The sequence below is a fragment of the Sphingobacterium sp. UBA7249 genome (genome assembly GCF_002472835.1).
Taxonomy (GTDB): Bacteria; Bacteroidota; Bacteroidia; order Sphingobacteriales; family Sphingobacteriaceae; genus Sphingobacterium; species Sphingobacterium prati.
This window is the reverse complement of sequence record NZ_DKST01000015.1, coordinates 459,370-517,040: the sequence shown is the minus strand read 5'-3', so window position 1 is coordinate 517,040 and position 57,671 is coordinate 459,370. Positions and strand designations below refer to the sequence as shown.

Below are 57,671 nucleotides of genomic sequence, written 5' to 3'. Positions count from 1 at the left end.
GCACATATATTCGATCGCAATGAATTTTACAACACAGACAATATTGTTAATATTCTCAAAAATTTAAATATTGATTTAATCGTTTTGGCCGGCTTCCTATGGCTCGTGCCAAACAATCTTTTAAGAGCTTATCCAAATCAGATCATCAATATCCACCCTGCTCTCCTACCTAAATATGGCGGTAAAGGCATGTACGGAGACCATGTACATAAAGCTGTCTTAGCCAATAAGGAAGAAGAGCATGGCATCACGATTCATTTTGCTAATGAGCATTTTGATGAAGGCGAAATTATTTATCAAGCCAAGTTTAAGGTTGATCCCAATGACACCCTGGATGTCATTAAGTTTAAAGGTCAGCAATTGGAGCATCAACATTTTCCAAAAGTGATTGAGAACCTAATCAAAAAAATGTAAAAACATTATTTTTTATTTAGAACTATTTTAAACAAATAGTAACTTTGTACCATGAACGAAGTTATTGAATCCTTTGTGGAACTGTGTGAGGGCGAGGGCAAAGCAAGCCCATTTCAATTTAGAAGTGCCGCAATGAATCCTTTTTCTGATTTTTCCTGCGTCTGTTTCAAAAAATGCTGCAAAAAATACAAAGAAGGAAAACGTTGCAAAAAATGTCCCGGCCGAAAAAAATAGCCTGTTCAGGCCCGGCACTTTATTCCTCGAGATAGTTGAGGTCTTTGTCAAAGCTCTCTTCAAGTTGCGTGAGGGAATATATAGCAATACCAGAAAGCAGTAATACCATCGTAATTGCTGCTGGCACAATACCGAAAAAATCTACTAAAAGGCCATACAACATCGTTGATGGAATCAGAGCTCCCCGAACGAAATTAGGAGCTGTCGTTGCTACAGTGGCCCGCAAGTTTGTACCAAATTGCTCCGCAGAGATCGTCACAAAGGTGGCCCAGTACCCTACCCCAAGTCCCATAATAAATGCTAAAATCAAAAACTTATTGGCTGTAATTCCAGTACTCAAAAGATACCATAACGAACTGGCGATAATTAACAATTGACAGATAAAAACCACTTTTTTACGTGATTTTAAAATCTGCGCAAATATTCCTGCCAAAACATCTCCTATAGAAATACCTATATACGTAAACATTACCCCTTTACCTGCACTCAGCGTTTGAGATGCTCCTAATGCCTTTCCAATCTCTGGTGCCTGCGTGACCAATACGCCGACCACAAACCAAATTGGCAGGCCGATACAGAGGCAATTGAGATAGCGTTTCAACCGTGCTTTATTCGTAAAAAGCATCCTAAAGTCGCCTTTGGGAACATCCTTTTTATCTTGTTCCTTAAATAATCCGGATTCAAAGGAACCAACACGCAAGAGCAATAATAATAAGCCCATTCCCCCACCGACAAAATAGGCCGTGCGCCAATTGAATTCTTCGGAAACAAAATAGGCAAGAATAGCACCCAATACCCCGACACTGGCCACCAGCATTGTTCCATAACCACGTTTTGACTTATGCATACTTTCTGAAACCAAGGTGATCCCCGCTCCCAGTTCGCCAGCCAGGCCAATGCCCGCTATAAACCGGATAATGCCATATTGCATGACATCGTGTACAAAACCATTTGCAATATTCGCTAATGAATACAGGAGAATAGAGCCAAACAAAACCTTTAAACGCCCGAATTTGTCACCGATAATCCCCCAGATAACTCCGCCCAAGAGCAAACCGCCCATTTGCATATTAAGTACAAATTCGCCTTTTACCCGCATTTCCTTTACCGGCACGCCAATATCCGTAAAGGATTGAATGCGGACAATGGAGAAAATAATGAGATCGTAGATATCGACAAAATATCCCAACGAAGCTATTGTCACCAATAACCACACGTTCTTGCTCTCAGCCTGTTTATCTTTTAATGTTGACATTTTAGGTTTTTTGATGCCGTAAAAATACCATAGTGAACGAAGAAAACCAAGATTTCAGAAAATAATCCGCTACATTGTTTTATTTTTGCAAGATGAGATACAGTCCGCGTGCATTAACATGGCTCTTGCGCTTTTACCCACCTTTTTTATTCCAGGGAATCTGGGTAAAAAAAATCAGTCCTGGCTTCAAAGGAGCTGAGGTAAAAATTTACAAGACCCCATTCAATATCAATACCAATAGAACCCTGTTTGGCGGAACCATCTTTGCGGCGGCGGATCCTATATTTCCGATCCTGATTGATCAGTACCTTCAAAAAACTGGCTTTAAAAAAACCATTGCCTGGCTCAAATCATCAAAAATAGATTTCAAAAAACCGGGCAAGACCAGCGTAGGCTATTCGGTGCAGCTTTCGGATGAACTGCTGGCAGAATGCACGCAGACTATACGCACAAAAGGTAAAATCGTAAAAAACCTGAGTTTGGAAATCAAGGATAAAAATGATGAGCTATGCGCTGTAGTGCATTGTGAAACCTACATTCGTGACTTGAATTTTACATTCCCGGATAGAAATCAAAAGCTCGGGCAATAAGAAATTGATATCTTTGTCCAATTACCAAAAAAATAGAAACATGAACAAAATCGCTTTCATGGCTATCGCATCCTTGGCAATAGCGGCATGTGGAACCACCGGCACAAATAATGTAAAGGCTTTACAGGATTCAACAATTAAAATTCATGATGAAATCATGCCTCAGATCGCCCATTTTGACCGCGATGCAGTCAAAATCGACTCTATTCTCAATAACCTAAAAACAATTAAAGCAGCCAAGGCAGACCTAGATACCACAGCTACAAGAAAAGAACTTGGTATATTAAAAGCAAATCTGGAAAGTGCAACGGATCATATGATGGACTGGATGAAAGCATATACACCAGATAGCACCGATGTTAAATATTTTGAAGTTGAACTGCAAAAGGTATCAGATATGAAGAAAATATTTGACACAGTTTCTAAAGAAAGCCAAGAGAAATTAAAAAATTTCTAAAGAAACAGTTTTGGAAATCTGTAGCTTGTAGCAGAATTAAATACCCCCGCGGGTGAATTGATAACGAAAGAATAAAAACAGATGAAATCTATAATTAAACTTTGTTGTGCAACAGGCATATTGCTTGGTTTATTTTCTTGTAAAAACACAAGTCAATCGAGTTTGCCGATTTATGGCGAACGAGAGGCCGTCGAAAAAAACATTGATGGAAAACAAGTCGTAGATACTGTCTATCATACTATTCCCGCGTTTAAATTTTTAAATCAGGATAGTGTGATGATCACAGACAAAGATTTTGAGGGCAAAGTTTATATTGCCAACTTCTTTTTCACCCATTGTCCGAGCATCTGCCCAACAATGAACCGTAATCTATTGAAAATCTACACGCAATATAAAGACAACGATGCCGTCCGTTTTTTGTCCCACAGCATAGATTTCAAATATGACCAACCCTATGTGTTGAAAGATTACGCAAACAAACTGGGCGTTAGCAATGATCACTGGCAATTTGTGTCTGGTACAAAAGCCGACATATATGGCATAGCCAACCAATACCTTGTCTATACAGCGGAGGATAAAAATGCCCCCGGAGGCTACGACCACCAAGGCTATCTTGTCTTGATTGATCAGGATAAACGCATCCGTGGCGCTTATGATGGGACAAATGATGAGCAGGTTAAAAAGCTAATGAATGACCTGCCGATGCTACTGAACGAAGCTAAAAATTAATATGCGTACGATCCTCAAGGCCTGTTTTACGATTGGCTGCCTGTTGCTGGCACTGATCGGCTGTCAAAATGAAGTTGATATCAAGACGGCACAATACAGCGTAAATGGGCAAAAAGTATATATCACACATTGCCAGAATTGTCATGGCGAAAAGGGCGAAGGATTAGGAAATCTATATCCCCCGCTTACGGATACCAACTTTTTGGATAAAAATCACCAAAAGCTGGCCTGCATGATCAAGTATGGATCCACAGGAGAACTGGAAGTCGCAGGAAAGAAATTCAATAATACCATGCCGGCCTCAAATCTTTCGGCTATTGATATCGCCTATGTTCTGACCTATATCAATACAAAGATTAATAAGAGGAAAGAGATATTTTCGTTAGCTGATGTAGAAAAACAGTTGAAAAACTGCCACTAAAAAAGGGACTTTAAAAGTCCCTTTTTTAGTGGCATGCTCGCACTAGCTTCCTTAAGTTCAGTTGCTAAAAAATAATTACCCAAAACCAAAACAATTTAAATCTTTTTTCCTTATTGTATTATTGGTCCAAATTGTTTTAGCATTTATTGATTTATAACAATAATTTGACAGTTTGCTTCCAAATTAATCACTAATTTTGCAACCGAATGAACGTTCGATTGATGAATTTTAATGAAAAAATTGCAGCTGTCTTTGCTGCCACACTTAAACTGATACACACAAACGGTTTCCACGGGACGCCGATGAGCAAAATTGCCCAGGAATCTGACGTAGCAATAGGGACAATATATCACTATTTCCCTTCTAAAGATGATTTGATTTTTGCGCTCTTCAAACATTGTCGCTCGCTACTGAACGATTACATTTTTGACGGCATCAAAGAGGACTTTGATTACAAAGCGTCTTTTTTTTATGTGTGGCGCAACTTTGTCAAGTTTTATTTAGAAAACGGACCGATCTTCAGCTTTTTTGAACAGTTTTTCTCATCACCTTATTACGAAAAAAACAAAACCGAAATACAAGAACCTGTCGGAGGCCAAAACAAAGTTGTTGATTTCCTACAGGAAGGTATTGATCGAAAAATTTTGAAACAGGTTGATGTACACCTTTTGGTGGCAAGTTATATTGGGGTAGCATTATCCACAGTCCATAGCATCAAATTTAAAGATCTTAAATTTTCGGAAGAAAACATGCAAGAATTGGTTGAGATTATCTGGGATGGGGCTATTATTAGAGAAAAAAATAATTAATTACATATATGAAGTTTAATAAAATCGTTTATTCCTTGGCGGCCCTGTCGCTTTTGAGTAATACAGGATTTGCACAACAGCAATCGGAAAACTTGCCGGCAAATGCAACACTTCAGCAACTAATCGATTACGCTTTACGCAATCAAATAGCTGTAAAACAAGCACAACTGGATGAGACCATTGGTGAGAAGGATATAGACATCTCCCTTTCAGGTTGGTACCCACAATTGGGACTGAAAGGAAGTTATAACTATAATGTGATTGTTCCATTGGCAAATATTGGAGGGAATAACATCAAAATGGGACAGAATAATGCCAGTGCACTAACCCTTCAAGCCGACCAACAAATCCTAAACCCTGAGTTAATGCAGGCGAAAAAAGCGGCAGCTCTAGTACGCTTGGGTAATAAGCAAAATACGGAGAACAAAAAAATAACTGCAGTTGTGGAAGTCAGTAAAGCGTATTACGATATCTTAACTTCAGAAGAACAAATTAAGATTGTCCGTGAAAATATCGCTCGGCTACAGAAACAATTAAAAGATGCAAAATCGCAATATGATGTAGGCTTAGTTGATAAGACAGACTACAAAAGAGCGCAAATTGCCTTAGCAAATTCAAACGCAGACGAGAAGCGAACAGTGGAATTACGCAAATATAAATACGAGTACCTGAAACAACTGCTAGCTTTGGATAAAAGTCAAAATTTGACGCTTTCTTTTGACAACAGCAGTATGGAATCAGAGATTTTGTTAGACACAACTGCCGGGATGAATGTTTCCAATCGTATTGAATTCCAACAATTGGAAACATCAAAAAAGATTCAACAGCTGAGTACACAATATTATAAATGGACGTATTTGCCAAGCGTGAGCGCTTTCTATAATTATGCTTTCAATTATCGAAATGACAAATTCAGCAAGCTATACTCCGATAACTTCCCGGGTTCTGTCGCTGGATTAAACCTATCTTTTTCAATTTTTGACGGCTTTAAACGGAAAAAACAAATTAATAAATCGAAGTTACAAGAAGAAAGAATTGACTGGGATATCAAGAATTTGGAAAATAGCATAAATACAGAATACTCGCTCGCTAAGGCGACCTATAATGCAAACTTAAACGATTGGAAAACAGCAAAAGAAAATGTGGATCTTTCCAAAGAGGTGTACGACACAATCAAGCTTCAGTATGATGAAGGTATTAAGACTTACCTCGATCTAATGACAGCAGAAACTGATCTCAAAACAACACAACTTAATTATTTGAACTCCCTTTATGCACTATTATCAAGTAAATTGGATGTTCAAAAAGCGGTTGGGGCGATCCAAACTAATTAATCAATTCAAACGGAAACTAATACAAATCATGAATAAAAGACAATTATTATTCGCTTTCTTCCTTGGGACGGCTTTAGTATGGACCTCTTGTGGAAATAAAGATGCAAAAAAGCAAGGCGCAGCACAGGCTCAGGCTGAAAAAGTTGTTCCTGTAACCTTTGGCGTAGCATCGCATGAGATTGTTACGGGAACAATAAGTTACCCAGCAACAGTCAAACCGTTGAACGAAGCAGACTTATTTGCAGAAGTAAGCGGTTATATTACTAAAATATATGTTTCAGACGGTGCTGTGGTCTCTAAAGGACAAGCATTATATGAAATTGACGGCACACGTTACAGTGCGGCGGTGCAACAAGCTAAAGCGAGCTTACGGATCGCACAAACTGACCTTGACCGCCAAAAAAGAGATTTGGCTCGGTACCAAACGTTGGCAGATAAGGATGCCATCGCTAAACAAGTTTTTGATAATGCAGTGTCTGCAGTAGCTTCTTCACAAGCACAGGTAGAATCTGCTCGTGCAGCATTGGTTACGGCTAATACTAACTTGTCACGCTCTACGATACGCGCACCATTTGCGGGAACTGTAGGTATATCGCAAGTACGTTTAGGTGCTTTGGTCAATCCAGGAACTACCCTATTGAATACTTTATCTTCAACAAGCCCAATTGCTGTTGAATTTCAGGTAAATGAAAAGGACATTGCTAAATTCACCAAATTACAGAACAGCCATTCCTCTTCAGACCTTTCTTTGCTTTTGCCAGATGGAAGTACTTATGAAGGGAAAGGAACGATTACAACCATCGACCGTGCAGTAGACCCGGCAACAGGGACGATTAAAGTGAGAGCAACATTTCCAAACAATTCCAATGCACTTAGAGCTGGTATGAATATCACCATGAATGTTTCTTCAACTTCGGCAACGGAAGAAGTTGTAGTGCCTTACAAAGCGATCTTTGAACAGCTTGGTGTATTCAATCTATATGCTGTTAATGATAGCAGCAAAGCTGAAATCCGTCAGGTAAAATTAGGGATTAAAGCCGGAGATAAAATTGTTATCAAAGAAGGTGTCAAAGATGGTGAAAAAATCATTGTCGATGGTGCCATGAACGTCCAAAATGGTGTTAAAGTTGTCGACGCTGCCACTGCTGCCCAACAAGCGGCAAAAGGCGCACCTCAAGGAAAATAACAGCATTAATTTTTTAAAGAGAATCTAAAAGATATAGAATGATTTCAGAAGTATTTATTAAGAGGCCAGTTACCGCAATCGTTATTTCGATATTGATTTCAATCATCGGAATTATTGCGGTATCCACGCTGCCAATTAGCCAGTATCCTTCTATTGCACCTCCAACAGTAACGGTTACAGCCAATTATACTGGTGCAGATGCACAGACGGTTGAACAAACTGTGACTACACTCATTGAGAGTCAGATCAACGGTACACCTGGCATGATTTATATGTCATCCAATAGTACTTCAAATGGTCAAGCAACAATTACTGTTACATTTGAAGTAGGTACTGACATTGATATAGCAACCCTGGACGTGCAAAACCGTGTGGGAATTGCTGAACCAGCCCTACCAGAAGCTGTACGTCGTTTAGGGATTACAACCCGTAAAGCCAATAACGATATCCTGATGTTGGTTGCCCTGACCTCACCAAAAGGAACCAGGGATGAGAATTTCTTGGCCAATTACAACAACTTATACGTTAAAGATGCATTATTGCGTGTTAAAGGTGTCGGTGATGTAACAGCATTTGGACAGCCATTCTCCATGCGGGTATGGTTAGATGCCAACAAATTAGCTAACCTAAGCATGACACCTGCTGATGTATCTACAGCGATTGCCGAACAAAACTCCCGTATACCAGGGGGTAGTGTTGGAGGGCGCCCACAAGAGTCGTCAACGGTGTTTGAATATCCAGTTATTACGGATAGTGACCTCTCAAACCCAGAGGACTTTGAAAATATCGTTGTTAAGACCAACAAAGATGGATCTATCGTACTTTTAAAGGATGTTGCACGTGTTGAATTAGGTCAATTCAATTATGGTACATCATCTACCGTCAATGGCATGACCTCATCTGCGATGATGATTAACCAGACGCCGGGAGGAAATGCCGTAGAGTCTGCAGAAGGTATTGTCACTGCTCTGGAAAAATTGAAACAGTCCTTCCCAACCGACGTCGATTATACCATCAGTTACGAAACAGTATCTGTGGTAAATGCGTCGATATCTTCGGTAATTCATACCTTGGTTGAAGCATTGATTTTAGTAACGGTAGTGGTATTTTTCTTCCTTCAAAGCTGGAGAGCAACATTAATCCCCGTACTAGCAATTCCGGTGTCCATAATCGGTACCTTCATCTTCTTCCTGATGTTTGGTTTTTCGGTCAACAACTTAACCATGCTTGCTTTTGTACTCGCCATTGGTATTGTGGTGGATGACGCCATCGTTGTGGTCGAAGCCGTACAACACTATATCGACCATTATAAGCTGGATGCAAAAGAAGCGACACGTCGCGCCATGGGCGATATCACGGCTCCGGTTATTGCAATTGCATTAATTTTGGCCGCAGTATTCGTTCCTGTAGGTTTTATCCCTGGGATGGTAGGTAAGTTGTACCAACAATTTGCCATCACGATCGCTGTCTCTGTTATGTTGTCAGCATTTATTGCCCTTTCTTTAACACCTGCTTTATGTTCCATTTTATTGAAACCCACCGCTGTACACGAGGGAGCAAAAGGATTGAACAAGTTCTTCTACAAATTTAACGTATGGTTTGAAAAAGTAACCATCAGATACTCCAGGGGTGTAAAACAGGCTATTAAAAAGGCACCACTTGTATTGATTATCCTGCTATGCATTTTTATCGGAACAGGCTGGATGTTTACAACCAAGCCAACAGGATTCATCCCTTCCGAGGATGGTGGCGCATTTTTCGCAGGTATTACGCTGCCAGAGGGTTCTTCTTCTGCACGTACAAATGAAGTCCTTAAAGAGATTGAAGCCGATCTACATAAGACTTTTCCTGAAATCAAGTATGTTACCGCGATCTCTGGTATCAATATCCTGAACCGTGCGTTCAAATCCAATGGTGCAACAGTGTTTGTGTCGCTAAAACCTTGGGAAACGCGTACGCGTACAGCAAACGACATTGCAGGTATGATCATGGGTAAATACATGGGGTATACAAAAGCAAGAGTACTTGCGGTAACACCTCCTGCAATTCCAGGTCTGGGTACTTCAGGCGGTTTTTCTATGCAAGTTCAGGATTTGCAAACTGTCAATATCAAAGACTTCGAAGCTACAGTGGGCAAATTCTTAATGGCAGCCAATCAACGTCCTGAAATTGGAATGGCTTATACGATGTTTAACACGAATTCTCCAAACTATAAATTGGAAGTAAATCGTGAACAGGCTAAACGTATGGGTGTACCAATTTCAAGTATTTATTCGACAATATCTGCCTATCTGGGAAGTAGTTATGTAAACGACTTTACAAAGTACGGTCGTAGTTACCGTGTCGTTACTCAAGCTGATATACCATATCGTATGAATATTGAAGACATCAACAAATTATATGTCAATAATATTTCTGGAAACCCTGTACCAGTGGGTACCTTGGTGAAATATGAATTGACGACGATGCCTTCTATCATCAACCACTACAACATCTTTAGAAGTATCGAAATAAATGGTAGCTCGGCACCCGGTTATTCCTCAGGTGATGCATTGAAAGCGCTGCAGGAAGTAGCCGCACAAACATTACCAGAAGGTTTTGATTATCAATTCTCAGGTCTGTCTCTTCAAGAAATGCAATCTGGGTCTAAGACTATTCAAATTTTTGCGCTCTGTATCCTATTTGTATTTTTGTTATTAGCAGCATTATACGAAAGCTGGTCAGTTCCGTTCTCCATTTTATTGTCGGTTCCTTTAGGTGTATTTGGGGCTATATTGACGCTAACTTTAATCCCTACGTTGGACAATAACATCTATGCGCAAATTGGTTTGGTGACGATCATTGGTCTTGCGGCTAAGAATGCGATCCTAATCGTAGAATTTGCGAAAGAACGGGTTGATATCGGGATGAATCTCTATGAGGCGACATTGGATGCCGTAAAATTACGTTTACGTCCGATCATCATGACATCTTTTGCCTTTATCTTAGGTATCATTCCATTGATGTTATCGCATGGAGCTGGAGCAATTTCTCGCCAAACCATCGGTTGGACAGTATTTGGCGGTATGACTGCAGCAACACTCCTTGCTATCTTTATCGTTCCAGTGCTATTCGTCGTGATTACACGTATGGCATATGGTAAGAAAAAATTAGCTGAATTAGAAGCTAATTTCGATGAAGAAAAAGCGAAAAACTTAAGTGCACACTAAGCAAACAACGGTTTGCAGTATGCGGCACTAATTACAATAGTACGCTTAAGCGGCCTTTCTTTCCGACGAAAGAAAGGCCGCTTGCTTTTTTGCGCTTCCAATTATAATTTCTAATTTTACCACATACGATCTAAAAGCATATGTCACCTGAATCACAACGCAAATTTGAACTACTAAATCTTCTTGCCGAATCCTATGACGCCTTATTATTTGATGTCGATGGCACATTGGCGGACAACATGGATGCCCATAAGCAGGCCTATAAAGCTGCCGCCAAACAGTATGGTGTTGAGCTTGATGTCAATCTCATTGATGAAACCGCCGGCTGGCCTACGGTGGCCGTTGCTGCGGAAATCAGCAAACGCTATGGTGTTGACTTTGACCACGAGGAATTCTCCACACTTAAGTCTACGATATTTAGAGATGAATATGTTTTTAAAACAAAACCGGTCGATTATGTTGTTGAGCATTTGAAGTACCAAAAAGGTAAAAAACATATTGCAGCCGTCTCTGGCGGAACAAGGACAACCTTGTCCATGACGCTGAATACTATCGGTGTATGGGAAGATCTTGAAACGTTAGTTTGTGCCGGAGATACTCCAGAGGGTAAACCGTCCCCACAACCGTTCCTCCTTGCAGCTTCACAGTTGAACATCGCTCCCGAAAAATGTTTAGTCTACGAAGATGGGATTCCAGGTGTTGAAGGTGCTAAAGCCGCTGGAATGGGCTGGGTACGCGTCGATGAGCTATAGGCAAATCTAAGTAACGATACAAAGAAGCCCTCGAATGGTAAATTCGGGGGCCTCCTTTATTCTTGATTCCCTCGGTTTCTTTGCGAACCATTCCATTCCGAAGGGTTTGTATTTATTTTTTATAACGCTTTGTTTTACTAGAAGCTTGTGATAATTTTCACCCCTCCATTGCTATAATTCAGATCAGAGGACCGCAAGCCCCCGACTGGCAATTTATAATAAGGTTCTACAGAGATGGAAAGTTTGCCAACTTTCTGTTTTCGTCCGACTGAAAAATTAACAAAACCGTTTACCTTCTTATCGTCCACATTCTTGTCTGTGGATTTTTGCTTATATTCTGTATTGTTGGTTTCATAAATCGTAGCACGTTCCTGATCCAATACACCGACATAGGAAACCCCTACTGAGGTATAGAAATTTTTACTGATCGCATAACGAACATCCACAGGAATATCCACAGTTAAGATTTTACCTGAAACCCGCTCGTTACTTTTAGCCTCTTTTGCATCAGCAGTACGCATTACAAAAGGATTACTCAAGCTGTTAGGTTGCGAAAGGTAATTTGGTGAATTGGCGACAAAAGAGTTGGATCCCATGGCCGGTGTGATAGGCGTGTTTCCTGAGACAGCACCATAATGCTGGATAGCAGCTCCCGATCGAATACTAATCTTACTCGAAACATTATAAGCTAAGGCAACTCCTCCCCCAAGCGTAATACTCTCTGAGGTAGAAGCCGGTGAAACAAATGCTCCCAACTCCCATTTGCTATCAAGATTATCCCTATCTTTTAAGACGATACTGTTCTTCCGGTTTCCTTGTTGCTCCGCATAGAGGGCAGAAAGACGTGCGGCTTCACGCTGCGTTTGTGTATAAGATGGGGTATTTGAATTCGTTGATGCCACAGTTGAATTGGATGGCGCACCAGACTTCGTTCCTGCCATGATAGCGGACGAAGCAGTAACTGTAGGATCATCCAGATTGATCTGTGCTGATCGTGTACTATTTCGCAATTGCATGGTCTGCCCTGCCCCTAAAGCGGCAAGATTATTTGATATACGAATATTATTTCCGCTAACTGCTTTTCCGCCAAATAAATCAAACCGTTCTTTTTGACTGTCATCTGCAGGGAGGCTCTCCACTTTCGAATAAGTAAACGGCCTATCCCGTAGGAGCTCCTGTGTGCTCAGGCTCTGTTCTCCAATCACTTCAGACAACGAACGTTGAAGAGATTCTTTTAAATCATTATGGTCGACGGGAACATCGTCATTTTCTTTATGCTGCGTTAAAACAGGTGAAGATGGAACTACTGTAGAATTATTTTTCAAACCCCAATAGCCCACACCAAAACATAAAAGTACAGCGGCAGCCGCACTCCAATATTTCCAAGCGGAAGAAGGCGGTGTTGTTACCTCATACTTTGATGCAAATTTTTCCCAGGAACCTTCCCGATAAGGTAGTTCATGGTCTTTTAATTGCCCAATGATTTCTTCTATCAATTCTTTTTTCTTATTGCCTTCCATTGTAACAACACTATTTATCTTATTTCTTGCACTACACCAGTATAGTCCAAGTATAATTTTCTCAGTTTTTGCTTTGCCCTTGTCAAGTACGTACGCGAAGTACTATCCGGTATATTTAGCATTTGGGCAATTTCATCATGCGAATACCCTTCTATTTCATAGAGATTAAAAATAGTTTTCTGAATTTCGGGGAGCTGCTCCAATAGGCTCAAAATTTCGTTTACCTCCAGCCGGCTATCCAATTGCACCGATGGCGTATGCATATCCCCTTCCGCCATATCTTCAACGGAATACAGCTGCTTCTTACTCCGCAAAAAGTCAATCGAGATATTTGCAGCGATTCGACCGATCCACGCCCGAAACGATTTCTCGAGGTTCTCATCGTCAATATCCTTATTGAAGGACTCCAATTTCCGAAAAATGCGAACAAAGCTCTCATTTACAAGTTCCTCTGCATCGACATCCTGCTTGACATAACGGATGATAATCGCCATGAGATAGCCATAATATTTTTTATAGACGAAAGCCTTCCCGTCCTCGCGATTTCGCAAACAACGCTCCAAGGCATCATGTAAAGATGATAGCTTCTTATTATAAAAATATGACTGAATAATTCCCACTTAAACTATTTAAATATTAAGCTTCAAATAACGAAAATAAAATTATAAAACTTAAAATCAAATAGTCGAATGTCCCCGCTTAATATCACTATTTAACTATTTTTATTCTCCTAACGGTCCCTGTTTCCATTTCGCTACATTACTTTCGAAAAAAAATCAATAAAAAGAATTGAAAAAAATGGCTATTTTTGCATGATTTTCACATTTTAAATATTATTCAGACCGAATGAGTACTGTATTATCCGAACAGGAACAACTTAGAAGACAGGCGATGCAATCGTTGTTGGATATGGGAATCGAGCCTTTTCCAGCAAATGAATTTGTCGTCAATGCACATGCTGCCGATATTTTAGAAAACTACGATAGAGATAAATTGAATTATAAGAACATTACCATTGCCGGACGCATTATGAGCCGCCGCGTGATGGGAAGTGCTTCATTTTTTGAAATTCAAGATTCTACCGGTCGTATTCAAGCTTATATCAAGCGTGATGACGTATGCCCTGATGAGAATAAAGATCTCTACAATGTTGTTTTCAAAAAACTATTGGATATTGGCGATATTGTAGGTGTCAAAGGATATGTTTTCACGACACAGACTGAAGCTATTGCAGTACACGTGGAGGAACTTACCGTATTATCCAAGTCCTTGCGTCCCCTTCCAGTGGTTAAATCCGCTGAAGGCAAAACATTCGATGCCTTTACCGATCCGGAGCAACGGTACAGAATGCGTTATGTTGACCTAATTGTAAACCCTGCTAACAAAGATATATTTGTCAAACGCACCAAACTTTTTAATGCCATGCGTCAATTTTTTAACGACGCCGGCTATATGGAAGTAGAAACACCCGTTTTACAGTCTATTCCCGGAGGTGCCGCAGCACGTCCGTTTATCACCCACCACAATGCATTGGATATTCCATTATACCTTCGTATTGCAAATGAACTTTATTTAAAAAGATTGATCGTAGGTGGTTTTGATGGGGTATACGAATTTTCCAAAAACTTCCGTAACGAAGGAATGGATCGTACCCATAATCCAGAATTTACGGCCATGGAAATCTATGTGGCTTATAAAGACTACAACTGGATGATGAATTTCACAGAACGCCTTCTGGAACACTGTGCACTTGCTGTAAACGGCACCACAGAAGCAACTTTTGGCGAACATCAAATTGATTTCAGAGCGCCATATAAGCGTATCTCGATGACCGATTCCATCAAAGAATTTACTGGATTTGATATCACCGGCAAAACCGAAGAAGAAATCCGTGTAGCGGCAAAAGGGATGGGCATCGACGTTAACGAAACAATGGGGAAAGGCAAGTTGATCGACGAGATCTTTGGTGCGAAATGTGAAGGTAATTACATCCAACCAACGTTCATCACTGATTATCCAAAAGAGATGTCTCCTTTGACGAAGAAACATCGCGATAATCCAGATTTAACAGAACGTTTCGAGTTAATGGTCTGTGGAAAAGAGATTGCCAATGCTTACTCCGAATTGAATGACCCAATTGATCAACGCGAACGCTTTGAAGATCAATTGAAACTTTCAGAAAAGGGTGATGATGAAGCCATGTTTATTGACCAGGATTTCTTGCGCTCTTTAGAATATGGTATGCCGCCTACTTCCGGTTTAGGAATAGGTATGGACCGCCTGATTATGTTCCTTACAAATAATGCTTCTATCCAAGAAGTATTGTTCTTCCCGCAGATGCGTCCTGAAAAAGTAACGAAAGTTGCCGATGTGAAGGATTATGAAGAGCAAGGTATTCCTGCCGCTTGGGTACCCGCATTACAAAAAATGGGCTTTACAACCATCGAAGCATTAAAAGAAGCTAACCCTAATAAGGTTTTTAATGATCTCGGTGGCATGCGTAAAAAATTAAAACTAGAAATAGCAATGCCTAGTAAAGACGAAGTATTTGCTTGGTTCAATTAAGTTTTATCCATTTTAAACAAAAAAGCTGTCTCAGTAAAATCTGAGGCAGCTTTTTTGTTTAAAATGGATTTGTGAAATGTTTGCAGCTGCCCGTCAAATCCATAAATCATACGGATGCTTTATGTAGCCTTTAAGTTTATACCAACTTCATATCAGTTTCATATCAACTCCTATATTAACAGCATAATAACAGGGGTATTACAGGGGGTTAACAGGGGTATAGCAGGGGTAATATCCCTGCTATACCCCTGTTAATACCTTGATAAAATTCTGCTAAATCCTTATTAATTCAGGATTTGGTATGAAGATAGTATTAAGCAGGTCACTAGCGATCACCCATTAAAGAGAAGCAATGATATTAAAGCGTATTATGACAGCGATCTTGTCAGTAAAAGAACGCTGCCAATTGTAAACATTTTTTATATTTACATATCGTGAATTAATTAATCTTTGCATATGAAGAATATTCTTGCGCTGGATGGTGGCGGTATTCGAGGAATCATTCCTGCGATGGTACTGGTGGCTCTAGAAGAGAAACTACAAAAACACACAATGGATCCCAATGCACGAATTGCCTCTTATTTTGACTTTATTGCCGGCACAAGCAGTGGTGGAATTCTAACAAGTATCTTATTATATCCTGCGGAGGGTGATCCTACCCATCCAAAGTTTTCCGCACGTGATGCCTTAAATTTATTCGTAAATCATGGAACGGAGATCTTCAATACCTCCAAATGGCGTCGCTTTTTGGGTGGATTTGGTCTAGTTAGTGAATTGTACTCATCTACTCCCTTATCGAATGTATTAGACAAATATTTTCAAAACGCAAGATTAAGTCATCTCATCAAACCCTGCATTATCACGGCCTATAACATTGAGCTACGTAAAAATCATTTTTTTAGGCAACAAAAGGCAATCACACATGGCGAAGCGCGGGATTTTTATTTAAAGGATGTCTGCAAAGCGACTTCAGCAGCCCCAACCTTCTTTCCTGTTGCCGAAATATACTCGATATCCAATACAAGGTATCCACTTATAGACGGTGGGGTATTCGCTCAAAATCCCTCCATTTGTGGTTTGCTTGAAGTATTAAAAGCCTTTAACAGCACACAGATCAACGACATGTTTATGGTATCCTTGGGTACTGGGGTATCAAAGACAGCCTATAATTACGAACACTTTAAGAAAAAGCTCGCGATTCAAATTGGACCAGCCTTAGTTGATATCATGACAAGTGCCTCTTCTGAAAGTACCGAATTCTTTATCAAGCAACTATTCAGAAGCAACGGAAAACAACAGAATTACGTTCGGCTGGAACCTGCTAACCTTTCTAGTATAAACGCCTCTTTGGATGCAGCCTCACCAAACAATATCCAAAAGCTCATCTCCTTATCCGATAAGCTCATCAGTGAACATGAGGATACACTGGATTATATCATCGAACACCTCATCAAAGAAAAGAATCAGAATAAGAAGAAAAATCCATGGAGCCAGTTGATGGATAAATTCTAAAAGGTTACTTTTACGCATATTTAAATCTATTATGGCATTAAACTACGTATGGGTTGCATTTTTTTTAATCACATTTGCCGTAGCCCTGGTAAAACTTATCTTTTTCGGAGATACCGAAATCTTTCAACAAATTGTCAATTCCATTTTTGACAGCGCTAAAAACGGAGCTGAAATCTCCTTGGGGCTAATCGGGATGATGAGTTTCGCCCTGGGAATCATGAAAATTGGTGAAAAAGGCGGTATGATCAATATCTTCGCAAAAATTGTAGGCCCTTTTTTCCATAAATTATTTCCCGAAATCCCTAAAAACCACCCTGCTCTCGGATCTATCCTGATGAATTTTTCCGCTAATGCGCTTGGTCTGGATAATGCAGCAACACCTTTGGGTCTTAAGGCGATGAAGGAACTCCAGGAACTGAATCCCAATAAGGAAACGGCAACCAATGCACAGATTATGTTTATTGTGCTCAATGCCTCCAGTCTGACCCTATTACCGATTTCCATTATGGCTTACCGCAAAGAAGCGGGTGCGCCGGATCCATCGGATGTCTTCCTTCCGATTTTGATCGCAACCTTCTTTTCGACCTTAGTGGCCTTGATCCTTGTTGCCATTTATCAGAAAATAAACCTATTCAACCGTGTTGTTTTAGGTTATTTAGGTGCCATGGGTTTATTTATCGGGGGATTATTATATTATTTTTCGGGACTACAGCAAGCCGAAATAGAGATTTTCAGCAAAGTATTTGGCAATGTGATCCTGTTTAGCCTCTTCACTTCTTTTATAGGTCTAGCGCTTTTCCGCAAAGTCAATGTATATGACTCGTTTATAGAGGGGGCTAAAGAAGGATTTGAAGTTTCCGTTAAAATTATCCCTTATTTGGTAGCTATGTTGGTTGGTATCGCTGTTTTTAGGGCCTCTGGTACAATGGACTATATGGTTGCGGGTATATCTAAAGGTATTGCCTTATGTGGTTTAGATACTTCTTTTGTTGATGCCCTGCCGGTCGCATTTATGAAACCGCTCAGCGGATCAGGTGCGCGCGGACTAATGGTTGACTTAATGAATGCCAAAGGGCCTATGGACTTTGCAGCGCGTGTTGCTTGTGTTATCCAGGGATCTACTGAAACAACATTTTACGTATTGGCAGTCTATTTTGGCGCAGTCGGCATAAAACGGACCAGACATGCTCTGCCTTGTGCCTTATTAGCGGAGTTGGCAGGTGTAATAGCGGCTATTATTATTTCCTATATTTTCTTTAAATAGTATCCTACAAATTACCTTAAGTTTCGAAATAATGGGCAATTAAAACAAACAATTTAAACTGACCTGCCCTGAATAGTAAATTTATAACTGCCTACAGATGCATCATCTATTAAAGCGGCTATTAGAAGCAAATACAAATGATTAAATAATGAACAAGGATGAAAAAAACAATCGCACTGATCGCACATGATGGCAAGAAGCCAGAAATGGTTGCTTTTGTAAAAGACCACCAAGATTTGTTGGAACATGCAAATATCATCGCAACAGGGACGACTGGTTCTTATGTACGACAAACTGGACTGCCGGTAGAATTAAAACTAAGTGGCCCTATGGGAGGTGATGCACAGATCGCTGCATTAGCCGCTGAGGGTAAAGTGGATGGTATCATCTTCTTTCGTGATCCACTTGGCAAGCATGCCCACGAGCCAGATATTCAAATGTTGATGCGTGTATGCGATCTCTACAACGTTCCATTAGCAACAAACCCTGCTACCGGAAGTTTGATTATTGAAGGCTTATTGGAAGATTTAATCGACTAACGTAAAGCTATATTATTTAAGATAATGGAAAATGAAGTTATTGTTACTATAGGTGAAACTCCCTATATCACGACTGTACAATATGGTAAACACCAAATTATTGCAGATGAGCCAAAAGACTTAGGCGGTCAGGATGAGGGGATAAACCCTACACCGCTTTTGCTCTCTTCTTTAGGTACATGCAAGGCAATCACGGTTAAAATGTATGCTGAACGAAAAAATTGGCGTTTAGAAGAGGTTATTATACGGCTTTCACACGAGATACAAACCAGTGAAAAGCAACAGACCACTTATATACAATGTCATATTAGTTTTAAGGGGGATCTGGACGAAGAGCAAAAGAAAAGACTATTTAAGATTGCCGAAAAATGCCCGGTACATAAAATCTTAACTAATCCTATTGTAATAACTTCAAATCATTTGTAATTGTTTCTTGGGATAACGGACAACACTAATTATATTTGTCCGCACAAAAAATCTTCGTACAACAATACCTGCCAATTGCAGTAAAAGATAATGAAGGTTCTTATTTGTCGCTGAATAGGTAAAAGTGCGCTGTAACAGCAAAAATAAGAAGGAATCAATAATACATATACGTTCAATAAAACAGCAAATAGATGCAATTGGATCCACAAATAGCAATAGACTCTCCTTTTAGATCAATTAAACGGGAAGACTGGAAAAATCTAAATGGAAAGATATTGCATAACTTCAGCTCCGAAGATCTGGAAAACCTGCATGCGCTCAACGAGCCATTGACAAACCAGGAGATCGAAGAAGTTTATGTTCCACTAAGTCATCTGCTGGAAATTCACATCGATCGTTTCCAAGGCCTGCATCAACGAACAAACCGTTTTTTCGGTAAAGAAGAAAGCAAATTACCTTATATTATCGGGATCGCCGGATCTGTAGCCGTGGGGAAAAGTACAACAGCAAGGGTATTGCAACGGGTGCTGAGTATGTTGCCCTCCAAACCGAAAGTGGATTTGGTGACCACGGATGGTTTTCTTTACCCCAATCAACAATTGATCGAGAGAGGTATCCTGAACCGTAAAGGATTTCCGGAAAGCTATGATGCCAAACGATTAATCCATTTTCTTTCTGCGGTTAAATCCGGAGCGCCTAAAATAACTGTTCCGGTCTATAGTCACCTCGTTTACGACGTACTGCCAGATGACCAACAACAGATCATTGAACAGCCGGATATTTTAATCGTCGAAGGTATTAACGTATTACAGGTCAACTCACAACGCCCCCGTAAAGGACATAGTGTCTTCGTTTCCGATTTTTTCGATTATTCGATCTACGTACATGCCAGTGAGAAAAACCTCATCGAGTGGTATACCAATAGGTTTGAATCCTTACGGGCGACAGCCTTTCAGAATCCGGCTTCGTTTTTCCATAAATATGCAGATATGTCACCCGAAGAAAGTAATGCCATGGCCGTCAATATCTGGAATGAGATCAATAAGCCTAACTTGATCAAGAATATCTTACCGACTCGCTATCGAGCGGATCTTATCTTAGAAAAAGGCAGCCACCACTTTGTCAAGAATGTGAAAGTCAGAAAGATCTAATTGATCATTCCTTTAAATTGAAGGACCTGATTCAGGATCTTGCTCTGTACTTGCTGGTGAATCCGATTACTTGAAGATATCGTACTGACTTCAACTTTATATTTCACATAGTCTTTGGCCAGGTCCGCTATTTTCACTGTAAAACCCTGACTATGATCTAAATTGGAGTTATTTTGGAACAATGGCTTAAAATAGCTTTCGAGCACTTCCACGGCTACAGCGCGATCTGCCGGCAATTCAAATTTTACGACAATTTTATTCGATTTCTGCGAAGTCTTGTTGACTAACGTCGCTGTAAACACCAAATTATTGGGAATCATCACGGCATCATCATCTTCATCTCTGACAACGAGGTTAGCCAAAGTAATATCGACAATTTTACCCTGATACTCTCCTATTTTTATACGATCGCCAACGGAAAACTGATCCGAGAACATAATAATCAATCCCGATATCATATTGGTAATATACTCCCTAAAGATAACCGCGATAGCCATCGCTACAATAGTCATGCTGGTTATAAAGTCCTTCGGGTTGATCCCGACAGCAATCATTACACTAACAATAATGAAAAATACATTTCCCACAGTTGCTACACGTGTGATGCCCAACACAAAATTACCACGCACAACCTGATGTTCATTTCTGCTGTTGTAAAGTTTAACGAGAATAAAATGACCGATCGAAATCAGCACACTGGCTGTTAAAAAAGTATTCAATCCGTATGCAATATTCCGAATGACCTCCCGTTGCTTATAAAAGGCCTCAAATTGTACAAATGAAGCGGTCAGCGCAATAAGCAGAATAATCCGTACGATAAAGGAAATAGAAATAGCTTTCGTCATTTTTAAATGTTGATGATTTGCAAATAAAAACAAATTTATCGTTTTCTCCACGGTGACCAAAGATTTTTTTCGTATACAGAAGCGCTAAACCTGTTATAGGACTAAACAATTTTACTTTACCTAAAAAGCATTATCAGGAAATACCTATCTTTGCCTAAAGCATTACAGACTATTAAATGAAGGAATCCAACGTGCAAACTGAACTCAACGTAACCGGAATGCACTGTACGAATTGTGCTATTTCAATTCATAAATACCTGGAAAACAAGGGCGCTAAGGAGATTTACGTTGATTTCACTTCAGATGAAGTAAAGTTCTCCAATATTCCCCAGGATCAGGTCCCGCAGCTTGTCAAAGGCATAGAATCATTGGGCTATAAAGTCATCAAGGATAAGGATGGCAAAGTGAGTTTTTGGAAATCAGTCGAATTTAAATTTATCATTTGCCTATTCTTCACCATTCCACTATGGAGCCACATGTTTATCGACATTCCCTTGCTGCATGACCCCTATATACAGCTGGCTTTTTGTACTCCGGTCTACCTTATTGGTTGCCTATACTTTGGCAATAGCGCCTTGCGTTCGCTCTGGAATAAAATGCCCAACATGGATGTACTGATCTTTGTCGGGTCCACTGCGGCCTTTGTCTATAGCGCTATTGGCACATATTATCACTTGGGACACGATTATCAATTTTACGAAACTTGTGCAACGATTATTACGTTGGTCTTTATGGGTAACGTTCTTGAAAAACGCGCTGTTACCAAGACTACATCTGCCATCAAAGATCTGGTTAAATATCAGGACATTAAGGCAATTAAAATTGAGAACGATAATGAAATTGAAATTTCCGCCAGGGAGATTAAATTCGGAGATATCCTGAAAGTGAATACTGGAGGCCTGATTCCGGCAGATGGTGATATCCTAGATGGATATGCCTGGATTGATGAATCCATGATTACGGGAGAGAGTCTCCCAGTCGAAAAAACAAAATATGACGCCGTAATTGGCGGTACACTGGTAACAGCCGGTAACATCAGAATCTCCGCCACCAAAGTGGGTTCTAAAAGTGTTTTATATCAGATTATTCAATTAATTAAAGACGCGCAGAGCAAAAAACCGACTATTCAAAAATTTGGCGATAAAGTAGCAGCCTATTTTGTACCTATTGTTATCACGATCGCGTTTTTCACCTTCTTTATTGCTTATTTTATAGCCCAATTACCTTTACAACATGCGTTGATGAACGCCATTGCGACACTGGTCGTCTCCTGCCCCTGTGCGATGGGTCTGGCTACACCGACAGCAGTGATGGTCGGCCTTGGTCGAGCAGCCAAACAAGGTATACTCATTAAAGGCGGGAGCACGATTGAAGAATTGTCTGAAATCAAGCAAATGGTCTTTGACAAGACAGGAACCTTGACAACAGGGGATTTTAATATCAAAGCCATTCAGACCTTTGGCATTGAGCAATCCCAGGTTGAATCCATCATTGCTCAATTAGAAAGTTATTCCAGTCACCCAATCGCACAATCTATCCGCAAACAGCTCAAGGAAATAAAGTCATACCGCATTATTTTCAAAGAAGTCAACGAAATAAAGGGACAAGGAATATTTGCCACGGATACCAATGGAAACAGCTACTCGATTTGTAATGCGAAAATTGGCAAGAAAGATTATTCCAATAGGTACGATCTGACGTTGACCATCAATGAAGTGGTCATCGCAGGTATCGTTCTTGAAGATCAGATCAAACCCTACGCAAAAGAACTTATACAACATTTAAAGGACAAGGGTATCAGACCCATTCTATTGAGTGGCGATAGACAAAGCAAATGTGAACGAACAGCGCAAAAGCTTGGCATAGCCGATGTTTACTGGGAAAAATCGCCCAGCGAAAAACTAACGGTTCTATCCGACCTAAAAAAGACAGCACTTACAGCGATGATTGGTGATGGTATCAATGATGCTCCTGCCCTTACTGCAGCCGACGTTGGCATTTCACTTGGTGACGCCACGCACATTGCTATCCAATCTGCAAAAGTCATTTTATTGAACAACGATTTGAAATCCATCGAGAAGCTTCTACAAATAGGTCATCATACCCTATTGACTATCAAGCAAAATCTCTTTTGGGCATTTGCTTATAATATTATCGCGATCCCATTAGCCGCTGCGGGGTTCTTAGGCCCCATGCTCGCAGCTTTAAGTATGGCCTTCTCTGACCTCATTGTCATCGGTAACTCCATCCGTCTGCGCTTTAAAAAATTGAAATAAAAACAATACGACATAAGTACCAAGACAATCCATAAAAGATTGTCTTTTTTGTGTATATTAGGGTTGAATTCATTCGCTTTTGAGGTTAAATTTTTGTAACTTCGCATGCGTAGCAAGCCAATTAAAAGGCTTGCTTACTAGTTTTATTGAAACCAAATTCATATGGCTGAAGAAACAGAAAACGACAACAATCTTGTTCCGGCAAACGACCGGATTATCCCAATCAATATCGAGGATCAGATGAAGTCTGCTTACATTGACTACTCCATGTCTGTCATTGTATCGCGGGCACTTCCTGATGCACGTGATGGTATGAAGCCCGTACACAGACGTGTTCTTTATGGTATGTTGGACTTAGGGGTTACCAGTGGTAAGCCTTATAAAAAGTCTGCCCGTATCGTTGGTGACGTATTAGGTAAATATCACCCACATGGTGATTCATCCGTTTACGATACCATGGTTCGTATGGCTCAAGATTGGAGTTTGCGCTATCCGTTGGTAGATGGTCAGGGTAACTACGGTTCCATTGACGGTGATCCTCCTGCGGCGATGCGTTATACGGAGGCGAGATTAAAAAAGATTGCCGAAGAAATGCTATCCGATATCAATAAAGATACTGTTGATTTCCAGAATAACTTTGATGATTCCCTACAGGAGCCTACTGTATTACCTACGCGTATCCCTAACCTCTTGGTTAATGGAGCTTCAGGTATCGCTGTAGGTATGGCAACGAATATGGCCCCGCACAACCTTTCTGAGGTGATTGACGGCACCATTGCCTTCATCGACAACCGTGATATTGAAGTACCCGAATTAATGCAACATATCAAGGGGCCTGATTTCCCTACAGGAGCATTAATCTATGGTTACGCGGGTGTTCAGGACGCTTGCAATACAGGCCGTGGTCGTATCGTTATGCGAGCAAAGGCAGAAATCGAAACGACCAAATCCGGAAAAGAGCAAATTATAGTGACCGAAATCCCTTATCAGGTGAATAAGGCCAATATGATCGAACGTACGGCTGAATTGGTCAACGAAAAGAAACTGGAAGGCATTTCGGCTATCCGCGATGAGTCTGACCGTACCGGTATGCGTGTCGTTTATGACATTAAACGTGATGCCAATGCCAATGTTGTTCTAAACAATTTATTCAAGTATACAGCGCTACAAACTTCTTTTTCAGTCAATAATATCGCCTTAGTTAAAGGAAGACCTGTACTGATGAATCTAAAAGATATGATTCGTGAGTTTGTTGAGCATAGACACGATGTTATCGTCAGACGTACACGTTACGAATTGGCGGAAGCAGAGAAACGTGCGCATATCCTGGAAGGATACTTGATCGCCCTGGATCATTTGGATGAAGTCATCAAATTAATCCGTAACTCCGATACACCCGAAGATGCACGCGTTGGATTGATGGAGCAATTCGGTCTATCCGATCTTCAGGCCCGTGCTATTCTGGATATGACCTTGCGTCGTCTGACAGGACTGGAACGTGATAAGATCAAAGAAGAATATGCTGAATTGATGAAAACAATTGACTATTTGAAATCGATATTGGCAGACGAAGAGCTCCGCATGAAGATCATCAAAGATGAGTTGATTGAGATCAAAGAAAAATATGGTGACGAACGTAGGTCGCAGATCGTTCACTCTGCCGAAGACATGCGTATGGAAGACTTTATTGATGACGAAGAAATCGTGATCACAATCTCCCATAACAGCTATGTAAAACGTACGCCGTTAACCGAATATAAACGTCAAGGTCGTGGTGGCCGTGGATCAATCGGAACAAACACGCGCGAAGAGGATTTCACGGAACATATCATTACAGCTTCGGCGCACAACTATATGCTTCTATTTACCGAAGCAGGTCGCTGTTTCTGGTTGCGTGCATTCGAGATCCCTGAAGGAAGCCGTACTTCACGTGGCCGTGCACTTCAAAACATCATCAACGTACCGAAGGAAGAGAAAATCAAGGCCTTTATCTTAGTGAAGAACCTGAAAGACCAGGAATACCTGGAAAACAACTTCATTATCATGTGTACTAAAAAAGGTACCATCAAGAAAACGTCTTTGGAAGCCTATTCCCGTCCAAGAGCAAATGGTATTAATGCAATCAACATCAACGAAGGTGATCAATTGATCGAAGCTTGTTTGACTACAGGAAGCAGCGAAATTGTGATGGCACTGCGTTCTGGTAGAGCAATTCGCTTTAATGAATCTACAGTACGTCCAATGGGCCGGACAGCGACAGGAGTTAGAGGTATCACCCTGTCTTCCGAAAGTGATGAGGTGATTGGCATGATTAGTGTCGATGATTCAGAGACAACTGTATTGGTGGTTTCAGAAAAAGGTTATGGAAAACGTACTGATATCGAAGATTACCGTGTCACAAACCGTGGAGGTAAGGGTGTCAAAACAATCAATGTAACTGACAAAACAGGTGAGTTGGTAGCGATTAAAGGTGTTACAGATGCAGAAGACCTTATGATCATCAATAAATCAGGAATTGTCATCCGGATTGCTGTCGAAGGATTACGTGTCATGGGTCGTGCAACACAAGGGGTAAGACTCATTAATCTGAAAGACAATGACGAGATTGCTTCCATCACAAAAGTTGATCGTGAAGAAGAATCTGAGGAAGAGTCTGAGGAGACCGAAAATTCAACAGAAGGAGATAACGAAGGATTAACTTCTGAGGAAAATATAGATTCAAACGAAGAATAAACTGAATGAAAAACTTACTGATATCATTGTTCATATCTGCAAGTAGTTTAACTGTTGTTGCCCAATCAAATTTGAAAGAGGGCAGCAACAGTTTTGCTTTATATACCAAAACTGGCGATTTTAAAAATCTTGAAAATGCCCGTAAGTTTGCCGATGCAGCATTCCAATCCAAAAAAGATTCGGCGTCTGTCAACAACAATCTTCTGAGGGCCTTGGTATACAGTTCGCTGGCAGTTGCGGATTCAACTAGAAAACAACAGTATAAACTAGACCCTATAGATATATCCATTAAGTCATTAAGATTATTAGATGCAAAAAAAGCACGCCGGAATTTTCCTGCCGAAATGGATTATATCCGTCAAAATCTTGCTGGCGCGATCTCCTATCAAGGTGGTGTTGCTTTAAAAGAAGAAAAGTTTGATAAAGCGTATAAAGCTTACCTTCGTATAGATTCACTTGGTTTTAAAAATAGTGATCTGAAATATAATCTTGCTGTACTCGCCGGGAAAAACAAAGACTATATGAATTCAATCAAATACTATGATGAACTCATTAAAGGGGAAAGTCCCAAACCAAACTACTTTTTAGAATTAGCGCAAATTTATAGTTTAGGGGGTACTAAACAGGATGTGTTAAACGTTTTAGAGAAAGGTCATGCTGTATTCCCGGAGAATAAGCAAATACTTTTTAGATTGATCGATGTGTATTCGGCTAATAGTTCGTATGATGCTATATTGAACGTTATCGCTGATGCAATTCGTTTAGAGCCTGAGAATGTTGAATTAAATTACATTGCCGGTTATTCTTACGAAAATGCAAATGATCTGAAAAAAGCAAAAGAATATTATAACAATGTATTAAGGTTAGATCCAAACAACTATGAATCTAATTTGGCCTTAGGTTTGATTAATCTCGAAACGCTATTAAAAGATCCGACAAATCAAGATATTCAAGATTTGACTGTCGAATATCTATTAAAAGCAAACGAGATCAGACCTTATGATGTTAATGCCTTAAAAGCATTGGCAAAATATTATACGCTTATTGAGGATGCATCACAATTAGACAGGGTAAATTTATTATTGAATCAATTAACAGTTAAATAGATATGAATTTAAAATCTCTATTATTATTAGCGGCAATAGGTACTGTTTCTACATCAGTTTCTTTCGCCCAAACGGGTAACGTAAAAAAAGCAAAAACTGGTCTTGCAAAATTTCAGGAATTAAAAGAAGCGGGTACTGCACAATTAGGCCTACCTAATCTAAAATCGGCAAAAGAAGCTATCGACGCTGCTGTTATCAACGAAAAAACAAAAGATAATGCAGAAGCTTGGACAGTATATGCTTTGGTCAACGCAAACCTATCTACTATAGATAAATCTAGCGAATTAGCAAAATTAGCGGAAGATGGTATTGCCAAAGCAAAACAATTGGATACCGATGGAGCTAACAAAGCAAACATCACTGTTGCAGAGCAAATTCTTGGACAATATAACTTCAATATTGGTGCAGAAGAATACCAGGCACAAAAATATGCCGATTCTTATAATTCGTTCACGAAAGCATTGACTTACCTTCCTGGAGATACGTTGGTAACTTACTACAGTGGTGTCGCCGCATTGTCCAACAAGGATTATAAAAATGCAATCGAACGTTACAAAGAGTTAATCCCTAGAAAAGACTTTTCTTCACATAAAACAATTATGGTCGATTTACCTAAATTGTATTTATCGCTGCAAGACACAACTTCCGCTCTTGAGTACGCCAAGAAAGCTGCTGAAGCTTATCCGGATGACAATGCAGCAATGACCCAAAACATCGAATTGAACTTGATTACAGGTCACGAAAAAGAGACTATTGATGCCATTACTGCACAATTGGCGAAAGATCCATCAAACAAAAGTCTGAACTATTATTTAGGGATCGCACAGTCATCTGCAAAAAATGATGAAGCGGCAATTGCTGCTTATAAAAAAGCATTGGAAATTGATCCTAACTTTTTTGAAGCCAATACAAACTTAGCAATCACGTTGATGAATAAAACACGTGAAAAACTAAATGCTGTTAATAATAATAGAAAATTGACTCAGGCGCAATACAATACTGAAGTAGATAAGATTAAAGCTGAACTAAAACCGGTATTACCTTATTTAGAAAAAGCAGTTGCTTTACAACCAAAAAATGCAGATGCGCTTACTAATCTAAAAAACTATTATGTTTTCATGCAGGACGAAGCTAAAACCACTGAAATAAATAATAAAATCAAAGAATTAGAATAATTATACTATAAGTTTTTCTAAAATAGATATAAAAAGTCCCCGGCAAAATCGGGGACTTTTTATTTGTTTTGAGGGGCCCACGTTTTCCTAAGGGACTCAGGTTTCACATAAAAAAACTTATGCATTTATTCGTAAGGGAAAATTTACTTTCTTAAATACGGGTTACTCCCTTCTTTTGTTTAGCAAGCGATCGATTTCAAGAACACCATCACAGAATCGCGATCAGTTCAATCTGAAACACCAAGGTGCATTCCCCTCCTTTTCGAGGCAGTAATTCTTCCTTTCCATAAGCTAAATGCGGTGGAAGATACACTTGCCATATCGATCCCACAGACATCATGCACATCGCCTCTTGCCAGCCTTGGATAAGTTCGTTGATATGGAATGTTTCCGGACGTTTGCGTTTGTAAGAACTGTCAAATACTGTTCCGTCCAATAGTTCACCTTTGTAATGACAGATGACTTTGGAAGTCTTGGTCGGAGTTTTACCCGCCCCTTCCGTCAATATTTTATACTGTAACCCCGACTGGCAGACGGTTACTTCCGCTTTCGTTGCATTCTCCTGTAAAAACACGATTCCTTCCCCCCTGTTCTTTTCTAATAGTGCTGTGGCGTTTAGCTTGTTCTTCTTTTTCTGTACCAAAATAATTTCGTTTAACTTTCCCTAATCCTAACCAGCTGGACTTATTACACTTGGGACGTTTGGCCGATTGTCGCTTTATAATAAACCAGTCAGAGCCAAAGTAACAGCTTTTTATTAGTTTAACGAAAAAATGCAGTTAATTTGTAATATTTCGACAAATTAACTGCATTTCTATACTGATATTACTCTTCTAAAAAATTGACCTTATAGCAAAGTAGCCTGCAATGTTTTCTCAAAATTAAATGCCTTGCTAACAGGACAATTCTCCTTTGCCTTTTGAGCAAGTGACTGAAATTCAGGATCATCAATAGCGGGGATTTTAGCGGTCAGTTCTAGTTCAGAACGGACAATTGCACCATTTTCAAATACGATGGTCGATACAGTTTTGAGCTCATCGGGGGGAAACCCGGCTTCGGTTAAAAATGCGCTCAGCTGCATTGTAAAACAGCCAGCATGGGCTGCAGCTAATAACTCCTCCGGATTGGTACCCACGCCATCCTCAAATCGTGTTGAAAATGAATATTGGGTATGATCCAATACTGTGCTGTCTGTTGTCAAATTTCCTTTACCTTCTTTTAGATTCCCGTTCCATAGGGCTGTTGCTTTTCTTCTCATGATTTTCTTTTATTGTTATATAATTATTACTGAATAATTTGCCCTGACCTTTCCAAGCTTCGCGATAAATTCTCTTCATCCACCTGACGAAAGCCTCTTATAGAACAAACGATAGTATAAAAAGTTGTGTTTTATTCCGTAAAATCATGTCGCACTTCGGCCACAAGTGTCGTTATTCAATACAATAAAACTAAACTCATGAATAAATTAACATATCTCCTCATCTTAACGGCAACATTCGTCTCCTGCAAAACCCGTCAGAATAGCCAACAAGCGCTCATTCAGGACTGTCCCGAAGAAAAAATTGTCAATAAAATCCCTGGTCCTCCCGTAAAAGGAGAATCCGAAAGAACCTATTATATTTATCAGGGGAAAAAGCTATCTCCCAAACAGTTCGATCAGGAATGGCTGAATAAAAATTGTGAGATTAAAGAGACAGTTGTTTATTAGTTTTATTTCCAAAAACAAGTGTAAACAAGTATTTTTGCCTAAAATTTTTTAAAATGACAGTTTCTCTTCCCGAGGTCAGTAAAAAGATTTTAGGCTATGTTTCTTTAACTTTCCTTGGTTATTTCACAATTGGCTTATCACTTGCGACCTTACCTATTTTTATCCATCAAATTCTAGGGTTTAATACAATTATCGCCGGACTGGTCATCAGTGTACAATATATTGCGACCTTCTTACTCCGGGGTTATGCCGGAAAGATCGTGGATACCAAAGGTCCCAAAGTATCTGTCCTGCGTAGCATGCTCTTTTTTGCACTTTCGGGCATTTTACTGTTGCTGGTCTTTTTATTCAAATCACAACCTTTTATTAGCCTGGGTTTATTGCTTATTACACGGCTATTTACCGGTATTGGCGAGGGTTTGGTCGGTGCTAGCCCCATCAACTGGGCTTTAATGGAACTTGGTGATGAGCATGCTGCCAAGGCTATATCATTTAACGGCATCGCCAGCTATGGTGCGCTTGCCATCGGCGCTCCGCTGGGTGTATTTATGGTGGATCATATCAATTACGAATCGTTGGCACTACTCACCATCGTCATAGGAATCCTGGGGTATTTTTATAGTAAGTCAAAAAAACCTTATCAAGTGGACCGCAAGAAGACAGCTTCCATAAGCTTCAAGCGGGTGCTTCTGACTGTCGCTCCATTTGGAATATGTCTGGCCTTGGGTGGTCTTGGTTTTGGGAGTATCTCAACCTTTATGACGCTGTATTATGAGCATTTCAATTGGCAGAATGGGGCGGCATGCTTGACAGTCTTTGGTATTTTCTTTATTCTGACGAGACTTGTATTCAATAAGGTGATTGATCAATATGGTGGTTTAAAAGTTGCCTTAGTCAGTCTTTTTGTCGAAACATTGGGTCTCCTGGTCATTGCTTTGTCTGTCCATCCCTTATGGACACTTGTCGGAGCCGCACTGACAGGCCTGGGCTTTTCACTTGTTTTCCCTGCTCTTGGTGTGGAAGCAATAAAAAGGGTCGACCAGAGCCAGCAGGGGTCGGCATTAGCCGCTTACGGATTATTTATCGATATCTCCTTAGGAATTACAGGGCCGCTGATCGGTTTTGTAGCCAATAATGTCGGTATGAGTAGTATCTACCCCTTCAGCGCCATTATGGTGTCCATCGGTTTGGCAGTAGTGGGAAATTTATGCTATAATCAACGGACAAAGCTTGCCTAATCCGGCAAGGCCGGCAGTGAAAAGCTGTAAAAAAATAAAATCCCCACCCGTGCCCATTGGATAACTGAAATGATAGAATGGGATATGCAAAATCGAATTAAAAAAGGGCCATCCAATTGTGGATCACCCTTTTTAATAACGTATATTTTTAGGTTAGTTTTCAATGCTTGGCACCGCAACGACTTCATTCGTGTCAGCGTTGTAATCTATGCCATCAAAATTAAAACCAAATAGATTGAAAAACTCATTACGATAACCTTCAATATCGGAGATTTCAGCTAAATTTTCTGTAGTTGCTTTCTCCCATAATGCCGCTACTTCTGCCTGAACATCTTCACGCATTTCAAGATCATCAACGCGAATTCTGCCTTTATCATCAAGCAACACCTTGCCGTCCGCTGTATAAAGACGTTCTGCAAACAAGCGTTGCATTTGCTCGATCGTACCTTCGTGGATTCCTTTCTCCTTCATCACCTTATACAATAGAGAGATATACAAAGGTACTACAGGAATTGCTGAACTGGATTGCGTAACCAAAGCTTTGTTAACAGAGACATATGCGACACCATGAAGATCACTTAAGATCGCATTGATAGCAGGTACAGTACCTTCTAAATCGTCTTTCGCACGTCCGATCGTTCCGTTACGGTAGATCGGATAAGTCAGCTCAGGTCCAATATAAGAGTAAGCAACTGTCTTCGCTCCATCGGCCAAAACGCCGGCAGCTTTCAGATCTTCGATCCAGAATTTCCAGTCTTCCCCTCCCATTACTGCAACCGTATTCACGATGTCTTCCTCATTTTCTATGGGCTGGATCGTAATATCCGAAACAACGCCTGTATGGAAGTCTACCGTTTTATTGGTAAAAGGCTCTTGTATAGGTTTCAAAACAGATGCATGCGCAACACCTGTTTTGGGATGCGTACGGCGTGGAGAAGCTAAACTGTATACCACTAAATCCACCTGTCCCAAATCTTTTTTGATCAGGTCAATGGTCTGTTTTTTTATATCATCTGAAAATGCGTCACCATTGATGCTTTTGGCGTATAATCCGGCTTCATGGGCTTCTTTTTCAAAAGCTGCGGAATTGTACCAACCAGCCGTCCCCGGTTTACCTTCTGCCGCAGGTTTTTCAAAAAATACACCGATTGTAGCAGCTCCAGAACCAAATGCTGCAGAAATCCGAGATGCAATACCAAATCCTGTGGAAGCACCGATCACCAGTACTTTCTTTGGACCATTCGCGATCTCACCCTTTGATTTCACGTATTCAATTTGATTTTTAATGTTTTGCGCAGCCCCTTGTGGATGCGAGGTTAAACAAATAAAACCTCTAGTTCTTGGTTGTATAATCATCTTGATTAATTTTCTTACTACTTGTTTTATTGATTAGGCAAAATAAGGAATTTTAAATGAGAAAATCGCCATAAAAATCAATTACTTTTTGTTTCATTTCCAATTAAACGGGCATTTGCTTACTTTCACAGCAGGAAATATACACCGCATTCATTTTATTTATGCCAACCCAATTTACAATAAAAAACAATAAAAAGACGGCACTTTTTTTAGGAATATTGGCCGCGTTATTTTTCGCAAGCACCTTTGTCCTAAACCGTATCATGTCCGTTTCGGGAGGAAGCTGGCAGTGGACAGCATCCTTGCGCTTTCTGTGGATGCTTCCCATCTTGTTTGTCATTGTATTGATCAGGGGCAATTTAAAACCACTCTTTTATTCGATCAAATCCGCCCCCTTGCAGTGGCTGCTATGGAGCACGATAGGTTTTGGTCTATTTTATGCTACGCTGACATTTGGTGCAAGCTTCGGTCCTTCCTGGCTGGTGGCCAGCACCTTTGAATTTACCATTATCGCAGGAATGTTTATTGGGTTATTAATGGAGAAAAAAGGGCATCGAAAAGGGATATCCAAAGCCTCGCTGCTGTTTTCGGTTATTATTTTCCTTGGCATTGTGCTAATGCAGGTTTCCGAGGCACGGGCAACCTCCGTAAAATCCATGCTTTTGGGTACTATCCCAGTATTGATCGGAGCAATCGCTTACCCGCTGGGAAACCGTAAAATGATGCAAATTGCAGGAACCAAACTGGATGCCTTCCAACGCACCCTGGGCATGACTTTATGCAGCATGCCTTTTTGGCTACTGCTCAGCATCTTCGGTTACCTGGATAAAGGAGGACCTACGGAGAGTCAGCTGCTGCAAACTCTGATGGTAGCCATCTTTTCGGGTGTGATTGCCACACTCCTATTCTTTACAGCGACAGATATCGTCCGCACCGACCCTAAAGCACTCGCCGCAATAGAAGCTACACAGGCCATGGAGGTGATCTTTACCTTGTTGGGCGAAATCATTTTATTACAGGCCGCACTTCCAAATAGTTACTCCTGTGCAGGAATTGGTCTGGTTGTCATTGGAATGCTATTGCATAGCCGTTTGCATTAGCATCAAAACAGATTACATCAATTTTCATCTCCATATAAGGTCTTACTGATTTTACTTAAATTAAGGCTGTTCGCCATAGCAGAAAAGATCTCGTAATAGGTACCCTTCTGCATATAGAGATCTTCATGCTGTCCCTGCTCCACGACATGCCCCTTCTCCATAACCACAATGGCATTTGAATCTATAATCTGGGAGATGCTATGCGATACAATAATCACCGTTCGATCTTTCTTGATTGCGTCCAAGCTATTTTTAATCTGCTCCGTAGCAATGGCATCCAGATTTGCCGTAGGTTCATCCAGAAAAATAATAGGCGGATTTTTTAGGAACAGCCTTGCGATCGCAATGCGCTGCTGTTGTCCACCGGAAAGTAATTGCGCATCCGAGTCATATCCCTTTGGCAGTTCCATAATCTGCTGATGGATATATGCTTTTTTCGCCGCTTCCATAATTTCCTCCCGCGAGCTTCCCATCTTGCCATATTCAATATTTTCAAATATTGTTCCTTTAAAAATATGGTTACGCTGCAGCACCATACCGATATGTTGCCGTAGAAATGCCGTATCATAATCCGCCAGATCAACGCCGTCCAGCAAGATCCGGCCTCGTGTAGGCTCGTAGAATTTGTCCAGCAAATTGATAATTGTACTTTTCCCTGCGCCGCTTAATCCAACTAATGCTGTAATTTCATTGGGTTTAATTTCAAAATTGACATCTTTTAAAGCCTGCGTCCCGTTAGGATATTCAAAGAAGACATGGTTCAGCGCCAAATGTCCGCGAATTTGCGCTGGCCGATAAGTCCCTTTTGATTCGATCTGATCATCGGATTCTAAAATCTCAAAAAAGGATTCCGAATAGATCAGGGCATCATTTACTTCATCGTAAATACGGTGCAGCTGGCGGATGGGTGCCGAAACATTGTTAAATAGCATGATATGAAACATAATCGCTCCAATCGTAATTTGTCCGGATAGAACCAAATAGGCCGTCAGCACGATAATGCCAACGACAGCAATCTGCTCCACAAAATTTTTGATACTATCATAGAAGAAACTTGTTTTTCGGGTCTGCATCTGGTTTTCCGTCATTTCATATTGAATCTTTTCGTGTCGCTTCGCCTCTTCGGGCTCCCGCACAAAAGATTTGATGACAAGAATTGAATCGATCAGACCGATAATCCGATTATTTTTTGATTCACGGTATTTGCGCATCTGCCGCCTAAAACCCGTTAGTTTAGAAGCCTGTGTCTGACCGATATAAAGATATAAAGGAATGACAGCAAGCCCTACCAAGCCAACGTATACATTGGCGTAGAACATACAGACCAGGGCAATGATGGCGTTGGCAAATAAGGGGAGAATATCAATAAAGAAGTTTTGTACTAAACGTGTCAATGAGCTGATCCCTGAGTCGATACGTGTCGCCAGCTTGCCACTTTCATTATCTGCTGATGTATAAAAAGCGAGCTTATAGGTCAAAATACGACTGACAATGGATTGCGAAAAATCACGTGCAATATAAATACGAAGCTTTTCCCCGTAAAATTTCTGTCCAAACTGCACCAATGCATAGACAATTTCCTTGAGCAATAGTACCGCGCTGATGATCCCGACAATGTACATCCCCTTTGACAAGGGTTCCTTGGCCACCATCAAGGCGTTGATGGTATCTACCGTATACCGCAAAATAAAAGCATTGATCTGTGCAGCAAATGATCCGACAACGGTCAAAAGCAAGGTATAAACAATCAATTTACGGTAAGGACGTGCAAAGGGGATAATTTTTTTAAACAGCTGTGGAATGGTCATAAAGAAAGATTTACGATGTGCAAGTAACAAATAAGCACTATGCATTGTTTAAAAATAAACAGAAAAAATGTAAACCTACCGTCCGAGACCGAAATACTGACACAAAAAAGTCGCATCATAACCATGATACGACTTTTATTCGTAGTGCATTAACTTTGGACTAACCAAAAATGCGGTTCAATACCTTAGCCAGACGCAATCCACCTTTTAACAGACATTGTTCCATCGTATCTTTATTTTGATAAACATACGAATAAGACAAATTTGCATTATTGGCAACATCAGCATAAATCTTCTCAGCGAGCTGATTGGATTCGTACAGCCAATTAGACAGTTCGCCCGCGGCCAATTGCTCATTCTCCTTTTTTCCGTTGACATCCAATACCGTTGCATATTCGGTATAGCTATACTTCTCATTATCCACAAGATCACTGTCCCAGACACGGTGAATATTGGATTTTTTCCCAAACCAGCTTACCTCGATCTTGTTACCGCCCTGATCTTCCGCACGGCTGACATGCATAGGCTGGTGAGCATCTCCCAGGATATGGATCAAGAAATAGAGATTTTGTTTCTGCTCGTCCAGCGAAATATTTTTATCAGCAAAAGACTGTTCGATACGTATTGCCATTTTGTATAAATTCTCATCAGCCGAATTTTCAAGTCCCTGCTGAAACGTTGCCCAGGGTAAATTTGAATTTAAATTTATGAAATGCGCATTGCCTAATTTCTTAAATTCAGGATTCGGATCCGACTTGATAAAGTCCCCCCAATTTGCCCAGTATGCCAGCTTTTGCTGTCCAATGATTTTTCCGATATTCTTTTTTGCTTTTTTGTTCAAATGACGCTCTGCTATTTCGGCGACGACGCGGTGCCCAATGGTCCCCCAGGCAAATACCGATGAAAGCTGAAAGCACAAAGCTACAGCCAACAGACCCTTAATCACTTTTTTCATTGTTATATTTATTTTATTGTAATTATTTAAAGATATCGAATGCGTATTTTGCCGAAGACCAGAACTCATCTAACGCGATCATCCGTGGTTTAAAGAAAGCGATCAGTTCTCCCCATTCCGTTTCCTTAAAAATGCTATGGCCGGCTAAGGTTTTATAGATCTGGCAGTAGGGCTTGCCATATGCGTCATAACTATCCATATCCCATTCCCAATCTTCCCCAAGGATAGCATGAAGCAGCGCTTTATACTGCATGAACTGCTCCGCCATTAATGTGCGGATTCCGGCATCCGCATGTGACCAGATAATCGCAATTTTCGCAGTATTTTTATCCGCATCCATCTTAAAATACAAATGCCTGACGCCGGTCTTATAGTTAATCCAATTGACTTTTTCGCCGTCTGCAGCGGCGTGCAGGGACATGAATTGCCCAAATTTGGTCCAGAACAGCTGTTTCAATTGCTTTACTTCTTCTCTTGAATACACAAATACAATTTTTAAGTCAACAAAATTAAGAAAATAGCGCGGTATGCCTAAACCATATTGGTATTAAAATTGTTGTTTTATCAACAAACAAATCCAAAAGATGAATATAGACAAGAAAAAATCGCTCTTACTGCTGACCGCTGTGGCGTTGGGAACGGTGGCATACAATGCGTTAAAGCCCGTTATCTCCCGTCCGGATGTAGTAGATCCTTTTGATTTAGATAAATACCTCGGGAAATGGTTTGAAATTGCACGGCTTGACTTTCGCTGGGAAAGAGGGCTCAGTCAAGTTTCGGCAGAGTATACCAAGAATAAGGATGGAACAATCCGGGTCAACAATCAAGGTTACTCGGAGGAAAAAGAACGCTGGAAACAGTCCATCGGAAAAGCTAAATTTGTCAACAGCTCCCACGAAGGTGCATTGAAAGTGTCATTCTTTGGCCCCTTCTACAGTGGTTATCATATTGTAAAAATAACTCCCGACTACAGCTACGCCCTTGTGTTTGGAGACAACCTCGATTACATGTGGATTCTGGGCAGAAATACGGAGATTCCGGACAAGATCAGAAATGAGTTTCTCACCTATGCTTTACAATGTGGCTATGAAACCGGCAATCTGGTCTGGACAAAGCATTAATCAAAAATTGGCGCGAGTACCTGGTAATTGAGCGTTGGATCCTGGGCTAAAACATCAGCGATCTCTTGAAGATCTTGCTGATTGATCGCATTTTTTATTCCTGCATTATACAGACTCGCGAGAAATAGCGCGGCTTCACGCTTTTCAACTAACGCCAAGATAGCGCTTCCAACATAGAAATTGAGAACAGATGCAGCGTAGTCACCAAATATATGGAAACCAAAATCACCGTTTTTTTGTAATGCATGGCGCATCATTTTCTCAAAATCCGAACGCAATGTTTCTTTTGTTGTATCTTTCATAACGAAAACTAAATATTGTGCAGCATATTCGCTCTGTTGGACAAAGGTGCAAAAAAAATCCCAAACAATGCCGTGTGAAAAGCATTGTTTGGGATGATAAAACGATTTTGACCTTAGCAATTAAAGTGCCTCAGCGTGCTGAGAAACGTCCAAACCAAGTTCCTCATCTGTTTCTTCTACACGTAAAGGAGAAATTAGATCCGTTATTTTTAACAGTACTAAAGAGCCTACGAAAGCAAAGAAAGATACTGCAAATAAAGCTACCGTATGCACAAAGAATAACTTAGTTTCTCCAAAAAACAAGCCATTGTCAACAACCAATGGATTTACATTATGGTGTGCAAATACACCAGTCAGCACCATTCCTACCATACCACCTACACCATGACAAGGAAACACGTCCAATGTATCATCGATGCTGGTTTTGCTCCTTAAATAGACAACTAGATTACTAATCAATGCAGCGACTAATCCAATGACCATGGCATGTGGAATGCTCACAAATCCTGCTGCTGGCGTAATTGCTACCAGTCCCACAACTGCACCGATACAAGCCCCCATCGCTGATGGTTTTTTACCGCGGATGATATCCACAAATATCCAAGCCATTGCAGCCATTGCCGAGGCTGTAGTTGTGGTTGCAAAGGCGTAGGCTGCTAACGAGTTGGCACCTCCGGCCGAACCTGCATTAAATCCGAACCAGCCAAACCACAACAAAGCAGTTCCTAAGATCACATAACTAATACGTGCTGGATTATGTGTCTGTGATTTACGGCCTTTTAAATAAATTGCAGCAGCCAATGCCGCCCAGCCTGCTGACATGTGCACAACAGTGCCGCCGGCAAAATCAAGTACACCAAATTTTGCCAAAATTCCTTCCGGATGCCAGGTAGCATGCGCCAATGGCATATAAATAAAGACACCGAACAAGATAATAAACAACATATAAGAGTTAAATCGAATACGCTCAGCAAATGCACCGGTAATGAGTGCAGGCGTAATGATCGCGAACTTCAGCTGAAACATGGCGAATAAGACCAATGGTATGGTCGGTAATGCACCCCAAGCGACATTCCCTAAAGTACCTTTCATCATAAAGAAGGTGCGTGGATCACCTATAATTCCGCCGATATCATCACCAAAGGCTAAACTGAATCCAACAATAACCCATAGGATCGTCATCAGGCACATACAGATAAAACTCTGCATCATCGTTGAGATCACATTCTTTTTACTGACCATTCCCCCGTAAAAAAATGCCAAGCCGGGCGTCATAATCAACACCAATGCTGAAGAAGTCAATAACCAGGCTGTATCCCCCGTGTCAAACTCTACTTTATCCAATGCAGATAAATCTATCGAAGGAAATACAAGTCCTAATACGCCCAAAAGTACCAGAACAAAGAGTGGAATAATTTTTTTCATTTTTTTAAACTGATTAGTGTTTATTAATACGTCAATAAATTTTAAATAAAATACAAAAACAAAACAAAAACCCTTTCTTACTTATTGTTTTGACAAATATAAACTCTTTTTATTGAAAAATTACTATCAAATATTATTTTTTATGATATTTTTTACATAATTTCACAGAAAACAAAAACAAAACCACAAAAACCTATAAAAAAACAAAGAAAAATCAACCAAAATTCAAACAGATTAAACTTAAAACCTTATCAACATGAAAAAAATCTTAACAATCATCATTTTTTCAATAATTTTCATACAAAAATCAAAATCACAAGAAGAAAACAAAGAAAAACCTATTGAAATATCCGGATCTGTGGATACTTACTGGAAATATGATTTCCAAAACAAGCCTAATATCAACACCTATTTTACGGAGGATAATAATTCAGTCTCCATCGGAATGGTTGACCTCGCAGTAAAGAAACATTTTAAAAAGGCTTCTTTTGTAGGAGAACTCTCCTTTGGCCCACGTGGACAATATCGTTCTATTATTAATGGAGACGGCCAGCCGGGTGATGATAAGAACAGCTTTCACATTCAGAATTTATATGTAGGCTATGATCTTACCGACAAACTGAATCTTACTGCCGGATTCATGGGCACATTCGTGGGATTTGAAGTCATCTCTCCCACTTACAATTTTCATTACTCCACTTCCTATTTATTCGGAGCCGGCCCTTTTCAGGATGCAGGTCTGAAAGCGACTTATAGTTTTTCTGACAAATTTGCGTTAATGGTCGGTATATTTAATGACTGGAATGTTTATCAAGATCTGAACGGGGTCTCACATATTGGCTCACAACTAGCGTATAGACCTAACGAGAAAGGCAGCTTCTACTTAAATTTCCTAAGCGGGTCTTCTGTTGGGGGCAAAGAAAACTACAGCTCGGGCACGCTTGTGGATTTTGTAGGAAATTACGATTTCACACCAAAATTCTATCTTGGTGTAAACGCCACACATTATAAACGAAGAGCCGAAGGCGGATACACCGGAGTAGCTCTCTATCCAAGAGTTCATCTCTCAGAACATTTCGGAATAGGATTGCGTGAAGAGTTCTTCCAAACGCACAAAGAAGAAGCCAATGGTATTCCAAGGTCCAATATGTTAGCCACCACATTGACCGCTGAATACAATTACCATGGTTTCAAATTCATTCCCGAAATAAGAATTGATAAAAGCAATACCGAAAAATTCGTTAAGAATGACCTATCTCCGACAAAATCAGCCGGCCAGTTTTTATTAGCCTGTGTATATAGCTTCTAGATCAGCGATGCAACACTTTATTCTCCGCTATAATACCCATAAAATGAGTTCAAATTATCTCGAAATTGATATAATTCCATAAAATTCCAACTATTAACAGAAAAAGCGGATTCTTTAGGATCCGCTTTTCTATCTTACATTTTTTACGCAAACTTATATTGCTAACCTCAGCTCCATGTTCAATCCACATCACCGGACACTGACAGAGACATGCCGATCTAAAATCCGGTCAGTTTCCGGAGCATCGGCTGCGTATTTCGCAAATTGTGATCCATAGCCTTCCGCTCCGACGACCTGTTTAGAGAGCCCCGCCTTATCCAGATAATCTTTCACAGCATTTGCCCGATCCAATGATAATTTTTTGTTGAAATCTTCATTTCCGGTTTTATCGGTATAACCACCAATTTTCACATTAGCCGTTGGAAAGGCTTTGAGTATTTCTGCCAAATTACTAAGTTGGACCTGGCTTTCAGGTAATACCTTTGCAGTACCGGTTTCAAAATTCAGGTTATCAAAATCAAACCAGGTATTTTTCAGAGAATCTTCGCCCAAGGATTTATAATCGGATTTTAAGAACTGAACCAATTGGTCTTCTATTCCGCTTTTAAACGCACCTAACTTTGCACCATTTGGCAGCGCCACATCCAAGCGCTCACGATCAATTTCGCTAGACGGGCCGCCTTCCGCTATATTTCCTGAATCTAACTGTACTTGATTGACACTGGTATCCGAAGATCCCTCTTTTTTATCACTACTACAGCCCTTGCCAAATAAAAACCAAAGAAGCGCTATGACAATTAACGCAATTAAAATCTTCCACCATCCACCACCTGAAGAGTTTGTTGATGCAGCACTTGCTTTGACAGCATCTGCTCGGGGTAATGCCAAAGGTTCCTTATGCGCCCCTAACTCTGTAGCCGGGTTAATAACAGGCGAATCTTGATGATGTTCGACATTTTTTACAATCTCTTCAGCGGGGTTTTCAGGCACGACTGTTTCGGGTTCCGAAAAATGATCACCATCAAATAGTTTTCCAAAAGCGCCTAAACTCAGACCAGCAGGGATGGCAGCAGCAAATGCAGTCTTATTCTCTTTTAATGTTTGACTTATTACACTTGCATCCCAGTGTTGCCCCTTATTCGTCAAGCTGGAGAATATAGCTGGTAGCGAGAAGCGCATCAATTTGTGAACTGAGTCTGCACTAAAGCCTAGATAGCCCGCAATGGTACCTATCACAGTCTCTAACCCACCACCAAATATAGAAGTCAAGATATTGCTATTGCCCGAACCTTCCGAGACTAATTCTTGGCCCTCTACGTCTCCATCATTTGTCCGATCACCTAAAAATTGATTAGGGTCAAAATTCGAAAAATGCTGTTTTCCTTGTTCCAAAATTGCCGCCATTCCACCACCATTATCGGACTGTTGACTCAAGCCTAATAACAGGGCAGGAACAACAACGTTCAAGCCCTGTTTTACCTGTTCATGATCTTGGTTTAAGCTTTGTCCGAACCGAGTAAGAATCTCGTCATTAAAAAAGTCTTTAGTTGATTTTAAAAGCTGATTTTCCATAACCTTAGTTTATTTATTGTTTATATGATAAAACATTAACAAACAAAGGCTTAAATTGTTCAAATCAAACTAAGGCTGTCAAAAGTCTCCGGACAGCCACTTTGGCACGACGAATTCTTCAGCGAGATGAGCCAACTGATAATTTTGCCAATTATCTTTTTTGATCCATTGTAGTTCTTCCAATTCTGCCTGAGGTACAAAAGAAAACTTTGCCTCAAGTTTTATCAAATAAATATATCCTTCAACCAACGTATCAACTTCATTTACAGCCTTCGTGCTGTGCAGCCCCATAAACCGCAAGACCATACCACTTGCATCAAATTGCAACTCTTCACCGAGCTCTCGAATCAAAGCCTCTACATCACTTTCTCCGGCAGCAATCTTCCCTCCGGGCAATTGAAAATATTTTGACCCCTTCTTTCTAACCATCAATAAGTCTCCGTCAGGACCAATCATCATTGCTGAACAAATCACAATCTTATGCATACTATTACTTAATATTACAAAACTAACTTTTTATCAATCATTTAAAAAATGTGTTTTATTCTTATATTTAAAGAATAAAACAACAATTTATATAATCCATATATGAATAAAGGATTAACACGCCTCGTATTTAGCCTATTAGTTCTAGCGTTGGGTTGCCAGCAGGAAAAGAAAAGTACAGTACAAGAAGAGCGGCCGCCTAAGCATCAGGAAGCTGCTCACACTAAAAAGCAGGAAGAAAAGCCAAAGCCAGTGACAGCAGATGATATCGTTATCAAAAAAGACCTGCTATACAAAAAATATACACTGGAAGACACTTATCCTTATAAGGACACCACGCGTGGTTTTCAATGGGATAAAATAAAGGAGCAGCTGGCTTTTGTGGAGAATTTTCAGCAGACGCCCTCACGCTATGCCGTTCTTCAGAATTATCAGAATGAACAAGGAGAAGCTCCCACGATTAAAGATTTCAAACGAGATGCATACAAACGCGTTGCTGACAGCTTCAATGTGGCTCGCTATCAAGCTGCCCCATTATACGATCTGGCCACGGCCAAACCTGTCCGTTACGGACGTGACGGATGGCTGGTTCGCATACAAGGTGCAGATACCCTAGCTAGAATACCGATTGCAGGCGTATCATTTGACGGAAAATATACGATTCCTAAACGGTATCTACGTCTAATAAGCGATAGTGTGCAATTTAATATTATTAACGTTGTTGACGTCAAAAATCAGAATATCTGCACATTGGAAAAAGTGGACAGAGAATGGCTTGTACGTAGTATGAATCCTATCACCAGTGGCAGGCACAAACCGCCACATGCTCAAGAAACGCCAACAGGGCTTTTTGTAGTACAGGAGCACAAATCAAAAATGTTTTACTATGAAGACGGTACGCGCACCTATGCTGGCTTTGCTCCCTATGCGACCAGATTCACGGCGGGAGCTTATATTCATGGCGTTCCGGTCAATAATCCAAGCGGCAGTATCATCGAATACAGCGAAAGTTTGGGCACGACGCCTAAGTCTCATATGTGTGTCAGAAATGCGTCATCCCATGCTCAATTTGTCTACAAAAGGTCAAAAGACCTTTCCTCTCTCGTAATTGTTATTGATTAACAATATTTAACATTCTGTAAATCAAATATGTATTAACTTTAATAATTATTTTTGTAAACATCTACACAGAAAAAGGGAGGAGAATGGGAAATACGTTTATGTTTCTTTTAATGGCATTAAATACAGCTTTGTCAACGAAAGAAGATTTAAAAACAACAAATCAACAGACCAACATCCATCATATAAATGTAGAACGTCAACGTACAGAAGTTGATTCTTTATATGATGAAATGAATTTAAGCCCGGTATTAAAATACGAGGCGTTCCGACAAGCAATGGAAGGCAGAAAAGAGCTATCCATGAACAACAGAGATATTATGACAGTCATTGACTTTTCCCTGGCATCCACGGAAAAAAGACTTGTTGTGCTTGATCTGGTCAACAAAAAGATACTTTTTAATACCTTGGTATCTCACGGTAAAAATAGTGGCGAAAACTATGCCACAAATTTTTCAAATCAGCAAGAATCCTTAAAAAGCTCCTTAGGTTTTTTTGTCACCGAAAATACCTATAATGGAGAAAATGGCTACTCGCTGGTGCTGAATGGCCTGGAGGAAGGAATAAATGATAATGCCAAAGCACGGTACGTGGTCATGCATGGCGCAGATTACTGCAGTACTGGAACAATTTCAAGCTTGGGAAGATTAGGTAAAAGCTATGGCTGCCCGGCAGTACCCCGGGAATATGCTGCACCAATAATCAATACCATTAAGGATGGCACCCTGTTATTTATCTATGCAGACAATCAGGAATATCTTGCAAAAACGCATTTGATCCATCAACCAAATGTATTAATGGCGCAATTCAGCCGTCAACAACGGCTTGAAAACACAGATGAGGGTTAAAATAACAAAAGGCTGATGAACATCAGCCTTTTGTTTTATACAGTATTTTAAATGACCTAAACAGCGCAAACCTGACGCCCATTTGTAAACCTTAGGATTTATGCTTTTTCTTAAATTTTAACATCCAGTCATAAATCGCATCATCGTGAAATAAACGTTCGACGCTACCGTGCGTTCCACCTTTGATCACATTTAAGCTCACATCAGCATCGGGATCGGCCTTTTTTATGGCATTCATAATTTTTCTGGACTCTGAAATTGGTACAGCACGATCAGCTGTTCCATGATGCAGCCAGATAGGTACCTGGCTCAGGTTGGAAGCATATTGGCTCGATCCGCCACCACAGATCGCCACGGCAGCCGCAATACGGTCCGGATATTTTCCGGCAACATCCATGGTACCGTACCCCCCCATACTCATTCCACATACATAAATACGATCTGGATCAGCATGATAATGCGCGATAACATAATCGACAATTTCGATCACTTTATCTGGATCCCAGCCGCCACGGGATTGGGGAGCAACAATAATTCCGGGCACCTCCTGCCCCTTATTAATGGCATATAACACCCCATAGCGTTTGACACGATCTAAATTTGTACCCGATAAGCTCCGGCCATGCAAAAACACAAAAACAGGCTGCTTTTCAGATGCCGCAGTATCCCGGTCGGCATCTTTCAATAAAAAAGGATAAGCTGTTTCCCCTTTGATTGCTTGTATTTCTTGTGCATTTAACTTCGTAAAATACAGAAAGAAAACACATAAACACAGGTAAATTTTATGCATAAATTTAATTTATCAACGATTACTTAGCTTAATTTTGGAAGACTAAAAATACAATTAAATGATTTTTACCGACCGCATTTAACAACTTTTAACATTTCTGTATCATCCAGCGATACCATTTAAACCTACGCCAGCATAAATTTAGACGGATATGCAATTATAATTGCATATCCGTCTAAATTTATCTTAGTTTGTACTATCTGGTAAAAATTAAGGGCTCATCATGAAAATACTACATACTGCAGATTGGCATTTAGGAAAGCGATTGGACAGCTTTTCCCGCATGGATGAACAACACCTGGTCATGGAGGAAATTATCCAAATAGCAGACCAACAAGAGGTGGATCTGGTGCTTATTGCTGGCGACCTTTTCGACAGCTTCAATCCCGGTGTAGAAGCCATCGAGCTCTTTTACAAAACCATCAAACGACTGGCAAAAAATGGTATGCGCCCTGTAGTCGCTATTGCAGGGAACCACGATTCACCACATTTGATCGATGCGCCGGATCCGTTAGCGCGGGCCTCTGGCATTATCCTTATCGGTCATCCCAATACCCTTGTCACGCCGTTTACAGCGGAAGGTTTCGCCGTTCTACATTCAGACAAAGGTTTTATTGAGCTTCGTATTGACGGTCATGACTATCCTATCCGAATACTGCATACCGCGTATGCCAACGAGATCCGCCTCAAACAATACCTCGGGGAAGAGAAAGAAGTTCAATTAAATAGAGCGCTCGCAGAAAATTGGCTGAAGCTGGCTGAAGCCTATTGTGACGACAAGGGTGTCAATATCCTGACAGCGCACCTCTATATGAATAAAATTGGCACACCGCTGATCGAAGAACCTGATGGAGAAAAACCCATTAAAATTGGAAATGCTGACCTGATTTATTCCGAATCTATCCCCGATCAGATTCAGTATACGGCATTGGGCCATATCCATGGATTCAAAAATATCGGCTCCGCGCAAAAGCCTGTTGTATACGCTTCATCACCGCTTTGCTATAGTTTTGCCGAAGCAGGACAGACAAAGTATGTCAACATCGTCAATGCTGTACCAGGCAAAGACGTCACATACGAACAAATTGCACTCCGCCAAGGAAAACCGCTGGTCCGAAAATCGTTTGCGGATATTGGCCAATGTATCACTTGGCTGTCCGAAAACCCCGAAACATTCGTGGAGTTAACCCTAAAATCGCAAACATTCCTGAAAGCTGAAGACCGTAAACTGATTTATCAGACGCATTCAGGAATCGTCTATTTAATCCCTGTTGTTCAACATGATCAACAAAATACGCTGGATACAAAAGAAATTAATCTGACCCAAGATATCGCCACACTATTTGGGGATTATTTTAAATCCAAAAATGCCAACCAGGCGCCCAATGAAGATATTCTTAACCTCTTTCGCGAAATACTAAATTCTTAAAGCCCATGATCCCTTTAAAGTTAATTATAGAAGGCATATACTCTTACCAAGAACGTCAGACAATAGATTTCACCGCGTTGACAGATGTTGGACTTTTTGGGATCTTTGGCGCTGTTGGCTCGGGCAAATCTTCAATTTTGGAAGCAATTACCTATGCCTTATATGGCGAAACCGAGCGCTTAAACGCTCGGGATAGGCGGGCCTATAATATGATGAACCTGAAATCAAACCGTTCGTATATCGAATTGGATTTCATCAACTTCGATAACCGCACGTTTAAGATCACCCGTGAATTCAAACGGAACTCCAAAAATTTTGAAGATATCAAATCGCCTACCGTAGTATTGTACGAAAACATTAATGAACAATGGATTCCGATGGAAAGCAGTAACACACAATCCATCATTGGATTAAGCTACGAAAATTTCAAAAGAACAATCATTATTCCCCAGGGACAATTCAAAGAATTCATTGAACTGGGTGCGAAAGAACGCACCGATATGATGAAAGAAATCTTTCAGCTCCACCGCTTTGATCTGCAGGACAAAGTAGCGACACTTTATAAAAAAAATCAGTCTGAACTGGACCAGCTCAATGGCCAGCTGATCAGCTATGAAGAGGTCAACAGCGAGCATATCCTGGCAATAAGGGACAAGCTGCAGGGGGAACGGGAATCTTTTATATTGGCTCAGGATAGCAACAAGCTTCTTCAGGAAAAATTCCAGCGCCTCAAAAATATCAAAGAGGATTTCTTACAACTGCATAAAATGAAATCTCAATTTCAACAGCTAATAGATCAGCAGGCAGAAAAAGAACATCTACGCCAGCGTATGATCCGCTTTGAAGAGGCATATACAAATTTTTATCATAGCCTACAGTCACAGGACAAATTGAAGCAGGAAAATAGGTATGAACACAGCAGACTGCAGCGCGAGGAAGCAAAGTCCAACGATATCCAGCAGCTTACTCAACAGTTATCGCTGCAGCTTCAACAAGTTAAACTCCAGTACGAAAGACTATCTGAACGGCGCATCAGTGAGTTGGATCTGGAACTTATTCTGCAGCTGATCACTTTTTCATCAGAGATAAAAGGGCTAAAAGAAAGCGCAGAGAAAGGACGGAATTTTGTCAGGGAAGCCAAAGAACAGCAAATACAAAGTAAGACCAGTATTCAAGAAACGGAAGCCTTACTCCTTCGTCTGAAACAATCGAAACCTTCTGCAAATGAGCTGATGGAACTGGGTCAATGGTATACAAGACAGCAGGCTATTCTCCAACAGGAAGCTGAACTCCATCAACAACTTACTGAGCTGAAGACTACTATAGCCGATCTGAACGATAATTTGCGACGCCGGGGCTTCGATGCTGTCGAATTTGAATCCAAGTACAACAGCGAATTACTAACCCTTGAGACCAGGCTCAGCGCACTAAACGACGAGAAAGCACATCTTCTGTTACAGCAAAAGCTAACACATTTTGCCGAGAATCTGAGCGCAGGCTCCCCCTGCCCTTTATGTGGAGCCCTGGAGCATCCAGCTATCGCTGAAGGCATCGACATTACCCAAGAACTTGCTGACAATCGTGATGCCATCGCGGAAATCACTGGGGCGATAAAATCCAGGACCGATCAGAAATTCGAGATCGAAAAACTCTTGCTTCGCCTGCAGTCACTTGAGGCGCAGCAAAATGATCTTACAGAAAAGAGCCGTGCACATGAATCGCTTAAATCCAATCACCTGCTTCAGTTTACCTGGAAGAATTACAGCAGTGCTGACGAGTCAGTTTATACGCAGAAAAAACAGGAACTTACCAGCATTGAAGCTCAGATCGTGGCAACAGAGCAAATCTTAACCAACCGGCAGCTGGTATTGGCGGATTTAGAGAAAAAACTGGACAAAGCGAACAATAGATTAAATGAACTTGAAGTAAATGAAGCACGAAAACAGACCCAGATTAATCAAAATATTGGACATCTTAAACATTTAAAGTGGCCAGATTACCAGCCCTTGGAACATGCGACTGTCGAAAACCAATATAATACATTAAAAGCAGAGAACCTCTACATAGAAAAGCACTATAACGAGCTTACGGAACAGCTAAATGGACTAAACAGTCAACTTGCCGCACAAAATAGCTTAGTACAATCTATTCAGGATCGGATTAGTAAAATTGATACCGAGATAGTACAAGCTGAAGCGGTTATCGAGCAACTTCTGAAAGTTTCTCCTTTCAACACAATAGATCAGGTGAAAGAAACTTTAGCTGAGAACTTACCAGTTCAGCAGATCCGAGCTGAACTTGAGCAATTTCAGATCAAATTTGAAACCCTGAAAGCACAAATTGCACAGTTAGACAAAAAGTTAGTTGATAAAGTGTACGATGAAGCATTTTTTTTACAGCAAGAAACTGCATTGGAACAAAATTCTCATCAGCTAAAAATTCTTACGGAGAACGTCGCTAAATATGAGCAGGAACTGAATCAGCTGGAAACTGCTTTTGAAAAAAAAGAAATTTTACTACACGAGCAGGCAAGGCTAGCGCTACGGAATGATGATCTGAAACAACTGTTCAACCTATTTAAGGGTGCGGGATTCGTGCAATACGTATCATCAATCTATTTACGTCAGCTCTGTGATCACGCGAATATCCGCTTTCACCGGATGACCCGCAACCAGTTGAGCTTACATATTAATGAAAACAATGAGTTTGAAATCATAGACTATTTAAATGAAGGGAAAAGTCGAAGTGTTAAAACGCTCTCTGGCGGTCAAGCTTTTCAAGTCTCCCTGAGTCTGGCGCTAGCCTTAGCCGAAAGTGTGCAATCTAATACCAAAGCCTCAAAAAACTTCTTTTTTATTGATGAAGGTTTTGGTACTCAAGATATTGCTTCTGTCAATATCGTTTTCGAAACGTTGCTTGATCTTCAAAAAGAAAATCGGATTGTCGGCATTATCTCCCATGTGGAAGAATTGAAAGAACGGATTCCATTATCGCTTTCTATAGAAAAAGATGAAGAACGAGGTAGTCAAATTTTCATTAATTAATTGCAAATCCAAAAGTAATTTTGTAAATTAGTATAGCGTCAGTAGCCAAAAAACTGGCGCTAATAACCAAAAAGAAAGATTATGGGCTTATTTTCAAATAATAGGAAAGGGAAAGGGTCACATCCTTTTATTCATAAATCCGCTAGATCAACCGTTCGTTTAGCTGCTGCAACTAATAATCCTTCTACTGCGCATTCGCCGGCGCACTCCATACTCTTCGTCAAGCAGTATGATATTATGACCATTCTAAAGGAAATTCTAATGCCACAAAACCAAAATTAATTTTCACCATAAATACATCCCTTAAGCGACAGTTTTTTTGCTCCGCTCCTACTTTTGTTGGTATCCTGTCCACAACATATAGCAGTATTGATGTACCCAAATTTTTGCAGTTGAAACAATGCTTTAGCCGGATAATCCCCTCCACATCCTATTGATTTACCAATCTCATCGCTTAGGTTTGTCGACTTGAAAAAGAAATTAAAAAATCATTGAAATTGTAAAAAAGTAAGTTTAATTTAACAATATAAAACATTTGTAAAAAAATATTGTCATACGATACATAGAAATTAAAGTGATATTTATTCCAGACACATGAAATACAAACAGATCAACAACAATTCCATTAACCAGATCATGCTTATCATCATTATTCTGCTGATATGCATCTTGATATTTACGAATTTATTCTATTATCTTCCCGGCTTTTTGGGCGCAATAACATTATATATCCTCTTTCGAAAAATCAATTTTAAATTGACCGAAGAAAGAAAATGGAAAAAGTCCATCGCAAGTCTTTTATTAATCCTGCTCACGATTGTATTTCTGGTCGGCCCGCTTTATTTACTGATCAATTATATGGTCCCTCAGGTAACTGATGCAATCAGCAATAAAGATGAGATTATGGAAAAATTTGATTCCATTAAAAACTATTTCAAGGATAGTCCATACCTCAGCAGCATTGATCTATCGGATACCGCTTTGATGGGCGGACTCCAGCGGGCAGCAAAGTTTATTCCAAATATCCTGAATTCCGTTGCCGAAGTTGGTGTCAATGTTTTGGTAGCCTTATTTGTACTTTATTTCATGTTGGTAAGCAGCAAGCAGCTAGAACGGACCATATATAATGCCATCCCATTTTCCACAGGCAGTAAAGCAGAGCTATGGAAAGAATTCGATATGATGGTCAAATCAAATGCTATTGGCATTCCGATCCTGGCAATGTGTCAAGGTGTTGTCGCTGGTGTAGGCTATTGGATTTTCGGGCTTGAAAACCCAATTTTTCTGGGTATTTTAACCGCAGTATCGACCATTATTCCCATTTTAGGCACAATGGTGGTCTATCTTCCAGCAGCTGTATTTCTATTGGCAAATGGACAATCCGGCAATGCCATCGGCCTCGCACTATACGGCATCATTATCATCGGGAGTATTGACAATGTCCTTCGCTTTACAATCTTAAAAAAACTGGGCGATGTCCATCCTTTAATTACTGTTTTTGGTGTATTGCTGGGATTAAATTTATTCGGCATGCTTGGATTGATATTTGGACCTCTTATTCTTTCTTGCGTAGGCGTACTCCTTAAAGTCTATAGTAACGAGTTTGGCCGTGGTACACCAGAAATCATCCAATCCACCTCGCTGATAGATCCAAACAGTCCACCTGACATCAAAGATAGATCACAATAAGACAAATCCCAGGACAAATAGCAGTAGCCCGTGTTATTGACATTTAACCAGTAAACTGTCATAACTTAAGATTAGACACTGCATAGTCCCATTTTTTTTATAGTTTTGATCCTTCATTGATTTCGTTGAAGCATGGTTGGCATTCAGCTAAAGTTGAGCTAAAAAACACATCCTATTGACGAATCTAAAACAATAAAAAATCACGGAAACTGATTTAAAATCAAAGGTAGTCTATGAACAAAAAAATAATCTTAGGAGTAACCGCTGTATTAGCAGCAGCTATGCTTTATTCATGTAACAATAAAGGCAATCAAAAGGCAACTGGTACGGAAAGTAACACACCGGAAAATACCGCAGATAGCCAAGATCACGCAGGTCACGATCATGCTGGCCATGACCATTCGCAAGCGAGCCCCGCGCAGTCTTCCGAACCAGCTGCAATTCTTCCTAATTTCACTTTTTACCAACTTCGATCGGGTATACGTGTTAGCAATGAGAACCTTGCTAAAGATAAGAATACCGTTTTTATTTTATTTGATCCGGGATGTAGCCACTGCCAGCATGAAGCAACCGAACTTGAAAAAAATATCGATCGTCTAAAAGATGTAAACATCTTCTACATTTCCATGAATGATCCGGCATTGGTATTAGGCTTCTTCGACAGCTTTGCACCAAAATTGTCTAAATCCTCCAATGTAGAGGTATTGATTGACAAAGATCAAACCTTTATCCAAAGCATACATGTCCCCTCACAATTCCCGGCAAATTATGTCTACGGTGCTGATGGCAAACTAAAAGTACATTGGGAAGGTGAGAAAAATATTAATGAGGTGATAAGCCAATTTCATAAATAAGCTGAAATGCTCAATATAGCGATAAACGGATTTGGGCGTATCGGAAGAAACACCCTGCGCAATATTTTTCTGCGTGAGACTTTTAGTCAGCTGCAGGTAGTTGCCATCAATGATTTGGCGGATACCAAGACTTTGGCCCATTTGTTCAAATATGATTCAGTTCATGGACCTTTCTCCGGCACGGTCACACACGACGAAAATCATATCATCGTGAATGGCCATCCCATTTTGGTAACTAATGAAAGAGATCCGGCCCTACTGCCCTGGAAATCTTTGCATATTGATGTTGTTGTTGAATCTACAGGCCTTTTTACAAGTCGCCAGAAAGCAACACTCCACTTAACTGCCGGAGCCAAAAAGGTAATCATCTCCGCTCCTCCAGCAGACAAAGATATTGCAACAGTTGTATTGGGTATCAACGACAACACGGTGGATCTCTCCGAATCCATTCTCTCGAATGCCTCCTGTACAACCAACAATGTCGCGCCCTTAGTCAAAATATTGGACGACAATTGGGGGATAAAAGATGGATATATCACTACCGTCCACTCCATGACGGGAGATCAAAATCTGCATGATGCACCACACAAAGATTTGAGACGCGCACGGGCAGCCTCTTCGGCGATCATACCGACAACGACAGGTGCTGCCAAGGCGATTACCAACGTCTTCCCGCATTTACAGGATAAATTGGGTGGCGCGGGTATACGTGTTCCTGTATTGAACGGATCATTGACAGATTTCACCTGTACCTTGGAAAAAGAAACAACGGTTGAAGAAATCAACAGCGCCTTCAAAGCCGCTGCGGAAAATGAATTAAAGCAAGTATTGTTTTATACAGAAGATCCAATCGTATCTGTCGATATTATAAACAATCCCTATTCTTGTGTTTTCGATGCCCAATTGACCTCAATTGTTGGCGGATTAGTGAAAGTTGTGGGCTGGTACGACAATGAATTTGGCTATTCCAATCGCTTGGTGGATCTCCTGATTAAGATCGACCATCTCGGTTGATCGCACTTGCTGAAGAACAAAAGGCCCGTATTTTTGAATGCGGGCTTTATAATATAGCACATTCGATATTGAAGCAAGACAGGTAATTAAAGTTCCCTTTCAACCCCCAGACCAAAAAGTGCAAAATCATACTTCACAGGATCGTTAGGATCCAGGAGGCGAAGATTTCCGGTCAGCTCAAGCGCTGTCTTCCAATTAACCTTTTCCAAAGTAATCAGTCCAAATTTTCGTGCAACACGTTCGACATGGACATCACATGGGCAGATGAGATCTTTTGGAGACAGCCGGTTCCAAAGACCAAAGTCAACCCCTTTATTATCCTTTCGGACCATCCAGCGCAGAAACATATTGATACGTTTGACAGTAGACTTCTGGGCTGGGCTACTGATATGTTTACGTGTACGATGTGGATAGTCAGGCAAAGAAAAGAAATACACTTTAAATGCATTGAGCGCCTGTTCCAAATTCACCGCTTCCATGGCTTCCTGTCCCACCAAAAAGGCGTCCTCCAAGGAGGTAAAGTGATTGTAATGGTGTTTAAAAAAAGCAACGAAATAGAGTATATCCGTATCGTTGAACGTACGATGCTTAAAACCAAGCAGGCTTTTTAAGTCCTGCTCCTGATGGTTCATAATAAAATCGTAAGGCGTACCGTCCATTCTTTTGATCAGTTCATTGCATTTGTTAATAATCGTTTTACGTTGTCCCCAAGCCATAATAGCGGCCAGGAACCCTGTAATTTCAATATCATGCTTGGCAGAAAATTGATGTGGAATGGAGATCGGGTCATTGGGGATAAAATTGGGTTGATTATATTCATCAACCTTTTTATCCAAAAAGTCTTTTAAATTAAAATCTACAGTCATTTCCTAATCTATCGTCCTGTCTGTAGTATCCCTTTACAGATGTTTGCAATCAAGCCCGGCCCTTCATAGATAAATCCGGTATATACCTGGATAAGACTGGCACCTGCATCAAGCTTTTCAATAGCGTCCTTGGCAGAATGAATGCCGCCGACACCAATAATCGGGAATGCTTTATTGGATTTTTCATTTAAGTAACGGATTACTTCCGTAGAGCGCTTGGTCAGTGGTCGTCCGCTTACTCCTCCGGCTTCCTTGGTCAACTCCTCCTGGCTCTTTAAACCTTCTCTCGAAATCGTGGTATTTGTGGCAATGACCCCTGCAATCTGTGTCTCCACAACGATTTCCACAATATCATCTAATTGGCTGTCTGTTAGATCGGGAGCAATCTTAAGCAAAATAGGTTTTGAAGCTGGTTTTGCTTTATTCAAGTGCTGTAGGGTATTTAGTATATTTTTCAACGGTTCTTTTTCCTGCAGATCCCTTAGGCCAGGTGTATTGGGTGAACTGACATTGACTACAAAATAATCCACGTAATCAAAGAGTGCATTGAAGCAATAAATATAATCGTTTACCGCCTCTTCGTTCGGTGTAACTTTATTCTTTCCAATATTGCCGCCGATAAGAAGTCCTTTTCGGTCTTTCAGGTTCTTCAAGCGATTTGCGGCCACATCCGCTCCCTGATTATTAAATCCCATACGGTTGATCAGCGCTTCATCCGCCACAAGACGAAACATCCGTGGTTTATCATTTCCCGGCTGAGGTTTTGGTGTAACTGTTCCGATTTCAATAAAACCAAATCCTAAATTAGTCATGTCGGAAATATATTCGGCATTTTTATCGAAGCCGGCGGCCAGACCTACCGGGTTTTTAAACTTCAATCCAAACACCTCACGTTCCAAACGAGGATCTTCTACCGTAAAAATAGCATTCAATAATCGCTTGGCACCCCAGATTTTTGAGAAGACATTCAATCCGCCGGTCACCCTATGGTGAGCCGTCTCCGGATTCATTGTAAAGAATATAGGTTTGACTAATTTATACATAATCGCAAAGTTACTCAAACAAGAAGAAATATTCATTACTTTTGTACTTTTGCATTTGAAATGATATCAATAAATAATTTAACATTTGAAATAGGATCCCGTGCGTTGTATGATGAGGCAAACTGGCACATCAAACCAGGTGATAAAGTAGGTTTAATAGGTGCCAATGGTGCCGGAAAATCTACCTTATTGCGGTTAATTGTTGGACAGTATGCCCCAACTTCGGGAACGATTTCCATGGCAAAGGACCTTAAGATCGGTTATCTAAATCAAGATTTACTATCTTACCATTCCGACAAGAGTATTCTATATGTAGCCATGGAAGCGTTCGAACGCCAAAATCAGTTACATGCCGAAATCGAGGATTTACTCGCTAAATTGGAAACTGATTATTCGGACGATATTCTCAATAAACTCAGTGACAGACAGTTGGAATTTGAAGCGCTGGATGGTTACAATCTCGAGTTTAAAGCCCACGAGATCCTGGCCGGTCTGGGTTTTTCAGAAGAAGAACAAAAAAGACCTCTGGCAACATTCTCTGGAGGATGGCGCATGCGTGTAATGCTTGCCAAAATCCTGTTGCAGACTCCTGATATTCTATTGTTGGATGAGCCTACCAACCACATGGATTTACCTTCGATCAAATGGCTTGAAAACTATTTACAGGCTTTTGACGGAGCCATTGTCATTGTATCACACGATAGGTATTTTCTGGACCGCATCATCAAAAAAACAGTAGAGTCACGCAAAGGAAAATTAACACTTTATGCAGGTAACTATAGCTTTTACCTAGAGGAAAAAGAGTTAAGAAACGAACTACAGGCCAACCAGTTCAAAAACCAGCAAGCGAAGATCAAGCAGGAAGAACGGCTTATCGAACGTTTCCGTGCCAAAGCGTCCAAGGCAAAAATGGCACAGTCGCGTATTAAAGCCTTGGATAGAATGGAAAAGATTGAAGATGTGGATGACGATAATCCAACCGTCAACTTTAGCTTCAAATTTTCAAAACCTTCTGGCCGTCATGTAGTGACATTAGACAATATTTCTAAATCTTATCCGAACTTAGAAATACTAAAAAATACCTCTGCAATTATTGAAAAAGGTGATAAAATTGCTTTGATCGGTGCAAACGGAAAAGGTAAGTCTACCCTACTTCGTATTGTCGCTGGTACAGACGACCAATTTGAAGGCAAAGCAGAACATGGGCACAATGTCTCACAAACGTTCTTTGCACAGCACCAGTTGGAGGCACTTCACCTCGAAAACTCAATATTGGCCGAGCTCCAGGCATTTGCCCCAAAACATACGGAGACCGAATTGCGTTCAATACTAGGCTGTTTCCTATTTACCGGCGATGATGCCTTCAAGAAAATTAAAGTACTATCTGGAGGTGAAAAATCCCGTGTAGCCCTTGCGAAAGCACTGACAGCTGATGCCAACTTTCTGGCGCTCGATGAACCTACCAACCACTTGGATATGCAATCGGTCAATATTTTGATCCAAGCTTTGCAACAATTTGAAGGAACGTTTATTGTTGTTTCGCACGACCGCTATTTTCTGGATCACGTGGCCAATAAAATTTGGTATATCGAAGATAAGGAGATCAAAGAATATCCGGGCACTTATCAGGAGTATGAAGAATGGGCGGCAAAACGTATTATAAAAACTGAGGGCAAAGCGGAGAAAAAAGTCAAAGAAGAGCCAAAGGTCAAAAAGGAAAAACAGGCGCCATCTGAAGACCGGACACGGTTGCTGAGCAAAAAGAACAAAGAGCTTTCGACGTTGGAGAAAAACGTCGAAGAACAGGAAATAGTGGTCAAGGACCTGGAATTAAAACTCGCGGATGAAGCTGTTTATTCGGATGCGACTAAGTTACAGGAAACTACACGCGCTTACAATTCGGCCAAGGCCCAGTTAATCCATTATCAGGAACAATGGGAGCAATTGGCCGAGGAAATTATGGAATTGGAAAACGATTAATTTTTTTGGCTTAAAATCAGCTTTTTAAGCGTGCTAACGCGATTTTAAACTGAAAAAATTTGCAGGAGTAGGATTAAAGCCCTACTTTTGCATCACTTCAAACAGGGAACGAC

General features: G+C 40.5%; 51 protein-coding genes (1 of these 51 running past the window's edge). 34 read left to right on the top strand and 17 right to left on the bottom strand.

The window, feature by feature from the left end; translation table 11 throughout:
- On the top strand, positions 1-414 hold the 3' portion of the coding sequence (gene purN / locus B4A24_RS12935) for a phosphoribosylglycinamide formyltransferase (RefSeq protein WP_172394248.1). It extends 159 nt beyond the left edge of the window; only the last 414 of its 573 coding nucleotides appear in the window; its start codon lies off the left edge, out of view; its stop codon occupies positions 412-414.
- A 253-nt stretch (positions 415-667) separates the two neighbouring features.
- Here the strand turns inward: purN and B4A24_RS12930 are convergent, their stop codons facing one another.
- Positions 668-1,903, bottom strand: coding sequence for an MFS transporter (locus B4A24_RS12930; RefSeq protein WP_293945478.1), 1,236 nt, complete (start codon positions 1,901-1,903; stop codon positions 668-670).
- 92 nt (positions 1,904-1,995) lie between these two features.
- Between B4A24_RS12930 and B4A24_RS12925 the strand changes: the two genes are divergently transcribed.
- The 9 genes from B4A24_RS12925 to B4A24_RS12885 all read left to right on the top strand — a co-directional run bounded on the left by B4A24_RS12925 (position 1,996) and on the right by B4A24_RS12885 (position 11,390).
- The gene (locus B4A24_RS12925) at positions 1,996-2,493 is read left to right on the top strand and encodes a PaaI family thioesterase (protein ID WP_293945476.1); all 498 of its coding nucleotides are present in this window, start codon (positions 1,996-1,998) and stop codon (positions 2,491-2,493) included.
- A gap of 40 nt (positions 2,494-2,533) precedes the next feature.
- Positions 2,534-2,950, top strand: a complete 417-nt coding sequence (locus B4A24_RS12920) for a transposase (RefSeq protein WP_293945474.1) — start codon at positions 2,534-2,536, stop codon at positions 2,948-2,950.
- A gap of 81 nt (positions 2,951-3,031) precedes the next feature.
- Positions 3,032-3,679, top strand: coding sequence for an SCO family protein (locus tag B4A24_RS12915; protein ID WP_293945472.1), 648 nt, complete (start codon positions 3,032-3,034; stop codon positions 3,677-3,679).
- A gap of 1 nt (position 3,680) precedes the next feature.
- Positions 3,681-4,100 carry a c-type cytochrome gene (locus B4A24_RS12910; RefSeq protein ID WP_293945470.1) on the top strand — a complete coding sequence of 140 codons (420 nt, stop codon included), beginning with the start codon at positions 3,681-3,683 and terminating at the stop codon, positions 4,098-4,100.
- Positions 4,101-4,321: 221 nt separating this feature from the next.
- Complete coding sequence (locus B4A24_RS12905; protein WP_293945468.1) at positions 4,322-4,909, top strand: TetR/AcrR family transcriptional regulator; 588 nt, start codon at positions 4,322-4,324, stop codon at positions 4,907-4,909.
- A gap of 8 nt (positions 4,910-4,917) precedes the next feature.
- Positions 4,918-6,243, top strand: a complete 1,326-nt coding sequence (locus tag B4A24_RS12900; RefSeq protein ID WP_293945467.1) for a TolC family protein — start codon at positions 4,918-4,920, stop codon at positions 6,241-6,243.
- Positions 6,244-6,271: 28 nt separating this feature from the next.
- Entirely contained in the window at positions 6,272-7,429 is a 1,158-nt protein-coding gene (locus B4A24_RS12895) for an efflux RND transporter periplasmic adaptor subunit (RefSeq protein ID WP_293945466.1), read from the top strand.
- Positions 7,430-7,467: 38 nt separating this feature from the next.
- Complete coding sequence (locus B4A24_RS12890; RefSeq protein ID WP_293945465.1) at positions 7,468-10,638, top strand: efflux RND transporter permease subunit; 3,171 nt, start codon at positions 7,468-7,470, stop codon at positions 10,636-10,638.
- Between the two features lie 140 nt (positions 10,639-10,778).
- Positions 10,779-11,390, top strand: coding sequence for an HAD family hydrolase (locus B4A24_RS12885; RefSeq protein ID WP_293945464.1), 612 nt, complete (start codon positions 10,779-10,781; stop codon positions 11,388-11,390).
- Positions 11,391-11,527: 137 nt separating this feature from the next.
- Here the strand turns inward: B4A24_RS12885 and B4A24_RS12880 are convergent, their stop codons facing one another.
- Both B4A24_RS12880 and B4A24_RS12875 read right to left on the bottom strand, forming a co-directional pair.
- On the bottom strand, positions 11,528-12,910 hold the full coding sequence (locus B4A24_RS12880; protein ID WP_293945463.1) for a hypothetical protein: 1,383 nt from the start codon (positions 12,908-12,910) through the stop codon (positions 11,528-11,530).
- A gap of 14 nt (positions 12,911-12,924) precedes the next feature.
- Complete coding sequence (locus B4A24_RS12875; protein WP_293945462.1) at positions 12,925-13,530, bottom strand: RNA polymerase sigma factor; 606 nt, start codon at positions 13,528-13,530, stop codon at positions 12,925-12,927.
- Between the two features lie 226 nt (positions 13,531-13,756).
- Between B4A24_RS12875 and lysS the strand changes: the two genes are divergently transcribed.
- From lysS to coaA, 6 genes are all read left to right on the top strand, one after another.
- Complete coding sequence (lysS, locus tag B4A24_RS12870; RefSeq protein WP_293945461.1) at positions 13,757-15,475, top strand: lysine--tRNA ligase; 1,719 nt, start codon at positions 13,757-13,759, stop codon at positions 15,473-15,475.
- Between the two features lie 456 nt (positions 15,476-15,931).
- On the top strand, positions 15,932-16,987 hold the full coding sequence (locus B4A24_RS12865; RefSeq protein WP_293945460.1) for a patatin-like phospholipase family protein: 1,056 nt from the start codon (positions 15,932-15,934) through the stop codon (positions 16,985-16,987).
- Positions 16,988-17,018: 31 nt separating this feature from the next.
- Positions 17,019-18,251 (top strand): nucleoside recognition domain-containing protein, encoded by a 1,233-nt coding sequence (locus B4A24_RS12860; RefSeq protein WP_293945458.1) that lies wholly within the window; start codon positions 17,019-17,021, stop codon positions 18,249-18,251.
- Positions 18,252-18,409: 158 nt separating this feature from the next.
- On the top strand, positions 18,410-18,790 hold the full coding sequence (locus tag B4A24_RS12855; RefSeq protein ID WP_172394264.1) for a methylglyoxal synthase: 381 nt from the start codon (positions 18,410-18,412) through the stop codon (positions 18,788-18,790).
- Positions 18,791-18,814: 24 nt separating this feature from the next.
- Positions 18,815-19,216, top strand: coding sequence for an OsmC family protein (locus tag B4A24_RS12850; RefSeq protein ID WP_172394265.1), 402 nt, complete (start codon positions 18,815-18,817; stop codon positions 19,214-19,216).
- A gap of 191 nt (positions 19,217-19,407) precedes the next feature.
- Complete coding sequence (gene coaA, locus B4A24_RS12845; protein ID WP_293945456.1) at positions 19,408-20,367, top strand: type I pantothenate kinase; 960 nt, start codon at positions 19,408-19,410, stop codon at positions 20,365-20,367.
- Here coaA and B4A24_RS12840 read toward each other — a convergent pair.
- Positions 20,364-21,212 (bottom strand): mechanosensitive ion channel family protein, encoded by an 849-nt coding sequence (locus B4A24_RS12840; RefSeq protein ID WP_293945455.1) that lies wholly within the window; start codon positions 21,210-21,212, stop codon positions 20,364-20,366. The genes coaA and B4A24_RS12840 overlap by 4 nt on opposite strands.
- A gap of 176 nt (positions 21,213-21,388) precedes the next feature.
- Here B4A24_RS12840 and B4A24_RS12835 point away from each other — a divergent pair, with 176 nt between their 5' ends.
- The 4 genes from B4A24_RS12835 to B4A24_RS12820 all read left to right on the top strand — a co-directional run bounded on the left by B4A24_RS12835 (position 21,389) and on the right by B4A24_RS12820 (position 28,502).
- Positions 21,389-23,488 carry a heavy metal translocating P-type ATPase gene (locus B4A24_RS12835; RefSeq protein WP_293945453.1) on the top strand — a complete coding sequence of 700 codons (2,100 nt, stop codon included), beginning with the start codon at positions 21,389-21,391 and terminating at the stop codon, positions 23,486-23,488.
- Between the two features lie 162 nt (positions 23,489-23,650).
- A complete protein-coding gene (gene gyrA, locus B4A24_RS12830) occupies positions 23,651-26,221 on the top strand; it encodes a DNA gyrase subunit A (RefSeq protein ID WP_293945452.1) in 2,571 nt (856 codons plus the stop codon).
- A 5-nt stretch (positions 26,222-26,226) separates the two neighbouring features.
- Complete coding sequence (locus B4A24_RS12825) at positions 26,227-27,327, top strand: tetratricopeptide repeat protein (protein WP_172394270.1); 1,101 nt, start codon at positions 26,227-26,229, stop codon at positions 27,325-27,327.
- Between the two features lie 2 nt (positions 27,328-27,329).
- Positions 27,330-28,502 carry a tetratricopeptide repeat protein gene (locus tag B4A24_RS12820; RefSeq protein WP_172394271.1) on the top strand — a complete coding sequence of 391 codons (1,173 nt, stop codon included), beginning with the start codon at positions 27,330-27,332 and terminating at the stop codon, positions 28,500-28,502.
- Between the two features lie 208 nt (positions 28,503-28,710).
- Here the strand turns inward: B4A24_RS12820 and B4A24_RS12815 are convergent, their stop codons facing one another.
- Positions 28,711-29,145: an FKBP-type peptidyl-prolyl cis-trans isomerase gene (locus B4A24_RS12815; protein WP_172394272.1), complete on the bottom strand. Its 435-nt coding sequence runs from the start codon at positions 29,143-29,145 to the stop codon at positions 28,711-28,713.
- 204 nt (positions 29,146-29,349) lie between these two features.
- Positions 29,350-29,760: an OsmC family protein gene (locus B4A24_RS12810; RefSeq protein ID WP_293945447.1), complete on the bottom strand. Its 411-nt coding sequence runs from the start codon at positions 29,758-29,760 to the stop codon at positions 29,350-29,352.
- A gap of 198 nt (positions 29,761-29,958) precedes the next feature.
- Between B4A24_RS12810 and B4A24_RS12805 the strand changes: the two genes are divergently transcribed.
- A complete protein-coding gene (locus B4A24_RS12805; protein ID WP_293945445.1) occupies positions 29,959-30,210 on the top strand; it encodes a hypothetical protein in 252 nt (83 codons plus the stop codon).
- A gap of 53 nt (positions 30,211-30,263) precedes the next feature.
- Positions 30,264-31,448, top strand: a complete 1,185-nt coding sequence (locus tag B4A24_RS12800) for an MFS transporter (RefSeq protein ID WP_293945443.1) — start codon at positions 30,264-30,266, stop codon at positions 31,446-31,448.
- A gap of 153 nt (positions 31,449-31,601) precedes the next feature.
- Here the strand turns inward: B4A24_RS12800 and fabV are convergent, their stop codons facing one another.
- Positions 31,602-32,804, bottom strand: a complete 1,203-nt coding sequence (gene fabV, locus B4A24_RS12795) for an enoyl-ACP reductase FabV (protein WP_293945442.1) — start codon at positions 32,802-32,804, stop codon at positions 31,602-31,604.
- A 161-nt stretch (positions 32,805-32,965) separates the two neighbouring features.
- Between fabV and B4A24_RS12790 the strand changes: the two genes are divergently transcribed.
- On the top strand, positions 32,966-33,904 hold the full coding sequence (locus B4A24_RS12790) for a multidrug resistance efflux transporter family protein (protein WP_293945440.1): 939 nt from the start codon (positions 32,966-32,968) through the stop codon (positions 33,902-33,904).
- 17 nt (positions 33,905-33,921) lie between these two features.
- Here B4A24_RS12790 and B4A24_RS12785 read toward each other — a convergent pair whose 3' ends face one another.
- From B4A24_RS12785 to B4A24_RS12775, 3 genes are all read right to left on the bottom strand, one after another.
- Positions 33,922-35,757 carry an ABC transporter ATP-binding protein gene (locus tag B4A24_RS12785; protein ID WP_293945438.1) on the bottom strand — a complete coding sequence of 612 codons (1,836 nt, stop codon included), beginning with the start codon at positions 35,755-35,757 and terminating at the stop codon, positions 33,922-33,924.
- A gap of 115 nt (positions 35,758-35,872) precedes the next feature.
- A complete protein-coding gene (locus B4A24_RS12780) occupies positions 35,873-36,667 on the bottom strand; it encodes a S1/P1 nuclease (RefSeq protein WP_293945436.1) in 795 nt (264 codons plus the stop codon).
- 22 nt (positions 36,668-36,689) lie between these two features.
- A complete protein-coding gene (locus B4A24_RS12775; RefSeq protein WP_293945434.1) occupies positions 36,690-37,151 on the bottom strand; it encodes a DUF4268 domain-containing protein in 462 nt (153 codons plus the stop codon).
- A 100-nt stretch (positions 37,152-37,251) separates the two neighbouring features.
- Between B4A24_RS12775 and B4A24_RS12770 the strand changes: the two genes are divergently transcribed.
- Complete coding sequence (locus tag B4A24_RS12770; protein ID WP_293945432.1) at positions 37,252-37,788, top strand: lipocalin family protein; 537 nt, start codon at positions 37,252-37,254, stop codon at positions 37,786-37,788.
- Here the strand turns inward: B4A24_RS12770 and B4A24_RS12765 are convergent.
- Positions 37,785-38,090 carry a hypothetical protein gene (locus tag B4A24_RS12765; protein ID WP_293945431.1) on the bottom strand — a complete coding sequence of 102 codons (306 nt, stop codon included), beginning with the start codon at positions 38,088-38,090 and terminating at the stop codon, positions 37,785-37,787. The genes B4A24_RS12770 and B4A24_RS12765 overlap by 4 nt on opposite strands.
- A gap of 120 nt (positions 38,091-38,210) precedes the next feature.
- Complete coding sequence (locus B4A24_RS12760; protein ID WP_293945429.1) at positions 38,211-39,515, bottom strand: ammonium transporter; 1,305 nt, start codon at positions 39,513-39,515, stop codon at positions 38,211-38,213.
- 256 nt (positions 39,516-39,771) lie between these two features.
- Here B4A24_RS12760 and B4A24_RS12755 point away from each other — a divergent pair, with 256 nt between their 5' ends.
- The gene (locus B4A24_RS12755) at positions 39,772-40,824 is read left to right on the top strand and encodes an outer membrane beta-barrel protein (protein WP_293945427.1); all 1,053 of its coding nucleotides are present in this window, start codon (positions 39,772-39,774) and stop codon (positions 40,822-40,824) included.
- A gap of 189 nt (positions 40,825-41,013) precedes the next feature.
- Here the strand turns inward: B4A24_RS12755 and B4A24_RS12750 are convergent, their stop codons facing one another.
- Both B4A24_RS12750 and B4A24_RS12745 read right to left on the bottom strand, forming a co-directional pair.
- On the bottom strand, positions 41,014-42,396 hold the full coding sequence (locus tag B4A24_RS12750; protein ID WP_293945425.1) for an OmpA family protein: 1,383 nt from the start codon (positions 42,394-42,396) through the stop codon (positions 41,014-41,016).
- 78 nt (positions 42,397-42,474) lie between these two features.
- Entirely contained in the window at positions 42,475-42,882 is a 408-nt protein-coding gene (locus tag B4A24_RS12745) for an NUDIX hydrolase (RefSeq protein ID WP_293945423.1), read from the bottom strand.
- A 102-nt stretch (positions 42,883-42,984) separates the two neighbouring features.
- Here B4A24_RS12745 and B4A24_RS12740 point away from each other — a divergent pair, with 102 nt between their 5' ends.
- Positions 42,985-44,004 (top strand): L,D-transpeptidase, encoded by a 1,020-nt coding sequence (locus B4A24_RS12740; protein WP_293945422.1) that lies wholly within the window; start codon positions 42,985-42,987, stop codon positions 44,002-44,004.
- An 83-nt stretch (positions 44,005-44,087) separates the two neighbouring features.
- A complete protein-coding gene (locus tag B4A24_RS12735) occupies positions 44,088-44,849 on the top strand; it encodes a murein L,D-transpeptidase catalytic domain family protein (protein ID WP_293945420.1) in 762 nt (253 codons plus the stop codon).
- A gap of 91 nt (positions 44,850-44,940) precedes the next feature.
- On the opposite strand, the gene B4A24_RS12730 is transcribed toward B4A24_RS12735, so the two are convergent.
- Complete coding sequence (locus B4A24_RS12730; protein ID WP_293945418.1) at positions 44,941-45,639, bottom strand: prolyl oligopeptidase family serine peptidase; 699 nt, start codon at positions 45,637-45,639, stop codon at positions 44,941-44,943.
- 223 nt (positions 45,640-45,862) lie between these two features.
- On the opposite strand from B4A24_RS12730, the gene B4A24_RS12725 reads away from it, so the two are divergent.
- The 6 genes from B4A24_RS12725 (at position 45,863) to gap (ending at position 53,669) form a co-directional block, all read left to right on the top strand.
- Positions 45,863-47,068 carry a metallophosphoesterase family protein gene (locus B4A24_RS12725; RefSeq protein ID WP_293945416.1) on the top strand — a complete coding sequence of 402 codons (1,206 nt, stop codon included), beginning with the start codon at positions 45,863-45,865 and terminating at the stop codon, positions 47,066-47,068.
- Positions 47,069-47,073: 5 nt separating this feature from the next.
- Positions 47,074-50,112, top strand: a complete 3,039-nt coding sequence (locus B4A24_RS12720; protein WP_293945414.1) for an AAA family ATPase — start codon at positions 47,074-47,076, stop codon at positions 50,110-50,112.
- Between the two features lie 81 nt (positions 50,113-50,193).
- Entirely contained in the window at positions 50,194-50,394 is a 201-nt protein-coding gene (locus B4A24_RS12715) for a hypothetical protein (protein WP_293945411.1), read from the top strand.
- A gap of 312 nt (positions 50,395-50,706) precedes the next feature.
- Positions 50,707-51,801, top strand: a complete 1,095-nt coding sequence (locus B4A24_RS12710) for an AI-2E family transporter (RefSeq protein ID WP_293945409.1) — start codon at positions 50,707-50,709, stop codon at positions 51,799-51,801.
- 233 nt (positions 51,802-52,034) lie between these two features.
- Positions 52,035-52,655: a TlpA family protein disulfide reductase gene (locus B4A24_RS12705; RefSeq protein ID WP_293945407.1), complete on the top strand. Its 621-nt coding sequence runs from the start codon at positions 52,035-52,037 to the stop codon at positions 52,653-52,655.
- 6 nt (positions 52,656-52,661) lie between these two features.
- Positions 52,662-53,669, top strand: a complete 1,008-nt coding sequence (gene gap / locus B4A24_RS12700) for a type I glyceraldehyde-3-phosphate dehydrogenase (protein WP_293945405.1) — start codon at positions 52,662-52,664, stop codon at positions 53,667-53,669.
- A gap of 86 nt (positions 53,670-53,755) precedes the next feature.
- Here the strand turns inward: gap and B4A24_RS12695 are convergent, their stop codons facing one another.
- Together B4A24_RS12695 and B4A24_RS12690 are read right to left on the bottom strand one after the other, a co-directional pair.
- Positions 53,756-54,535, bottom strand: coding sequence for a TIGR02757 family protein (locus B4A24_RS12695; protein WP_293945403.1), 780 nt, complete (start codon positions 54,533-54,535; stop codon positions 53,756-53,758).
- 8 nt (positions 54,536-54,543) lie between these two features.
- On the bottom strand, positions 54,544-55,578 hold the full coding sequence (locus tag B4A24_RS12690; RefSeq protein WP_293945401.1) for a quinone-dependent dihydroorotate dehydrogenase: 1,035 nt from the start codon (positions 55,576-55,578) through the stop codon (positions 54,544-54,546).
- A gap of 60 nt (positions 55,579-55,638) precedes the next feature.
- Here B4A24_RS12690 and B4A24_RS12685 point away from each other — a divergent pair, with 60 nt between their 5' ends.
- Positions 55,639-57,558, top strand: a complete 1,920-nt coding sequence (locus B4A24_RS12685; RefSeq protein WP_293945399.1) for an ABC-F family ATP-binding cassette domain-containing protein — start codon at positions 55,639-55,641, stop codon at positions 57,556-57,558.
- Positions 57,559-57,671: the final 113 nt, after the last annotated feature.

Coding starts and splice junctions, on each gene's coding strand:
- B4A24_RS12930 (WP_293945478.1), bottom strand. CDS start 1,903: ATGTCAACATTAAAAGATAAACAGGCTGAGAGCAAGAACGTGTGGTTA.
- B4A24_RS12925 (WP_293945476.1), top strand. CDS start 1,996: ATGAGATACAGTCCGCGTGCATTAACATGGCTCTTGCGCTTTTACCCA.
- B4A24_RS12920 (WP_293945474.1), top strand. CDS start 2,534: ATGAACAAAATCGCTTTCATGGCTATCGCATCCTTGGCAATAGCGGCA.
- B4A24_RS12915 (WP_293945472.1), top strand. CDS start 3,032: ATGAAATCTATAATTAAACTTTGTTGTGCAACAGGCATATTGCTTGGT.
- B4A24_RS12910 (WP_293945470.1), top strand. CDS start 3,681: ATGCGTACGATCCTCAAGGCCTGTTTTACGATTGGCTGCCTGTTGCTG.
- B4A24_RS12905 (WP_293945468.1), top strand. CDS start 4,322: ATGAATTTTAATGAAAAAATTGCAGCTGTCTTTGCTGCCACACTTAAA.
- B4A24_RS12900 (WP_293945467.1), top strand. CDS start 4,918: ATGAAGTTTAATAAAATCGTTTATTCCTTGGCGGCCCTGTCGCTTTTG.
- B4A24_RS12895 (WP_293945466.1), top strand. CDS start 6,272: ATGAATAAAAGACAATTATTATTCGCTTTCTTCCTTGGGACGGCTTTA.
- B4A24_RS12890 (WP_293945465.1), top strand. CDS start 7,468: ATGATTTCAGAAGTATTTATTAAGAGGCCAGTTACCGCAATCGTTATT.
- B4A24_RS12885 (WP_293945464.1), top strand. CDS start 10,779: ATGTCACCTGAATCACAACGCAAATTTGAACTACTAAATCTTCTTGCC.
- B4A24_RS12880 (WP_293945463.1), bottom strand. CDS start 12,910: ATGGAAGGCAATAAGAAAAAAGAATTGATAGAAGAAATCATTGGGCAA.
- lysS (WP_293945461.1), top strand. CDS start 13,757: ATGAGTACTGTATTATCCGAACAGGAACAACTTAGAAGACAGGCGATG.
- B4A24_RS12865 (WP_293945460.1), top strand. CDS start 15,932: ATGAAGAATATTCTTGCGCTGGATGGTGGCGGTATTCGAGGAATCATT.
- B4A24_RS12860 (WP_293945458.1), top strand. CDS start 17,019: ATGGCATTAAACTACGTATGGGTTGCATTTTTTTTAATCACATTTGCC.
- B4A24_RS12855 (WP_172394264.1), top strand. CDS start 18,410: ATGAAAAAAACAATCGCACTGATCGCACATGATGGCAAGAAGCCAGAA.
- B4A24_RS12850 (WP_172394265.1), top strand. CDS start 18,815: ATGGAAAATGAAGTTATTGTTACTATAGGTGAAACTCCCTATATCACG.
- coaA (WP_293945456.1), top strand. CDS start 19,408: ATGCAATTGGATCCACAAATAGCAATAGACTCTCCTTTTAGATCAATT.
- B4A24_RS12840 (WP_293945455.1), bottom strand. CDS start 21,212: ATGACGAAAGCTATTTCTATTTCCTTTATCGTACGGATTATTCTGCTT.
- B4A24_RS12835 (WP_293945453.1), top strand. CDS start 21,389: ATGAAGGAATCCAACGTGCAAACTGAACTCAACGTAACCGGAATGCAC.
- gyrA (WP_293945452.1), top strand. CDS start 23,651: ATGGCTGAAGAAACAGAAAACGACAACAATCTTGTTCCGGCAAACGAC.
- B4A24_RS12825 (WP_172394270.1), top strand. CDS start 26,227: ATGAAAAACTTACTGATATCATTGTTCATATCTGCAAGTAGTTTAACT.
- B4A24_RS12820 (WP_172394271.1), top strand. CDS start 27,330: ATGAATTTAAAATCTCTATTATTATTAGCGGCAATAGGTACTGTTTCT.
- B4A24_RS12810 (WP_293945447.1), bottom strand. CDS start 29,760: ATGAGAAGAAAAGCAACAGCCCTATGGAACGGGAATCTAAAAGAAGGT.
- B4A24_RS12805 (WP_293945445.1), top strand. CDS start 29,959: ATGAATAAATTAACATATCTCCTCATCTTAACGGCAACATTCGTCTCC.
- B4A24_RS12800 (WP_293945443.1), top strand. CDS start 30,264: ATGACAGTTTCTCTTCCCGAGGTCAGTAAAAAGATTTTAGGCTATGTT.
- fabV (WP_293945442.1), bottom strand. CDS start 32,804: ATGATTATACAACCAAGAACTAGAGGTTTTATTTGTTTAACCTCGCAT.
- B4A24_RS12790 (WP_293945440.1), top strand. CDS start 32,966: ATGCCAACCCAATTTACAATAAAAAACAATAAAAAGACGGCACTTTTT.
- B4A24_RS12785 (WP_293945438.1), bottom strand. CDS start 35,757: ATGCATAGTGCTTATTTGTTACTTGCACATCGTAAATCTTTCTTTATG.
- B4A24_RS12780 (WP_293945436.1), bottom strand. CDS start 36,667: ATGAAAAAAGTGATTAAGGGTCTGTTGGCTGTAGCTTTGTGCTTTCAG.
- B4A24_RS12770 (WP_293945432.1), top strand. CDS start 37,252: ATGAATATAGACAAGAAAAAATCGCTCTTACTGCTGACCGCTGTGGCG.
- B4A24_RS12765 (WP_293945431.1), bottom strand. CDS start 38,090: ATGAAAGATACAACAAAAGAAACATTGCGTTCGGATTTTGAGAAAATG.
- B4A24_RS12760 (WP_293945429.1), bottom strand. CDS start 39,515: ATGAAAAAAATTATTCCACTCTTTGTTCTGGTACTTTTGGGCGTATTA.
- B4A24_RS12755 (WP_293945427.1), top strand. CDS start 39,772: ATGAAAAAAATCTTAACAATCATCATTTTTTCAATAATTTTCATACAA.
- B4A24_RS12750 (WP_293945425.1), bottom strand. CDS start 42,396: ATGGAAAATCAGCTTTTAAAATCAACTAAAGACTTTTTTAATGACGAG.
- B4A24_RS12745 (WP_293945423.1), bottom strand. CDS start 42,882: ATGCATAAGATTGTGATTTGTTCAGCAATGATGATTGGTCCTGACGGA.
- B4A24_RS12740 (WP_293945422.1), top strand. CDS start 42,985: ATGAATAAAGGATTAACACGCCTCGTATTTAGCCTATTAGTTCTAGCG.
- B4A24_RS12735 (WP_293945420.1), top strand. CDS start 44,088: ATGGGAAATACGTTTATGTTTCTTTTAATGGCATTAAATACAGCTTTG.
- B4A24_RS12730 (WP_293945418.1), bottom strand. CDS start 45,639: ATGCATAAAATTTACCTGTGTTTATGTGTTTTCTTTCTGTATTTTACG.
- B4A24_RS12725 (WP_293945416.1), top strand. CDS start 45,863: ATGAAAATACTACATACTGCAGATTGGCATTTAGGAAAGCGATTGGAC.
- B4A24_RS12720 (WP_293945414.1), top strand. CDS start 47,074: ATGATCCCTTTAAAGTTAATTATAGAAGGCATATACTCTTACCAAGAA.
- B4A24_RS12715 (WP_293945411.1), top strand. CDS start 50,194: ATGGGCTTATTTTCAAATAATAGGAAAGGGAAAGGGTCACATCCTTTT.
- B4A24_RS12710 (WP_293945409.1), top strand. CDS start 50,707: ATGAAATACAAACAGATCAACAACAATTCCATTAACCAGATCATGCTT.
- B4A24_RS12705 (WP_293945407.1), top strand. CDS start 52,035: ATGAACAAAAAAATAATCTTAGGAGTAACCGCTGTATTAGCAGCAGCT.
- gap (WP_293945405.1), top strand. CDS start 52,662: ATGCTCAATATAGCGATAAACGGATTTGGGCGTATCGGAAGAAACACC.
- B4A24_RS12695 (WP_293945403.1), bottom strand. CDS start 54,535: ATGACTGTAGATTTTAATTTAAAAGACTTTTTGGATAAAAAGGTTGAT.
- B4A24_RS12690 (WP_293945401.1), bottom strand. CDS start 55,578: ATGTATAAATTAGTCAAACCTATATTCTTTACAATGAATCCGGAGACG.
- B4A24_RS12685 (WP_293945399.1), top strand. CDS start 55,639: ATGATATCAATAAATAATTTAACATTTGAAATAGGATCCCGTGCGTTG.